This is a genomic window from Pseudoalteromonas sp. S3785, from assembly GCF_005887365.1.
Lineage (GTDB): Bacteria > Pseudomonadota > Gammaproteobacteria > Enterobacterales > Alteromonadaceae > Pseudoalteromonas.
In genome coordinates this window covers 1-57671 of sequence record NZ_PNCT01000002.1, presented here as the reverse complement: position 1 = coordinate 57671, position 57671 = coordinate 1, and the positions used below count along the sequence as shown (strand labels likewise).

Here is a 57671-nt window from a genome sequence, read left to right as displayed (position 1 = left end):
GAACATATTCTTAAAACAAAAAGAAGATGCCAGCCGTGCAACCGATGCTACATTTGATATTACGGTTACAGCCATAGCAACAGAAACCAGCACTGGTGAAGAAGCACGTACACAGCCTGATACTTTACAACTTACGGTTATAGGTAAAATAGACCCACCAGAGCTTGATGAAGAAAACAGCAATGATAACTGGACCTTTACTACAGTAGATGAAAACAACTTTACGCTGCAAAATACTCAAGGCATAGAAGATACTAATCTACGTTTAGATTTCTTAATTGTGACCTCTGATGTGGATCAGTCAGAAGCAATTAGTTTAGTTATTTCTGACTTACCAGACTCGGTAATGCTAGTAGATGTAAACGGCGACCCTGCTAATTTATCAATTGTTGGTACTGATGCTAATGGCAAGCCAATGTATAGCTTAACGGCCGCAGAGATGGAAAATTACTATTTAGCGCCTGTTGATGACTTTAGTGGTGAAGTTAACTTTAATATTAAAGTAGTCCCGACAGAGGCTGATGGTGATACTGCTGATTACAACATTGCTGTAACTACAAACTTTAATCCAACAATCGACAATAATACGCAAAGCCTAGCAACAACGTCTGAAGGCAATGAAGATACACGTATTGCGCTTAACTTTAACCCAGATTTAATCGACAGCGACGGGTCAGAAACAATAACAGGTGCTGTAATTACAGGTATACCAGCAAACACTACCTTGTACGTTGATAGCAGCGAAGTGAGCGCAGGTAGTGGGTTTGATTTAGCTGATTTAATTAATGACGAATACCCAACGCTTGAGGATGTTTTAGCCAGCGATAGAGTGCGTTTGCTGCCTGATGAGGATTTCTCTGGCACGCTAACTGTTGATGTACTTTACACGGTGACCGATACCTCTAATGTAGGCAGTGTGAGCGAGGATATTAGTAGTCAAGTTACAGTCACTGTTAATGGACAGGTTGATACCCAAAGTAGTGCTGAGCGCGATAACAGTGGTGCTGTTACCCGTCTTGAAGCAACGGATGACACAATAACTAGCTCAAGCAGAACACTAAGCCTATCGGGGGCTGTTAGCTTTACTGAAGAAGATGTTGATGGCTCTGAGGTTATTACTCACATAGAGATAATACTCCCTGATGGCGTAAATATAGAGGTGCTTCATCCAAATGGTGCGTACCCAGATGGCTCTGGCCGGTGGATTATACCTATTGATGCAGGCACAAGTGACACAGTAACAGATGTAATTAATGACTTACTTGCTGATGTAACCTTAGAAGCACAAAACTCTACAGGTGATATAGAGGTTACTGTTAAAGCGCGCGTAGCCGATGGCAGCCATGCGGTATTACTAAGTGACAACTTTACCGTTAACTTTACTGTTGAAGGAGACGGTAGTACGTCAGAGGCTTCTGAAGTAGGGCAGTTACAAATTTCGGTGGTAGATGCAGTAGAAGATGAAGCAGTTGATTTTACAGGGCATATTAATACCAGTTTAACTGACGATGAAAACGATACCGTTACTGTTTACATAAGTGCAGATAACTTACCTGAAGGTCTTATTATTGAAGGTGATGGTGTTATCGCAATTCCAGGAGATGACGGTGAAGTTGCTGAGTATATTATTCCTGAAGGATCACTTGGTAATTTAAGCTTTACCAGTGCTGGTGATGACTATTCAGGGCAGTTAATTATTCCGGTAACGATCATTGCGGTAGATGATGATAGTGGCGATGAATATATTGATGACACGCAATCTTTAGAAATAGATGTGACCCCAGTCGCTGATGGTGGTGAGTTCAGTGCTGCTATTAGCAAAATTAAGGAAGATAACCGTACCACAGCACTTGGCTTAACATTAGCTTTAACCGATTTAAACCAAGTAGATGATGAGTCAAACCCAGAGCAAAATGGCGGGGTTGAAGAAGTTGATTTTTCTCAGCCAATTATTATTACCTTACCGGATGGCGTTGGATTGTATGACCCTGATAGCAAGTTTACCGATAACGGCGATAACACGTACACATATAACGGTACAGAGGCAGAGTTTGCTGCTGCACTGGCAAGTATTGGGGTTGAGCCAACTGAAGATCAATCTGGTACTGACATAGATATTCAAATAACGGCAACCATTGTTGATACTGCACAATTAAGTACAGGTACTGCCACAGATACAACGCAAGTTACTAATACAATTAGTATTGCAGTGGAGGCAGTGACTGACGAAGCAGTATTAACAGTAGCAGATGCACAAGGTAGCGAAGATACTGATATAGCATTAACGGGCTTAAGTGCACTGCTAAAAGATAATGACGGCTCAGAAACTATTTCAATTACTATCTCTGGCGTACCAAAAGATGCCGTACTAAAAGATGCTGATGGTAATTTACTTGTTAATAATGGTAAAGATGGTGGCACCTTTAATGGTGAAGACACCACAAGCTGGACTGTTACTGCTGAGCAATTAGCTGGTTTGATTATTGTACCGCCACTTGATTTTAGTGGTGAATTTGAATTAACCCTAAATGCGCTAACTCAGGATGAATCACCAGGTGAAATAGTACAGACTTCAGCCTCGTTTATGGTTGTTGTAAACCCAGAAGCCGATGCATTGGATTTTTCTAAAAAGCCGTTTGAAAGCTACGATGGACAAGAAGATGACACCCTAACTATTGACTTAGAGGCCTTTAGTGAAGAAGCGGATGGTACGGAGACAATTCAGTTAACGGTGAATATAGCCGCAGATTCAGATGATTCAGTCTTGCAGTTTGTAGACGGTGAAGCGTTTATCACAGTAGGAAGTGAAACTGTGTTCTTTACTAGCGATGGTAATGGCGGCTTTAGTGCAACAATTACCAGTGACAGTAACTCAATCGAAAACTTTGACTTTAATGCCGGTGGCCTTGCCTTTGGAACATTAAACATGAGTGTTGATGTTGCAACTGTTGATACCGCACAAATTAATGGTGAAACAGTAACAAGTGTGGGTGAGACACAATCATCAGAATTTATTATTGAGTTAGAACCTCAAGCTGATGCGCCTGTATGGACTGCTGCAAATGATGTTACAAGTAATTCAACTAATAATATCGCCTTAAACCTAGATGTAGATTTGCAAAACCCTGCGGCAGATGAAACGGGCTATATTGAAATTACAGGTTTACCAGATGGGTACAGCTTTAATTTTGGTGAAAAAATCGGTGATACATGGACTGTTGATATTACTGATATTGAAGCCTTAGAAATTATTGATGCCGACGCTGGTGATAGCTTCACGCTAACACTTAATGCGTTTTCTACACTTAACGGTGAGACTCAACAAGCTCCCACCGAAGAGGTGGATGTGACAATTTCAGCTTCAGCAAGTAACACTTCAAGCTCAAGCGGCGCTCAAGCTCAATCATATAGTGAGGGCTCAAGTGGCAGCGACACTGCTTTCGCTCAAAGTATGAATGAAAGCCTAGACGGCGATCAAAACGTATGAAGTTAAATTTAAAACGAGAACAAATGCAGCTACTTGGCAAGCACATTGCTGATGCCCTGCATTTACGCCATCAAAGCGATAACTTGTTACTTGGTTTGCCTAGCAATGAGTTTTCGGCTCATCATTTAGAACAAGCATTGAGTAATATTAATGTCAGTGCTCAGCAGCAAACTGCGCCTAAGCATTATGCTTATCCTGCTTTGGTACTCGATAAAGATGGCTATTTTTGGTTTTTTGAGAGTAAGGGACAAAGTACATTTAGCTCGCAAGATGGAGCGGAACCAAAGCAGTTAACTGATATTGATAAAGAGTTAATTTGGTATCTCTCTCACGAAGATGTAACCGATGAGCGTTCAGAAAAACTCCATACCCGTATCCCCGGTTGGCTAAGACCTGCTTGGGAGCAGGTAAAACCATTTTATAACTCATTATTATTGGCGTCACTAACGGTAAATTTACTCGCATTAGTAGTGCCACTATTTACTATGAATGTGTATGACCGTGTTGTACCCAATGCAGCGTTAGATACCTTATGGGTATTAGCAACGGGTGCCACAATAGCGATTATTTTTGACTGGTTGTTAAAGCAAGCAAGAGGGCATTTAACTGATGCCGCCGGTAGACAAATAGATTTACGTATCAGTAGTATGTTGTACGCTAAGGTGTTGGGTATGAGGCTTGAGCAACGCCCAGCCTCTGCAGGTGCCTACGCCAAACAAGTGCAAGATTTTGACAGTGTAAGGGAGTTTATTACTTCTGCCACATTGGTTTCTGTTATTGATTTACCTTTCACCTTATTGTTTTTAGCATTGATATTTTGGCTTGGGGGGTTGATTGTACTTATCCCTGTTGCTGTGCTCAGCATTGTTATTATTACAAGTATTGTATTACAAGCTAAATTAAATGAAAGCGTAGAGCAGGCCTCTAAGTTATCAACTCAGCGCCAAGCGTATTTAATTGAAAACTTAAACCAACTTGTTGAATTAAAACAGATGAACGGCCAGGCAAATGCGCAGCAAAAGCTTGAGCAAACACTCGCTCAAATGGTTGATTGGCAAAACAAATCTCGCCATAGTGCTACAACGCTTACACATACCGTGGCAAGCTTAAGTCAATTTACTAGCATAGGCTTAATTGTATTTGGTGTTTACTTAATAAGTAATGGTGACATTAGTATGGGCGCACTGATTGCTATTGTTATGTTAAGTGGTCGAGCATCGGGGTCTATATCTTCGTTGGCTGGGCTTGTTTTAAAGTACAAACAAACGCAAACAGCTATTGAGTCAGTTAAAAATATAATGGCATTAGAGCAAGAGCAGCAAAGTGGCGAAAGTACAATTGATGCTTCTTTAAATGGCAATATTACAGCGCGTTATTTAAGTTTTCAATACCATGAGCAAGAACTTGAAGCTATTCACAATATTAATTTTGATATCAAAAAAGGTGAAAAAATTGGTTTGTATGGACGAGCAGGGTCCGGTAAGTCTACCTTACTGGCTATTATTGCAGGTCAATACAGAGCAACGTCTGGGCAACTATTAATAGATGACATTGACATAAAACACTGGTCTTTAAGTGCGTTACGTAGACAAAGCGGCTGGGTAGCACAAAGCCCAAGCCTATTTTATGGCACTGTGCTTGAGAATATCACGTTAGGCGCTCAAAACATCAACCCAACGGAGCTGACAAAAGCGCTTGTGCAATCAGGTGTGAGTCGCTTTATTGATCGCTTAGAGTCGGGACTTGAAACGCAAGTAGGCGAATTCGGCCGATTTTTATCTGGAGGACAACGACAAGCTGTTTGCATTGCTCGCGCAATATTACAAAGTGATAATTCATTACTCCTATTAGATGAGCCTTCCTCAGCTATGGATGAAGGGCATGAAAAACTATTAATTAAAACTTTAAAAGAGCGTACAGAAACGCTTGTTATTTCTAGCCACCGCAAAGAGATGCTCTCAATATGTGACAGGATTTTTGTTATTGACCATGGTCGATTAAAGAGTATAGAAACCCCCAAATCATTATTTAGCGAAAAAGTATCGGGCGGCGTAAAACTGGTGAGTAAAAAAGTGACGCGAGTAAGTAATGCCAATAGTGGGAGCGTGTCTAAATAATGGCTGATTTATATATGGGGCAGCTGCAAGCTGCAAAGCAAGCTAAGCGGTTGGTTATTATTGTTTTTATTTTGCTGTTATCAGTCGTTTTGTGGGCCAAGTTTGCTAAGCTAGAAGAGGTAATTATTGGACAAGGCACTGTTATTCCTGTTCAGCGTGTACAAACAATAGAAAACCTCGACGGTGGCATATTAAAAGAAGTACTTGTACATGAGGGACAGTTAGTTGAAGTGGGCGACCCATTGCTTTTAATTGACGAAACTCGCTTTGCGGCCGCTTTTGCAGAATCAAGCCAAGAGCGAGAGTCTTTACTCGCAAGGCGTAACCGCCTGTTAACAGAGCTTAAAAGTGTTGAACTTGATGATAAAAGTAGTTTTGGAGCCACAATTCAGCGCCTAGAAATACCACGAAAAGGCGTGTCGCCAGAGGTATATAGGCAAGCCTATAACACTTACACATCTCGTTTAACTCAACTCGAGTCACAATTACAGCAGCGTACGCAAAGCTTATTGCAACAAGAGCAGGCAAGTAATGAACAACTGGCTAATATTTCAGCGTTAAAGCAAAGCTTAAAGCTTACGAGCAGAGAGGTAGAGTTAACGCAAAGCGCAGTAGATGCTGGAGCCGTTGCTGAAATGGAACTGGTTAAATTACAACGCGATGAAATTGCAATGAAAGGTGAACTAAACCAAGCTACGGCACTGCTACAGCAGCTTAGAGCAGCCAAAAGCCAGGTACTTGAAGAACGCAAAGCGATTGTATTTGATTATTTAGCCGATACACAAAATCAGTTAGATGAAGTGAGTAATGAACTGGCTAAAATTTCACAAAGTAGTAAAGCGCTTGAGGACAGGCTGTTAAAAGCACAGGTAAGAGCGCCTGTAAGAGGAACGGTTAAAAATATAGTCTCGCGTTCTATCGGCAGTGTCATCGACCCTGGTGAAGTTATGATGGAGATTGTCCCTCAAAATGATCAGCTCTTAATTGACACTAAAGTACAGCCTAAGGACATTGGCTTTATAAGAGTGGGTATGCCTGCAAAGGTAAAATTTACTGCATATGATTTTGTTATATACGGAGGTTTAGAAGGTGAGGTCACATACATTAGTGCGGATGCGCAATATTTAGAAGATGGCACCGCTTATTACCAAGCTTTTATAAAAACCACCGTAAGTCAGATTGCTCAGCAGCCTATCATACCGGGTATGCAAACTCAGGTAGATATAATTACTGGGAAAAAAACTGTTTTAGATTACTGGTTAAAACCTTTGCTAAGAGCAAAGGCAAATGCCATGCGTGAACCATAATAGGAATATTAAATGCGAATTATAGGATTACTCTCTGTTTTAGCTTTAACACCGGGGTATGCAAGTGCTCTTACGTTAGAGCAATCGGTAGCAGAAACATTAAATACAAACCCTCGCTTAATGCAAAAATATGCGAGCTTTGAGGCTAAGTATCGTGACAAACGTAGTGCATTTAGTGAATATTTACCACAAATACGTTTATATGCAGCCTATGGTTATGAGCACGTTAATTATAAATCTGGTAGCGAATTTGATACTGAGCTCGACCGCCGTGAACTGGGCTTAAAAATAACACAAATGCTGTTCGATGGTTTTAGCACCTCTTCAGAGGTAGCGCGTTTAGATAATGAAGCGCGGGCCGATCAGCTTGGTTTAATTTCTGAGGCAGAAAACATCAGCCTTGAAGTTGTGCAAGTGTATTTAGATTTACTTAAAGCAATTGAATTAATTGAGCTGTCTGAAAAAAATATCGAAATACATAAAAAGATTTTAAGTGATATAGAGCAGCGTCATCAGCGTGGTTTATCAAGTGATGCCGATGTAGCTCAAGTGCAATCGCGTTTGGCAACATCACAGTCTGGCTACTTAGCGGCTAAAAACAACTTATTAGACATACAAGCAAATTACTATGATCTAGTCGGCAAGTACCCCGAAAACCTTGTTATTCCTAAAGCAGATGCGCATTTTATACCTAGCTCTTTAGAGGAAGCGATGAGAATTGCAAAAATTTCTCACCCTGAAATAGCTGCGGCTATTTATGATATTCAAGCGGCGAATAAGCAAATACAACGTGAAAAAAGTGGTTACTGGCCTAAAGTGAGTTTAGAGCTTGATGTTGCAGATAACCGAAATATATCAGGATCGCCTGGGCGAGATGACAATGGTCGTATAATGCTAACTATGAGTTACGATTTATACAGCGGCGGTAAAACAAATGCAAATACAGATGCCGCAAAATGGCGCTATCAAGAAGCTGTAGCAGTAAAAGATTCAACCCACAGACAGGTCAAAGAGGCTACTAGCTTTGCGTGGAATGCTTATGTGTTTTTAGACGAGCAAAAGAAGTTTTATCAGGAAAACGTTGGTTATGCTGAAGTGGCACAACAAGGTTACGAAAGACAGTTTGGCTTAGGGCGGCGTTCACTATTAGATGTTCTTGATTCGCAAATTGAGTTGTTTACTGCAAGAAGAAACTATATTGAATCAGCGTATGATCAACGTATTGCAAGTTACAGACTAATTAATGCAACGGGTCGTTTAGTGAGTGCCTTAAAAGTAGATAAGCCAGATGCTTGGCAGCTTGGAGATAGATAATAATGAAAAAAATAGCTTTATTAAGTGCCGCTTTACTTTTAACTGCCTGTGCGACAGAGCCTGGGCCGTACGAGCAAAAGTTACAGTCTAATGATTTGCTTGATCAAGACCAAGACGGGATTATTAACGAGCGCGATAAATGTGCAGATACGCCCCTTAAAGCAGTTACCGATAACGACGGTTGTGCGCTTGAGAAAAACATAAGTACAACACGTGGTGTGGTAATTAACTTTGAATTTGATAAGCATGTACTTACTACTGATGCAAAGCAAAAAGTAGCTGAGTTTGCCCGCTCTATTGAAAACTCACCATTATTGAGTGTTATTTTGATTGGGGATACGAGTAAAAAGGGATCACTAGAATACAACCGAAAGTTAGCGTTAAAACGTATTGAAACAGTCAAGTCAGCACTGCTTGCGCTTAATGTGAACGAAGATCAAATTTCACAACAAACGTTTATTGAAACTAAAAAAATTCCGCCAGAGCTACAAGGTCGAGAAACCCGTGTTATTGCCTTAGTTGAAGGTGAACAGTCTAGAGTTATGCAAATGCAGTTTGATGTTTACAACTCAACTATTTAATTAACTTATGCTATTTAAGAAGAGCCCGTCTTTAACGGGCTTTTTTTATACTTAAGCCTACCTTAATATTCTTTACTATACACTCTGAGTAAAGTGGCAACTTATTAAGGGATTTACATGGCTATTCAAAAAAAGCTAAAAGAAAAAACACGACACTTTATTGACTCAAAGCACATGCTTACAGGCATTACGGTGGCGTCGTTTTTAGAGTCCACGATAGTGCCTATCCCGCTTGAGGCTGTGCTTGTTCCGCTTATGCAAGCGCGTCGTGAGAAGCTGTGGTTAATCGCCCTTATGGCGACATTAGGCTGTATTATTGGTGCTTTATTTGGTTATGCACTGGGTTATTATTTATTTGACGCGATAGGTGACTGGGTTATTGAAATGTTTTCGAGCCAGGAGCAGTTTGAAAATGTGAAGCAGCAAATGCAAAATCAAGGGTTTTGGTTTGTAATGACGCTGGGCATTGTGCCCATACCGTTTCAAATAGCAATGCTTGCAGCAGGCGCTACTAAATATTCCATCTGGTTGTTTTTACTCGCTTCTGGTATTGCTCGTTCAATTCGCTATTTTGGATTAGCAATAGTGGTTTATTACGCAGGTAATAAAGCTGAGCAAATAATCAGTAAACATAAAACTAAAGCGATGATTGCTATTACTATTTTAGTATTGGCATTGTGGGGTATAAGCACCCTAATATAGCTTTTAAACTTTAAAGTTAACTACACTACGCCATAACTGCGGCTTGATACCAAAGCTGCAGTTCTATAGTTGAGCTGTGTATTTTTTTGCATTGCTTGGCTTAAGTCTCAGGTCATTTTTATGCTAAAGGACCAAAGCAACAAATACTTTAAAGTACACTTTCATAACGGTTTTTTCTTATATGCTATAGTTTGTTAATAACGCACCAAATAACTACAGCATATGATTGAAACTGTAAAACTTACTGTTAGATTATCAAACTTTTATAAAATGAGTTGGGTAAATAAAGCGGTAAGTATAGCATTATTGCTTTATATCATTACCTTCTCGCTTTATGCTTTAAATACTTTCCCCCCTTTAAACGTGCAAAACAATGTGTATGGTTTTACTACCGATTTTTGCAATCTCATCGTGCTCGTATTTTTATTTTGGATAGTGCAATGCTCTGAGCTTTCAAAACAAGCGTACGTGTTTTCTACTTTAGGTTTATTGCTATGGAGTATGGGTACAACGGCTGATGTAATAGATGAATTAGTTGTGCAGCCTTATTGGATGAGTGTTTATTTTGAAGACTTATGCAGAACCATGGGAATGCTTTTTACCGCCTATGGATTATTTAAGACCATGCGTTTTGTACAAAGTATACATAACCGTTTAGCGCACGAGTTGATAACGGACGATCTTACACAAGTACATAATAGACGCTATTTTTATCGACATGTTAAAACTGCCCCTAGTACGCCTTACGTTATTTTAATTATAGATATTGATCATTTTAAGGCTATTAATGATGAGTTTGGCCATGATGAGGGTGACTTAGTGCTACAGCAGTTAGCTACTAAGTATAATAGTGCATTTGTTAATAATGCAGTATTTGCTCGTTTAGGCGGTGAGGAGTTTGGCGGCTATTTGCCTACCGGTAATATAAGCCAAGCGGCTGAATTTTGTGGGCAACTAATAGACATTGCACACAATATTAAAGTTAAACAGGTCAAACAGCTTACCGTAAGTATTGGTATGGCGCTGCAAAGCGCTAACGAGCCCCTCGACAAGGTAATGAAGCGGGCAGACATGGCTTTATACGTTGCTAAAAATAATGGCCGAGATCAATATAAAATAGCCCCTTAAGTTTTCTACACAAATATCCTTATTATTTGCACATTTATTACACTTTTAAACGTTTTCGTAAAGAACTGTCAGCGAGGGTAATACTTTGTAAACTATGAAATTAAAATGCAGCAAAGACGTCATAATAGTGATTTTAATAATAAGGAAACTTTAATGACCAACTCTCTGTTGAAAGCTGCTTTACCTCTAAGTTTAATGTCTATTTTAGTTGGTTGTGGCGGCAGCGACGGCTCAAGTGATACAGGCTACGTACAATTATATAACGGCTCATATAACAGCCCATATACGCGTTTATTTGTAGATGAAACAGAGCGCTCGGGCACCGACTTTGCAGATGTAACCACGCGTCATAATTACAGCACCGGTACTTACGATTTAAGTTTTGAATACTTAGATGCAAACGATAGCTACATTACAATTAGCGAACAAGAAGTATCAATCAAAGGTGATAAAACCGAACTTATTGTTATGAGTGGTAACTTTGATGAGCCGACGTTCACAGAGTTAAGTGTACCCATTTCAAGCGATACAGATGAGTTTAATTTAGGTTTTTACAATATCACCAGCGAAGATACCAGTTACGATGTTTACCTAGCAACCGATGACGGTGTATTTGAAAGTGCTGAACTATTTACATCAACACAGTACTTAAGTGAGCTAGATTTACAAACCCTTGATGAGGGCTACTATACAATTTATATCACTGAGGCAGGTAGTACAGATGTAGTGTACGAGTCAGAGTCGGTTTATTTTTATGATGAAGAAAGCTACGTAGCCATGATCCGCCCAAGCTATGCAACAGAAGAAAATGGTATCACGCTTGATATTGTGACTGACAATAACTACGTTACAGCACTAAAACATCAATCAGCGCTTGGGCAGCTGCGCTTTATAAATACCGTTGACGATTACTCGCCAGTTAGCTTTAGCACAACCCGTGGCACCACAGTCAACAATACAAATACAGTAGCAAGTGATACCTACACCGATTACGTTGAGCTTTCGCCGAATAGTTACAGCGTTGCAATGTATGATGAGGAAGGCACTAAGCTTGCCGATAACTTTTTAATGACCTTAGAGCGCGAGCAAAGTGCGGTAGGCGTTTTCTACAACGACATCGATAATGGTTTACGTATGATGAGCGTTGAGGAAAACCTAACACCGAGTAGCTACAGCCATACAATTTCGGTTATTAACCTAATTGAAAGCTACGCTGGGCAAACCGTAAGTGAAGTTGACGTGTACTTTACCTTAAATGGCGAAACCGTTGATGACGCCACCAATGTAATTGATGGCTTAGATAGATACGACCAAGAAGAAATTGACGTAGATGATGAAGCTTACACTGTGTATGCCGTATATGAAGATAACGGCCAACAAATAGTGTTAATTCAACAAAGTGATATAGATTTTACCGAAGAAGGTAACTACATCTTAATTTTAGAGCACGATGAGACAACAAGCTCTGGCTTTAAAATGAGTGTAACGCGCACAATTACAGACAGTGTAGACTAAGTAACATGTAACACGTTCTAGAAAGTAAAAGCCCTAAGCATTATTGTTTAGGGCTTTTTTTGAACAAAAACTTACGTAAACTTAAAGAGTTTTAGGTACACTCATTACAAAATAAATAAAAAGAGCGTGCCATGGATGAGTTTTTAGGAATAGTAGGTTTATTTGCATTTGCAATAATGGCCGGTGCAGTTTGCGGTATTATAGCAATTGCACAACTAAGTAACTTAAAGCAAGAAATTGCTCAATTAAAAGCAAAAGTACTCAGTTTAGAACTAGCTAATAACAAGCTAAGCCACAATGAAGGCGAAGATAAAAGCGTCGATTTCTCCACAGCCCAGCATGCGGACACGGCTCAAGCCAATAGCAATGAGCCGACTTTTAATCAAGTTAGTCCTAATCAACCTAAGCAGTCAAATCAGCCTCGTGAGCAGGTAAAAACACCAGCTTCATCAATAAAGCCTCCCGCTAATGTTTCTGAAAGTAACCATAAGCTAGGCAGTAAAAATCTCACTCCCTCACTTTTTACTTCTCTTTTTGAAAAATTGCGTAGCGACTTTGAACAAAATTGGATGACTTGGATAGGCGCAATAGCATTGGCGTTAGGCGGTATATTTTTAGCAAAGTACAGTTTAGAAGCTGGGCTACTCTCTCCTACGATGCGTTTAACCTTGGGCGGTCTATTTGGTGGTGGCTTAATTGCAGCCGCGGCTTATATGCATTACAAAAATAGTGTATTCGAAGGGTTTAATAACTATATACCTGCAGCACTTGCCACAGGGGGATTTATTACGTGCTTTGCACTGACCTTATTAGCGTATAGTAGCTATAGTCTCATCAGCCCCTTGTCAGCCTTTGTTGTACTAGGGGTTATTGCCATAAGTGCGAGCGCTATGGCAATAATGCTTGGCCCGGTATTAGCCGTACTAGGCATTATTGGTGCTTATTGTGTTCCCGTACTGGTCAATACTGGCAGCAATAATTTATTTGCGCTGTATATGTATATTGGTTTTATTAGCTTATCAGCGGCGTTGGTGGCACATAAAGTACAGCGAGCATGGTTGTGGTATCTGCTGTGGGCGGGGCATTTAGGCTGGTATATTGTTGGCTTTACCATAGCTAACAGCAGCACCATTTGGCTTATGGGCACGTATGGGCTATTAAGTGTTATTGGTTTAATTGCCGTACCGCGCTTAGGGTTAAAACTAGCGGTGGTTGAAACGCGCCCACATAGTTTAAAACGCCTGATAAACGCACTCCCTAGTCACCCTTTAATGCTTGCCTGTATTGTCCCTTTGCTAATAGCTATGCTTTTTGATAGTGATAACTACCTTCAATGGCAAATAATAAATGCATTGGGCATATTAACCTTACTGTTTTTAGTAATTAAAAATAGCCGCTGGGATTTATGGCAGGGGGCAGCGTTAATTATTGCTGCACTAATACTACTAAGCACGCCGTCATATTATATTGATTTTTCAGACTCTTTATTTATTTTTAAACACCCATATGGGAGCGCTTTATTTTTAGGTTTAGCACTGAGCGCATGTGGACTTTATTTTGGTATAAAGTGGGCGCCTAAACGCTTGGCTTTTCATATTACTGCTTCGTTTAGTGTATTTATAATGATTGCCACCTTATACGCTATCATCCCAAACCATGCCTTGGCCGCAGCCTATCCGTTGTGGGCAGTGATACTACTTATAAGTAGCGCCATTTTAATTAAGTGCGCAATGGGTGGCGCAACGCTTTTTCAGCGCTTTACATATTGGGTGGGGGCAAATGCCAACATCACGCTTGCTATCACTATGTTATTAAATGACAGCGGTTTAACTATTGCATTGGCGATTCAGGTTTTACTTATTAGCGTGTTAATAAACCGCTATCGCGTGCCTATGCCACATTGGCCAATTAAAGCGCTGGTAGCTGCATTATTACTTCGCCTTACATTGTCACCGTGGACCCCAAGTTACGAGGCGCTTAGTGTATTGGGTGTGCACTGGAGTTTAGTCGTTTATCCTTTGTGCGTGGTGTTATTTTACGCGGCAGCCAAATGCTTTAGCGCATCTCAGTTAAAAGTTTGGCTAGAAGGCGCAGCGCTGCATTGCTTAGCGTTATTTATTACCACCGAAACCAGCTATCAACTGGTGGGGCATTATCCGCAGTTTGGCTCTTTAAGCTTTTACGAACAAACTTTACTCACCTGTAATTGGCTTGCAATGGGTTGTGTATATTTACACCGTGCTCGTATTGCTGGTAGCTTAGCTAAATTATACCAAGTGGCAGGCATGGTATTAGCCGGCGCTGCGGGTATTACGGCACTGAGCACCTTACTAAACGCCAACCCATTTTTAAGTGCTATTTATATTGGTGAAATTATTGTATTTAATTGGCTATTTTTACTTTGGTTAGTGCCTGCGGGTTTAGTGCTTTGGCTTTATAGGTTAATTAAACCGCTGTATACAAAAGTAGCGCCATTTATACTTATAGTAGCGGGTGCGTTGAGTGTGCTGGCAATTAATGGCTTTATACGCCAATACTGGCAAGGCCCTTATATTTACATATCAACAGGAGCAAGCAACGCAGAGCTTTATAGCTACTCGGTTATTTGGCTCGTGTTAGGGGCTATTACTGTGGTGCTAGGGCATTTAAAAAATCAGCTATTAATCCAAAAAATAGGTTTAGGAGTATTAGCTGCCGTTATTTTAAAAGTGTTCTTGGTGGATATGGCAAATTTAACAGGGCTTTTAAAAGCGCTGTCGTTTATTGGCTTGGGTTTATCACTAGTGGGGCTAAGCTGGTTGTTTCAAAAGCTTAGAAGCCGCGTAAAACAAGCATAATTGTAGCTATAAGCTATGAACAAAAGCCCAGCAATTTGTTGGGCTTTGTTTTACACTTTTGAGCAGAGCCTAAGTACTGTGATTAAGCAGTGCTTTTAGCTTACCCGGCTTAATAGGCTTACTTAAATAATGAATATTAGCGGCTTTCGTTTCTTGTTTAAGTTCCGTATCGCGTACGGCTGTTATAAGTATGGCCGGCACTTCGCTTTGCCATATATCTCGCAGTGTTTTTATAAGCGAAATACCATCGTACTCATTACCTAATTGATAATCCATTAAAATTACATCGGGCGCTGCGTGTTGTTTCGCATGCGCTAGTACGTTATCAACGTCATCAAACAAGGTGTAATTGGCTTGCCACTTTTTAAGTAGGCTAGCCATTGCAGCTAGGTTTTCGGGGTCATCGTCAACGGCCATAATATTAATTGCAGCGCGGTTCTCTACCAAGCTGTTGGCCTTAACTTTTTGTTGTACAAACTGCGTATCACCATAAGGCACTTCAATACTAAAGCGGCTGCCTTTACCAGGCTCAGAGTGCACATCTAGCTCTAAGCTCAGTAAATCGGCCATACGTTTTACAACGCCTAGCCCTAAACCTACGCCTTTGTTATCACCGGCTTCTATACGGTAAAAGTCGTTAAATATTTTAGCTTGTTCTATTTCGCTAATGCCAGGGCCCGTGTCCCATACTTCTATACGTAAATTATGTTTACGGTTTCTGCACGCTATTAAAACTCGCCCTGTTTCGGTGTATTTAACCGCATTAGACACCAAGTTTTGTATAATTCGGCGCAAATAGGTAATATCGCTATGCACAATTTGTGCATTTGAACGCACCGTAAGCTTTAAGCCTTTATCGATTGATAAAATAGCGTACTCGCTTTGCAGTGGCATAAGTATATCGTTTATACAAAAGTGGCGTGGGGTAGGGGTCATTGCGCCTTGCTCTAACTTAGCTATTTCTAGTAAAGCCGACATTAAATGCACGGTTGAGTCTAAACTGTGGCCAAGCTTATTAAAACTATTTTGGTTAGTGGTATCAAGTTGTGTTTCATCAATGGCTGCAAGGTACAAACGCGCCGCGTTAAGGGGCTGTAAAATATCATGGCTTGCTAATGCTAAAAACCGTGTTTTACTATCGTTAGCTTGCTCTGCTTCGCGCTTAGCTAAAGTAAGTGCTTGCTCTGTTTTTACTCGGCTATCTATTTGGGCTTGTAAGTCTTTATTGATGGTTTGTACTTCTTGAGTTCGCGCTTCAATGCGGTTTTCAAGATCCATATTAATTTCTTCAAGCGCATTTTGCGTACTTATATGGTTTGTAATATCAGAAAAGCTTGTTACAAAACCGCCATCGGGTAGAGGGTTGCCTATCATTTCGTATACTTGGCCGTTACGGCGGTGGCGAATAAAGTGATGCGAGCTGCCATTTTTTAAATGCTGAACGCGCTTTTCTACTTGGCGCTCTATTTCGCCAGGGCCACATTCACCGCGTACTGCGTTGTATCTAATTATATCTTCAATGGGTTGCCCCACTTCTAAAAAGCCATCTGGGTAGCAAAACATTTGGCTGTAGCGTTTATTCCATGCCACCAGTTTTAAGTCTTTATCGACCACCGAAATACCATGGCTTAAATTTTCGAGCGAGGTATACAACAGGTTTTGGTTAAACTGCAGTGCCTGTGTGGTTTCGTCAAAAAAGTTAACCACCTCTTCAAAGGCCATACGCTTACCCGATGAAACCGTACGTATTAGTGCCTGCGCTGAAGATGCCCCTAACACCCCAGTTAACGCACGTTCGCAGTAGGCTATAAATTCGGGTTCGGGGTGGGCATTATTGTCACTTAGCTGGTGCGAAAGTGAAAAGTGCGCCAGTACTTGTTGGCTGCGTTGAATACCTAAAAAGGTTTGCAGCAGTATTTTAAAGTCGTAAACCGTGGCTTTAACATTTTTGTTTAAACGGCGCGATAAAATAGCCTGATCTTTAGGGTTAACAAACGCAGCTGCTTGAATTTTGTCTATCAAGCGCTCCTCTGCCCCTAACGAAAAGCTAATATAACAACCAATGTTAGCAAATAAGGCAATGAGCGTGCCGCGTGTAATAAGTGTTTGCTGAAGCTCGCTATTAAGGGCGCTGCCGGCATCTAAAATTGGCATCATTAAAAATAGTACCCAACAAATAAACCCTGCAAGTAAACCCGCATATACACCATAAGCATGCCCTTTACGCCAGTAAAGTCCGCCTACAATAGCTGGGAGCAGCTGCGTTACTAATGAAAACGCCACCAGCCCCATACTTGCAAGCGCGCTGCCGTGCCCAAACCATTGCTGATAAAAGTAAGCCAATATTAAAATGCCAGCTATGGTAAAGCGCCTGACTAATAAAATTTGCGATTTATAACTGCTGGTAATTAAGTTGCGCTTAAATTTACGGCGTAGCATAAGCGGCAGCACTACATCGTTAGAGATCATGGTGCTAAGGGTAAGTGTAGCTACGACTATCATAGCGGTGGCTGCACTTAGCCCGCCAATAAACACAAAGGTGCTTAAAAAAGCTTGGTCGTGAATAAGTGGAAGCGCTAATACAAAGCTGTCGGGTGAAAAGCTACTGCCAATGCTGGGGTGAATTGCGGCAGTAGCAATAGGAATTATCATCGCGGCGGTGAGTAATAAATACAGCGGAAAAGCCCAGCGAGCGGTAAATAAATGGCGTTTGTCTTGGTTATCTACCACGGTAACATGAAATTGCCGTGGTAAACATATTATGGCCGCGGCAGCCATAAGTGATTGGCCAATAAAGTTAAAACTAAAAAAGTTAAAGTCGCCCCAATGATGCCACATCGACTCTGTGACTTTATCGCCCGTAAGGTTAGGTAAATTAAATAAGGTGTACAGAGCTAATCCAGCAACGGCAACAAGCGCGATGAGTTTGATCATGGACTCAAAGGCAACTGCTAGCATGAGCCCAGAGCGGTATTCGGTAACATCTACCTTACGGGTACCAAAAAATATTGCAAACAGCGCCATAATTAACGTGGCGGTGAGAGTAAGTATTTCGCCAGAGATTTGATTGCTGTTTTGCAAAAGCAAAAAGCTGGTACTAAGTGCTTTTAACTGCAGTGCAATATAGGGAATGGTAGCAAGTAGAGCAATAACAGTGACCAGTATTGCACTGGTTTGGCGCTTACCGTAACGCGCAGAAATAAAGTCGGCAATGGTGGTAATGTTTTGTTTTTTGCTTACTAATACCAGTTTGCGTAAAAAACCTTGGCCAAAAACGAACAACAATGAGGGCCCCAGTAAAATAGGCAAATAGCTCCAACTGCTGGTGGCAGCTGTACCAACCGACCCATAGTACGTCCACGAGGTACAATAAATCCCTAACGATAACGAATACACAAAAGGATGATGGCTAATCCGTTTAGCCAGTGGTGTTGTTTTATCGCCCCAATTAGCAAGCCAAAACAGCACGCCAATATAGCCCAGTGCTACAAAAATCAGTACAGCAGTCATGTTGTTATTAAACCTTATTATTTATACCCATACACAATACCAGAGATAACTTTAAGTGTGCGTGCACAATTTTATTCAAAATTTCAATGCTGATTTTATCTAATTGATTTTAAATGGCTATTTATAGTTTTGTTGATTTATTAGACTAATGTCGCATTTTTACACAAATACACTTAAGTTTTGTGATGAACATCCTTTTTTAAAAATTAAGTTATTGAAAAATAGTTATTATTTGGTTTTTAAATATAGCTTAATCTGCAGTTTACGTAAACGTTAACAAGCTGTTACGACTATGGTCTCACTTCACTCTTTACGCCGCGTTGCTAAATTAATAACCGACTATAAAAAAACCACTCATTGCAATTATGCAATGCTTAAAGGGGAAAATAAAAATGGCTTTTAAAGATGAAGAACAGGCAAAAGCTTATTGGGCAGAAAACATTTCACTACTGTTTAAGTTACTAGCAGTATGGTTTGTGGTCTCATTTGGCTTTGGCATATTACTGGTAGATGTACTCAATGAAGTACGTTTTTTTGGGTTTAAACTTGGCTTCTGGTTTTCACAACAGGGCGCTATTTACACCTTTGTAGCTTTGATTTTTGTTTACGTTTTCAAAATGAACACGTTAGATAAAAAATACGGCGTAGACGAATAGGAGCTAGGTAATGGATGTTCAAACACTCACATTTATAATTGTTGGTTTAAGTTTTGCGCTTTATATCGGCATTGCAATTTGGGCGCGTGCAGGCTCTACAAATGAGTTTTACGTGGCAGGGGGCGGCGTACCTCCGCTAGCTAATGGTATGGCAACCGCAGCCGATTGGATGAGCGCAGCGTCGTTTATTTCAATGGCGGGTATTATTTCGTTTGCAGGTTACGATGGCGGTGTTTACTTAATGGGGTGGACTGGCGGCTATGTATTACTCGCTATGTGTTTAGCGCCTTACTTACGTAAATTTGGCAAATTCACTGTACCTGACTTTATAGGCGACCGTTACTACTCACAAACAGCACGTGTTGTTGCTATTTTGTGTGCGATCTTTATTTGCTTTACTTACATTGCTGGGCAAATGCGTGGTGTAGGTGTGGTATTTTCGCGCTTTTTAGAAGTAGAAATTGAAACTGGTGTTTATATTGGAATGGTGATTGTATTCTTTTATGCGGTACTTGGCGGCATGAAAGGCATTACCTATACGCAAGTAGCGCAGTACTGTGTGCTTGTATTTGCCTACCTTGTGCCTGCTATTTTTATTTCAATGATGATGACAGGCCATTTCTTCCCACAAACCGGTTTTGGTGCCACATTAAGTGATGGCTCAGGCATGTATGTACTTGATAAGCTCGACGGTTTAAGCGCAGAGCTGGGCTTTGCACAATACACCGAAGGCTCTAAAAGCATGATTGACGTATTCGCTATTACTGGTGCTTTAATGGTCGGTACTGCCGGTTTACCGCATGTAATTGTACGTTTTTTCACTGTACCTCGCGTTAAAGATACCCGTATTTCTGCAGCCTGGACACTGGTATTTATTGCCATTGTTTACACTACGGCACCTGCAGTTGCTTCGTTTGCACGCGTAAACATGATTGACACCATTAACGGTAAAGATGGTAGCGGTACAGAGTACGCTCAAGCGCCTGCGTGGATCAAAAACTGGGAACGCACAGGCTTAATTACCTTTAATGATAAAAACGGCGACGGCAAAATGTTTTACACCGCCGGTAAAGTAGAAGATCCGACTAGCGCAAACGAAGTAAAAGTAGACCGCGATATTATGGTACTGGCTAACCCTGAAATTGCTGATTTACCAGCATGGGTAATTGCACTTGTTGCGGCCGGTGGTATTGCTGCTGCGCTTTCAACCACAGCAGGTTTATTACTGGTTATTTCGACCTCGGTGTCGCACGATTTACTTAAACGAACCCTTAAACCCGACATAAGCGATAAACAAGAGCTATTGGCTGCACGGTTAGCCGCGATGATTGCTATTGTAATATCTGCTTACTTTGGAATTAACCCGCCTGGGTTTGTGGCATCGGTAGTAGCATTTGCCTTTGGTTTAGCGGCAGCGAGTTTCTTCCCTGCAATTATTATGGGGATATTCTCTAAAACAATGAACAAAGAAGGTGCCATTGCCGGCATGATAACCGGTATAGGCTTTACCGCTGCGTATATTATCTTCTTTAAATTTGTAAGCCCTGAGCTCAATAGCCCAGAAAATTGGTTCTTAGGTATTTCACCCGAAGGAATCGGTTTAGTGGGTATGGTCATCAACTTTGTGGTTGCCGCAATAGTGCTTAAATTAACAAAATCGACTCCGCTTGAAATACAGCAAATGGTGGAGGGTATTCGTAATCCAAAAGGGTCAGGTGAAGCACACGCACATTAATGTGTTAAGCCTACTTAAAAATAAAGCACCAAAAGCCCGACTTTAGTCGGGCTTTTTATTTGTTTAAATAATGAGTACATTAGGTTTTGTGTATACTTTTTAATGAGTACAACAATGAGTGTAGAGCAGCAGGAAGTTGCCCAGTTTGTGTGTATGCAGGCGCCGTTTAGCATGCTGCACGACAGTGCGTGTGAGTATTTTGTAGGGCATATTGATAGTGTGTATTTAACCCGAGAAAACCAAGCGCAATGGCTGCAAACGCAAAGTCCAAAGCTATTTTTAATTCGCTCAGGCTTATACGACCTTGTCGATGCAAAAGGCGATGTAGTAAAACGTTTAGCCCAAGGTGATTATTTTGGTTACCCCTCTTTGTTAACAGGGGAAGCAATTCAAAATAGGTTGCAGGTACAAAAAGAAGGTATAGTGTATATGCTCTCCCAAGAGCACTTCGACTTTTTACGCCGCCAATATAAACCGTTTGAGCAATACTTTGTGCGAGCACACGCTAACCGTTTGCTTTCATCGCATTATAAAAGTAAAAACGATAGTTGGTCTGAGCGAAGAATATCTGAGCTAATGACCCGCACTGCAATTACCCTCGCGCCCGACGCAAGCATTAGGCAAACCGCTAAAAAAATGAAAAAACACGGTGTATCGTCAATTATGATCACCGAACACGCCATTTTGGTAGGCGTAGTCACCGACCGCGATTTACGCAACCGCGTACTGGCCGACGAAGTAGACCCGCAAGACGCAGTGAGCACAATAATGAGTGCTAAGCCTAAATTTATATTTGAAAACAATCGCGTGTTTTCTGCGTTGCATTTAATGCTTAAATATAATATTCATCATTTACCCGTGCTCGACGAAAATCATAAACCATTGGGCATGCTTACTAGTACCGATTTACTGCGCCAGCAAAAGAGTGATCCAGTGCAGCTTATTGGCCGCATTTATAAAGCGCATAGTATTGCCGACTTAAAACGTTATGCGGGCGAAATTCCTGAGTTACTGCGCAGCTTTTCATACAACATAGAAGACATATCGTTAATTGGTAAATTACTCAGCGGCTTAACCGATGCGTTAACCTCGCGCCTTATTCACTTATTTCAAGAAGAAAACGGCGCAGCCCCCACCAGTTTTTGTTTTATTTGCTTTGGCTCACAAGCAAGGGAGGAGCAAACCCTACACTCAGATCAAGACAACGGCTTACTACTGCCCGATGACTTAAGCGACGAGCATCAAGCTTACTTTAAGCACATGGGGGAGTTTGTTTGTGAACAGCTAGTAGAGTGCGGAATTAGACGTTGCCCAGGTAATATAATGGCCAGCAGTGATGAGTGCAGAATGAGTGTAAGCCAGTGGTGTGAGCGCTTTTTTAAATGGATAAAAAGCCCAACCCCAAGTGCCATGCTTAACTGTAAAATATTTTTTGATTTGCGCTTTATTGAAGGCTCAAACGCTTTGTATAGTGGTTTTTGCGAGCAGCTAAATAGAATATCGCGCGATGAGTTATTTTATGCTGCTATGGCAACCGATATAAGAGCCAGCTCAGTGCCTATAGGTTTATTTAATAAGCTTAAAACGCAAAAAAGCGACAACAACCATAAGTACATAGATTTAAAAAAACGCGGTGTGCTTATTATTAACGACATAGTGCGTTTATATGCGTTAAAAGCCGGAATAAAACGCGCCAATACCCAAGAGCGTTTAGATGCTTTACTTAAACATAAACTATTAAATAAAGACGACATATATAACTTAAAAGATTGCTGGCGATTTTTAACTCAGCTACGCTTTAGCACGCAAATAAACGAAGAGGGTTTACCAAGTAACTGCATAAACCCTGATAAACTTACCTCACTTGAACGCCACCAATTAAAAGAAGCCTTTTACTTAGTAAAACAAGCCCAGCAAGCCGCCGCATTTAAATTTGCCCGTGGCAGTTTGTAACAGGAGGTAAGCGCTGTGGTAAAAAAATGGCTCAGTAAGTATATAAAAAGGCGAAATTTATTAAGTCAAAACGCGTTAACGCAACGCTATTTAGTGATTGATTTAGAGCTTACTGGGCTTGATGTAAGCCAGCATGAAATTGTATCGGTGGCTTGGGTTAAAATAGACAACCAATGTATAAAAATGAGCGAGTCGCAGCATTTAATAAACAAGGATGTAAAAAGCCTAGATCAAAGCCCTATTTTTCACGGCATTATTGACGACACTGTGGCTGAAGGGCAAAGCTTAGAAAGTATATTAACGCAGTTAAAAGTGCATTTTAACGACAGCATTTTGGTATTTCATAACGCGATACTCGATTGGGGCTTTTTAAAAGCAGCCCTTAAAAACGCTAATATAAGTACGCAACCAAAGCTAATACTCGACACCCTACACATAGAAAAAAAACGCCTTATTTGCCAAGGTGCAGAAATAAAACAAGATGATTTAACCCTAAGTGCGTGTCGCAAACGTTATGAGTTACCACGCTATCATTGTCATAACGCACTGACAGATGCACAAGCCACCGCCGAATTATTGCTAGCTCAGTGCTATCAAATAAACCGTGGTAAAGAGTTGCAGTTGAGGTCAATAATTTAACAAAACTACAGCATTTACTAATTATTTTGTTGAGATAATAACTTTAAAAGGATTTATTATGGTAATTGAAGCCGCCAGTAAGTATTACAACCAGTTAAACAATGACCTCAAAGCAGTTAAAAAGTACATTCACAATAATTTTGGTGTGTTTCTTACTATTCTTTACTTACTGGGTAGTTTATCAGGTGTTGTGTATCTTTACGTTTTACTTAATAACTTCTCGGTTGATGTATTCAACTTTATTGAAATAAGTGACTTTTTACTGGCACTGATTTCAAACTCTTTACTTATTACTCTTTATACTACGCTCATCGTTATAACTGCTATTTATCTCAATTGGCGCTCAGGACATATGCCAGATCCTAGTAAAACAACCGTTTTAAAAAAACTTTATTATGGTTTTGGTTACCCGTTCTATTTATTAAAACCTAGTTACTCATTCATGTTACTTTTAGCACTTATAATATCTACATACCCTACTATGTTGGCGCATTTTCATAGTAAAGATATAGTAAATGAAAAAACAATGAGTTATCACTTATCATTAAATTATCCAATTGCTCAGAGTAAAGTAACTCAACTTCAAAATGTTCAAATAGTAGCCTCAACAATTGGGAATTTATTTGTTTATGATAATAAACAAAATAAGTTACTTATTATTTCACAAGAAAATATTTCAGCATTAATACCGAACCTACACCAAGGAAAAACGATTAAGCCAAAGTCAAAAGCTGCTCAAACACACAGTGATTAAACATTCGCTAAAACACGATTGCTGCTATTTATTAGTATGGACGCATAGCTCAGCATGGCACTTTATTCAGGGCAAATTATGAAACTCATTACCACTATTTTTCTAACCTTACTCCCTGTTATCGCTTTTGCTAATTCGAGCTTACCAGCCAATCGTCATATCTCAGTGCAAGGCACTGCTGAGGTATTAGTTGAGCCTGACATGGCTAAAATACTATTTAAGGTGAATAGTGTTAAAAATGAGCCGAAAGCCGCCAATAACGCGCTTGAGAATAAAGTGAAGTTATTAATAGATGGGCTCAATCAATTTGAAATAAGCGCCGATGACGTAGTTGCCTCAAACGTTAAAATTGAAAAAACAGGGATGGATTATATTGAAACAGGGCATCAGGCCCTTAGCGATTACTCAGCGATAAGAACGTTTGAAGTAACGCTAAACAGTATTGAGCGAGTGAGCGATTTAACAGATTTTTTATTGAACCAAAAAGTAAATGCCATTCAAAACATTGAGTTTTTATCTTCTAAATATGAGCAACTGCAAGCGCAAGCCACTCAGCTAGCAATTGAAGATGCAAAAATAAAAGCGGGTTCCCTTGCTGATTCATTCAATGCAAAAGTAGGTGAAGTACGCACTATTCGCTCAACTAAAAACAACTATGGCAGTGGTTTTAGTACAGCCATAACCAAAATGCACAGGGCGCAGCAAGGCAATAATTCTTTTCCTCAAATACGTAGTAACGATTTACAGGCAACAATAAGCTTTAAATCATCTATAAACGTGGTGTTTGATTTAGAGGTAGATGATTAAGCTAATATTTTCATTCCAAATACATTTTCGTACTGTAAGCTAGCTTTACGTTTTTGATAAATTTGAAGGTAGCCATACTATGAACGATGAAAGCAACACATTAAAAGCACAAACCGAGGCAAAAGTAGCAGCAGGGCGAAAGGGCAATCCTGCTTTTATGAAAGGTGTTGATGAGAGTATTGCTCAAGCAAAATCTTTTCAAGAGGGTGCTAATGCACTTGCTCTAAACCAAAACGCGCCAAGCTTTGAGTTACCAAATCAACAAGGTGAATCGGTGCAGTTAGCCGAGTTACTTGCTAAAGGCCCCGTGGTTATTACTTTTTATCGTGGTAGTTGGTGTCCATACTGTAATTTACAGCTAAAAGCGCTTCAAGCGCGCTTACCTGAAATTCATGCATTAGGCGCGCAGCTGGTGGCTATTAGCCCACAAGTGCCCGATGGCTCAATGAGCGAAAACGAAATAAGTAACATGGACTTTGTAGTACTGAGTGACCAAAATGCGGATGTTGCAGCAAGCTATGGCGTTGCGTGGAAAGTTCCTGCATTTTTACTAGAGCATATGCGTGTAGACCGCGGCCTTGATTTAGAGTCACTTAATAACGGCAATAGCAGCATTTTACCTATCCCTGCCACCTTTGTTTTAAATAGCGAAGGTAAAGTGACGTGGCGTTATGTTGATGTTGATTACCGTACACGCTCAGAGCCAGAAGATATCATTAATGCTTTAAAAGCATTGTAGTAAATAATCAGTTTATACTATGGTGAACGCCCAAAAGTAGCAGAGTAATTAAGCTACTTTTGGGTTCATTTAAAAGTTTTAAATACTGCTTATTTAAACGTGGCTGGCATTTTAACAGCGACTACTTCACCTTTTACGCACATAACGTTATGTGTAGATAAAGTAATATCAACAATTACTTTGTTATCTTTTACTTGGCTAAACTCGCCTACGAGCTCTAGTTGTTTATCTATAGGTGTTGGCGCTAAATAATTAATATTTAAGGCCGCTGTAACAAAACGAATTGTAGGGTCGCTGCCAATAGTTAAGTTATTTTTATAGTGGACAACGGCTGCTGCGCTCCCTGTGCCATGGCAATCAATAAGAGAGGCCAATAAGCCACCATACACAAACCCAGGAATAGCGGTGTGGTAGGGCTTAGGCGTAAAGTGAGCTATTGTTTTACTTCCCTCATAGTTATCTAACCAGTAGCTTTTCAGCTGATGCCCTTCGGGGTTGTTTTTACCGCATCCATAACAATGGCTTAAGCTTTGTATATAGCAGTCTTGAAAAGCGATTTTACTCATATATTGCTCTTTTTAGAGATAAAGGCTTTAAAATGCTGAGGCAGGTATTTTATTAGCAAAATCAAAGCCTTGTTGAAAATAAAACTAACACGTAGCTCTTAGATCGTCGATCACTTTGCCGTCGTCGTTTAAAGTGCCGGGGCTCACAAGCTCAACACTGCCATTTAACTTTGTATATAGCTTTAGGTTTTCTGATAGTGTGTTTTGCAGTGTGGTTGTCTCGGCATTATTGGCGTTTGTACTTAGCTCACACAAAAGGTGCATTTTATCGTTATGGCTTTCACTTGTAACATTTAGCCTGACTTTAGCAATGCCGCTAACACTTAACCTAACGCGCTCCACTTGCTCGGGGTGGACAAACATACCTTTAATTTTGGTTGTCTGATCTGCTCGTCCCATCCAGCCTTTTATGCGTAAATTTGTACGTCCACATGTACTTTGCCCTGATTTAATAGCAGATAAGTCACCTGTAGCGAAGCGAATTAAAGGGTAGTCATGGTTGAAGCTGGTTACAACGACCTCACCCACCTCGCCATCGACTACCGGCTCTAAACTGCCAGGGCGAACAATTTCCACAATAAGGTCTTCAGCAATAATTAAACCATCATCTGCAATGCTTTCATAAGCTATTAAACCTACATCTGCGCTGGCATAAGCTTGTAGTGTATTAATGCCTGCAGTTGTAAACTCATCACGCAGTGCTTTAGGTAAAGCCTCACCGGTGACTAATGCTTTAGTAATACTGCTTATATCGCGCTTTTGCTGCTGAGCTTTATTTAATAAAATTTTTAAAAAAGAGGGAGTGCCGCAGTAGCCTTGAGGCTTTAGTCCTTCAATGGTGTCGAGTTGTTGTTCGGTTTGCCCAGGCCCTGCGGGTATTACAATACAGCCACAGGCGCGAGCTCCCGAATCAAGTATGAACCCACCAGGCGTTAAATGGTACGACAAACAGTTTTGCACCTTATCGTGCTCTCTAAAACCAGCTGCGTAAAATGCTTGGCCCATTCTCCACCAGTCATTTTCACAGTTCTCGGGGTCGTTAATAGGGCCGGGCGATTGAAATAGCCGACTAATATGCCCTTGTTCTGAGTTTACCCCCGCTAACGGCGATGCTGTTTTTTGTAAGCTAATGAGTGATGATTTTCTGGTAATGGGCAGTGTGGCCAATTGTTCCCGAGTAGTTATTTTATCCGCAGTAATATTGGCTAATATATTTTTGTAATAGGGGCTGTTTTGTTTTGCATATGAAATAAAGCTAGGCAATTTTGTGAATAAATCGTGTTCTCGGCTTATATGCGATTGGCTTTCTTTTGGGTTAAATAAGTTAGTCATATGGGGCTCCGAAGTCATGCTAAAAAGTAAATTTATTTAAACTGTTTTTATTACAGCCAGCGCTTTCTGCGTTTATAAGACTTTAAATCTTTAAAGCTTTTACGGTCTTCGTTACCACCTCCTAAGTAAAACTCTTTAACATCCTCGTTATTCATGAGTTGCTCTTGTGTTCCGTCTAATACCACTTTTCCAGATTCCATAATGTAGCCATAATTAGCAGCACGCAGCGCGTAATTAGCGTTTTGCTCTACTAAAAACATAGTGATGCCTTGCTCTTCATTTATTTTTTTTATTATCGCGAATACTTCTTTAACAAGTAGGGGGGAGAGGCCCATTGATGGCTCATCTAGGCAAATCATTTTTGGCCTAGCCATTAATGCCCGACCTATTGCTAACATTTGTTGTTCACCGCCAGATAAATAGCCGGCTAAACCTGTGCGCTCTTTCAAACGCGGAAAGTAGTGATAAACCATGTCAATATCTTGGTTTATTTGCGAGTCTCTTCTAGTAAATGCACCGAGCTTTAAGTTTTCTAAAGACGTCATATCTTCGATAATGCGACGCCCCTCCATTACCTGAAATAAACCGCTGCGCACTACATCTTCTGCATTTTTAGAATCTATGCGCTCGCCCATAAAAGTAATGTCACCTTTGGTTACTTCACCGTTTTCGGTTTTAAGTAATCCAGAAATAGCTTTAAGTGTCGTTGATTTACCGGCTCCATTTGGGCCTAATAAAGTAACAATTTCTCCCTCTGGAACATCTAAGCTAACACCTCTGAGTACCTGAATAACTTCATCGTACACAACCTCTATATTATTGACGGTTAAGATGGGTGAGGCGGGCTCTAATTTTTTTGCTGTTGATGACATACATACTCCGGAATTATTTAGTCTTGTAGATTGGTTGCAAAAAACCTTTGGGGTCTTTGCAACCAATTTTTGTATTTATTAGTAACCTAACCAATCGTCACGGCGTTCAAGCGTTACTACCGACACTTTCTCAGCTGTTACATTGCCTTTGTTATAATTACCTTTATATATGTTTACTTGGTTTACGCCGCGGTGATCGTCTTTACTCCAGTTGGCAGCTAAGCACACACCCTCAAGCCCTTTAGGCACCCAGTTCTTTTTAACGTACATGCCTTTTTTAATGTTTTCGCCAGTTATGCCGCCGTTTTCTTTTGCCCATTCCATGGCTTCTTTCATATAAAACGTTGAACAAACACCGCGCACATAATGGTGAACGCGCTGTTCTTGTCCTGATGGATCGGATTGTTTTGATATTTCTCTCACCAACTTCATGCCAGGTGTTTCATCTTCCCAAAAAGGGGTCATAGTAGGGAAAATATAATCTTTAATGCCTTCACCCGCTGCATTGAATATTTTTTTGTCTCCTCCCCAAATATTCGACATGAATTGAATATCGGTTCCCACGGTATTACATGATTTAACCAACGAAAGCACAGAGCCACCTAAGTTACCAATGTAGCCGTAATTAGAACCTGAACTTTTTAAACTTAAACATTGCGCTTTAAAATCGCCTGGTTTCATTGAAATTACGATTGCAGGTTGTACATCAAAACCGAGCTCAGTTGCGTATTCTGCACAGGCTTCTTTAGGCGCATTAGGAAATGGATGATTTGCACCTAGGTGAGTAAATTTGGGTTTACCTTTACCGCCTTTGTTCTGCCAATCTTGAGCTGCCCATTGAACAAGTCCGCGGCAAGAGTCTGAGTACGAAGCGCCATAAAAAAAGTTATAAGGCGCTGGTTTTTTAGTGTGTGGATTTTTGCCAGTCGGGTCGGTTAAATGCCCAGAATAAGACGCTGAAAATACGGGGACTTTGTCTCTGGCTACAAACGAAATTAGTGCTTCTGTATCAGCTGTACCCCAGCCTTGCATTGCGACCATTTTTTTACGCGAATACCATTTTTTATAAGAAGCAATGGCCTGTGGTACTTTATAGGCGTAATCAATAGTTTCAGACTCTAATCGAGTGCCATTAATGCCGCCATTTTCATTAATATAAGCAAGTGAGTCACGTACTCCGTCAGCATAGTTTTTACCAACAAATGAGGTAGGCCCTGACATATCAGCTAAGTGACCTACAAACACAGAGTCTTGAGCAATAACGTGGTTACTCATAGCTAATGAGCAACATACAAATACAGAACTAAGTTTTAATTTATTGTGCATGATAATTTCCTTTTCATTTTTGGCTGTGCTGCCAATGAGCTTGTTGTTGTCGTGTAATTTATTAGTAAGAAAACGGGTAAAATTTCCAATAGTTTTTAATTTGTGCCCAGCGATGCGCCATGCCTTCAGGTTCAAAAATTAAAAATAAAATAATAACTAGGCCTATAGCCATTTCTTTAATGTAAGCAAGGCCATCAACCACCATAGGAATATTGCCCCAATCCGTCATTTTCATTAATCCAACGCCGCTTTCTAACACTTCAGGTAAAAACACCATAAATACAACACCCATAAGAGTGCCTTTAATAGAACCTAAGCCACCAATGATGATCATCGCTAGAAATTGAATCGACATGAATAATGTAAATCCTTCAGCTGAAACGTAGCCTAGGTAATGCGCATATAACGCACCGCCAATACCCGCATAGAAAGATGAAACTCCAAATGACAGCAAACGGTACTTGTTAAGTTTTATTCCCATAATTTCTGCTGATAGGTAGTGATCTCTTACTGCAATAAAGGCGCGACCTTCTCGGCTGCGCATTAGGTTACATCCCCAGATATACATAAAAACAAGGGCAAACAACGCAATGTAAAAAAAGCGTTGGTCGGTATTAAACACAAAGCCAAAAATAGAGACAGGGTCGGCTGATGAGCCTGCTGAGCCACCAGTAAACCATTGGGCACGAGCAAAAAAGTCTTCGAGAATAAACTGGGCGGCTAAAGTGGCAATTGCTAAATAAAGCCCTTTAATACGCGAAGCGGGAAGGCCAAATAGCATGCCTACCAACATAGTTAAAAAGCCTGCAATAGGGATACACAATAAAACAGGGATGCCAAAGGACATATTCAGCCAAGCTGAGGCAAACGCACCAAAGCCAAAAAAGGCGCCATGGCCTAATGATATTTGACCCGTATAACCGACTAAAATGTTAAGGCCTAGTGCTGCAATGCCTAAATATGAAATTTGAATAAAAAGCGTTAGAAAGTATGCATCGACCAAAAATGGTGCGCAGCATAGTAGTGCAATGGCAATAATAGCTACGTTACGAATAGTTTTAGTTTCGTAAATGGTATTGTCTTGTTTGTAACTGGTTCTAAAGTCGCCACATGGGCGCATAGTTAAGCTAGACATAATAAAATCCTAATTTTTATAATTTATGTGTAAGCGCATTGCGCTGTATTTTTTCAGCGCGTCGCTAAATGTAAGCTATTAAATTCGTTCAATATCTTTAGTCCCAAATAAACCGTAAGGTTTAAACCAAAGTATGATGAGAAGGACGTAAAATGGCGCTATGTCGTACATGTTGCCAACATGAAGGTATTGGCTATCAAAAAACTCAGCTAAGTTTTCCAACACTCCAATTGTTAAACCACCCACAATTGCACCTACAATCGAGTCAAGGCCACCTAAAATAACGGCTGGGAACACTTTAATCCCCATCATTGATAGGGAACTTGAAACCCCGTTAACCATCCCTATTACAATACCGGCTGTTGCTGATACCGTTGCCGCAATGCCCCAGCTCATAGCAAACACTTGTTTAACGGAAATACCTAAGCTTTGTGCAATTTGCTGATTAAATGCAGTGGCTCGCATAGCGAGACCATATTTTGAATGTTTAAAAAAGAGGTAAAATGCAACCATAATAATTAAGGCGATAACCGTACTCATTAAGTAGGCTGACTCAATATTTAGACCAAAGATTTGAATGCTTTGCGCATCAAATACCTGCGGGTAACTTTGCGCTGATACACCAAAGATCCATTTCATCAATGCTTGGAAAAAGATAGATAAACCAATTGTGACCATAATGACTGAAATAATTGGCTCGCCAATCATAGGGCGTAATACAATCATTTGAATTAAAATACCAAAGGCCGCCATAAACGCCATTGTGAGCAAAAAGCCAACAATAAAGGGGAGTTCTAAATAAATAAGCACGCTCCAGCACACCCAGGCACCTACAAGTAAAAATTCGCCCTGTGCAAAGTTTACAATTTGTGTCGACTTGTAAACTAAAACAAAACACATACCGACGACGCCATACAGCAGGCCGACAATAAGCCCATTAATGATTAACTGAATGAGTAATTCAAAGTTCATGATGCTCTCCGTTGTGCTTCAGTGTGAGTGTTTGCCACGGGAGTGACTGTGGGAGTATTAATAAGAGATTGGATTTTAAGTTGCGTTTGAATGCGTGTTTTAGTGCCATCTTGAAATACAACAAGGGTATCAATATCAACTATATTTTGATCTTGGTATATCGCATCTATGATATCGCCATACTTTTGGGCAATAACGCTGCGTCTTACTTTACGCGTACGTGTAAGCTCTCCATCATCCGCATCAAGTTCTTTATAAAGCAGTAAAAACTTATGTATTTTTTGAGCGTCAGGAAGCGATTCATTAACACGTTGTATTTCTTCACTGAGTTTTTTATAAACTTCAGGGTGGGTCGATAAGTTAGTGTAATTTGTGAATGAGTAACCGTGTTGTTCTGCCCATTTAGCAACGATACTAAAACGAATACAAATGATGGCTGATAAATAAGGTTTGTTTTTACCTAATATGACGGCTTCGCCAATAAATGACGAAAACTTCAATTTATTCTCAATGTATTGCGGTGAGTATTGAACGCCGTTACTTGTACATGCTAAGTCTTTTATCCGATCAATAACAACCAAATGCCCTGAAGGCTTAAAGTAGCCAGCATCGCCTGTTTGCATCCATCCATCTTTAACATCTTCGTTGTATGCATCTTGATTATTAAGGTAGCCGGTAAACATACCAACTGTTTTTGCAACAATTTCGCCAACACCTGCTTCATCTTCGTTAATAACCTTTACTTGCGCATTATCAAACGCAAAGCCAACGCTATCGTAATCAACATCGTTTTGATGATGAATTGTATAAGCGCCGCACATTTCTGTTTGACCATAAAGTTGTCTTAACGGTACCCCAATGGTTTGAAAAAACCTAAATGTGTCTGGGCCCATTGCGGCTCCACCTGTTGCTGCAGATTTTAAATATGAAAAGCCGAGTCTGTCTCTAAGCGCTCTCATTAAAATAAGCTCTGCAAGCCACGACTTTTTACCTTTAAGCTGGTTTTTTTCGGCAATGTTCATGGCAAAAGAAAATAGTTTTCTTTTTAATGGAGTTGAGTCCATCATCCGAGCTTGAACATCCGCTAATATTCCTTCCCAAACGCGTGGGGCAAGTAATACAAAGCTTGGGCCTATTTCTCTAAGATCAGACATTAATGTTTGTTGCTCTTCAACAAAGTTAACTATTTGACGTGCAATAAGCGCTTGGCCAACAGCATAAACTTGCTCCATTATCCAAGGCAGAGGTAATACCGATACGTAGTTATCGCCTGGTTGGCGTGGATCGGCTCTTAAGTAAGCGCTGCAATGTTTAACAAAATTACCACCATTGAGTAGTGCTATTTTAGGCTTTGAAGTAGTGCCGGATGTTGTACAGTAAATTGCTATGTCGTCTGGGGAGGTTGCTTCAACTAGTTGTGGGTAGCGATTGGGTTCACTGTTATCTATGGTTTGGCCAAGTGTATACAGCGAATTTACGTCAATTAAGCGCTCATCGCTGTATTTGCGCATGCCTCTAGGGTCGCAGTAAACAATTAATTTTACGTGTGAAATTTCATCGCCTAGTTCGAGTAATTTATCGCACTGTTCTTCATTTTCAGCTATTACCACCGTGGAATGGCTACTTTGGAGTAAGTAGGCCACTTCCTCATGCATTGAATCTTGATAAATACCTAAAGAGTGGCATCGCATTGCGTGTGCAGCTACTTCTCCCCATACCCATTCTGGGCGATTATCGCCAAGCAAAGCAATTGCATCACCTTTATTTACATCTTTATCAAGTAATGCAAGCGTGAGCCACTTAACTCGGTTGTTATAGTCTTCCCATGTAAATTCATTCCATATACCAAACTCTTTTTCTCGCATGGCTATTTCATGGGGCCATTGCTGGGCATTAAACTGTAATATTTTAGGAAAGGTATTGAGTTCGGCCATTTCAAAGTCATTAATTGAATCATGGTGAGTCATTAGCTTACTTCCTCTAATGTGGTAGCTTCTTCAGGTTCGCTATCGGCTTCTTCGAGTCCTAAATAGGCACGTTTTACGTATGGGTCTGCCATTACTTGCTCGGGTTTGGCACAAATTAAGTTTTTGCCAAAATCTAAAACCATTACTTCATGGGAAATATCCATCACTACGCCCATGTCGTGTTCAATCATGACGACGGTGACCCCAAACTCTTCATTAAGGTCAAGAATGTACCTAGCCATATCTTCTTTTTCTTCTAGGTTCATGCCTGCCATAGGCTCGTCGAGTAAAATAAGTTTAGGATTGAGGGCCATTGCCCTTGCAAGCTCTACGCGTTTGCGTAAACCATAAGACAGGGTGCCTGCTATGGATTTGCGGATGTGTGATATTTCTAAAAAGTCGATGACTTCTTCAACTTTTCGTCTGTGTTCAAGTTCCTCTTTTTGCGCACCGGATGCCCAATATAATGGACCCGTTAGCCAATTGTTTTTTAATAAGTGGTGACGGCCAACCATAATATTGTCTAATACCGACATATGACCGAATAACGCGAGGTTTTGAAATGTTCGTCCCATGCCTAAATCGGCGCGGTCGTTTGGCTGCAAACTTGTTACGTTTTTATTATTAAAAAAAATGTTACCGCTATTAGGGGTGTAGCGTCCTGAAATACAATTTAACATTGAGGTTTTACCGGCCCCATTAGGGCCAATAATCGAAAAAACAGACCCTTCTTTTACAGAAAAGCTCACATCGGTTAAGGCTTTAACCCCACCAAAAGCAAGTGATATGTTTTCTACATTAAGTATTGAAGCTGTCATTGCTGCTCTCCAAATTTTTCGGATTGACTGTCTCTAATGTAAAAAGGGGAGGAGAGTATTCTCCTCCCAAACGCAACATTGGTTGGAAGTGTTACGCGGTGCTAAGCATTAGAGGTAGAGTGGCTTAAAGTGCAAACCTCAATGTGGCTTGAACGTAGTTAGAGTCTTTATCTTGTTCATCCATACAGAAGTTACCTACTTCAAAACCCACCACTAAATCTTTGGTTAAATTTTGAAATACGTTAACGCCCCATTGAGTACGTTCGCGCTCAGACACATCACCTTCAACTTTTCCGTAGAGTACGCTTGAACGAAGTGTATCTGTCCAAAAATGGCGGTATGCTATGAGTACCGAAGTGAGATCTTCAACTTCGTTATCGTATACATCTTTTGCAGCGGCAGCGCCGACATAGCGGCCAAGCTCACCTTTGTGAAATTGAAAGCGTAAATCATCTTTGCCAGTTGTTTTAACTAAGCCTGCCACAGACATACCAAAAGCTGATTCTTGTTCACCTGAGAGGGTGTTAAGCTGACGCGCAAGGGCAGATACTGATACGTTGCCCCAATCATCTTTAAAGTTATAGCGAGCGACTAAATCGGGAAGTTTGTCGTTAGAGGTATCGCCGCCCCATGTTTCTGGATTTTCTAGCGACAGTTGAAAATTACCCATGTTATAACGCACTTGCCCTTGACGAATAAAAACTAAGCCTGTGGTCGCACCTGCAAAATCGGCTGCTTCTGGAATGGCACTAGTATTCATAAATGTTGACCACGTTTGGCCAACAGTAAGGTCTTGATAGTTTATAAAAGCGTGACGTATACGTGGGTTTGCAGAGTTCGATATGATTTCGTTACCACCACCACCGTTAAAATCCATTTCAATAAAGCCGGTAACATCGCCATGGACATACTTGGTGTTGAAACGGGTTTCATTAGCAAAAATTTTAAACTGAGAGGCGTCTTCTTCAAGCGCTGCACCATCCCCAATCCAAAAATCACGATAAGCTACATCGCCATCAACATACCGAGAGTCTATTTTTATATAGCCACCAAATGTGAGTTTATCGTTTTCTGTTAGTTTGATTTCGTAGCCGGCAAAAGCGGTTGAACTTGCAGTTAGTAACGAAGATGCCAAGAGTAGTTTTTTATATTTTGAATCGAACATCTAGCTTATTCCCTTGTATTAGTTGTTCAGCTAATAGTAAGTAAACCGAACAAAGCAACAATTAGTAATAAGACTTAGCACCTAGCGTTTAGTCCTTTAGTCTAGTTCTTTAGTTGGGTGCTATATGGTTAAATTCAGAATGTAAAAAGGGCAACTCCCACTTCTACTACTAATAATAAAAAACGTGCTAAAAGCGCGCAAAAGAAGCTCATTATGTTTTCTAATTGGTTACTAATAAGTGTAAGCATTGGCTATATAAGTTTACTGTTTTTAATCGCTTTTTTAGGCGGCAAGTACCGTCACAAACTAGTTGCTAAGCAGCATGCCATTATTTATGCGCTATCGCTGGGAGTTTACTGTACCTCGTGGGGTTTCTTAGGCACATCTGCACAAGCTGCTGGTGGCTCCTTCAATTATATCCCTGTTTATTTAGCCCCAATTTTATTATTTGTCTTTGCTTGGCCTTTTATACAACGAATTATAAAAACGAGCCTGCAATTAAAAACAAACTCAATAGCAGATTTACTCTCAGCCCGCTTTGGTAAGTCACAAAGCTTGGCACTTATTATTACGCTAGTCGCGTTAATAGGCACTTTGCCCTATATAGCCTTACAGCTTAAAGCAATTATTGACTCATATATTATTTTGCAAGAAAGCCAGGACCTCCCTATTTGGCAGCTAGGTTTGATTGTGAGTATTATTTTAACTGGCTTTACAATTATTTTTGGGATCAGAACAATTGATGTAACAGAGCGCCACCCAGGCGTAATGATAGCCATTGCTTTTGAGTCCACAGTTAAGTTAATCGCATTTTTACTTGTTGGACTGTTTGTATCGTTTGTAATTTATGACTCACCTTTAGAAATTTTAGAAAAGTCAAAAGGGCATGTTTCTTTAGCACAGCAATTTGAGCCAAGTAACTTAGTGGGGATGTTTGGTTTACTATTTATTGTGATGTCAGCGTGCTTATGTTTACCGCGCCAATTTCAAGTTATGTTTGTTGAAATCAAAGATAGAAAAACAAGCCGCATGGCACGTTGGTTGCTACCTACTTATATTTTTGTATTTGCATTTTTTGCAGGCCCAATTGGTTTAGCGGGTACTTTAAATTATGCTGATTCACTCAATGCTGATGCTTATGTATTATTTTTACCCGCCTATTATGGGCACGTGTGGCTGTCATTATTTGCATTTTTAGGGGCTGTTTCTGCAGCCAGTTCCATGGTTATTGTATCAACCATTGCATTAAGTACGATGTTAAGCAATGAAATTGTCTTTCCGCTTATATTTAAATTTTCACCTAGAAAAAACCATGATTATTTGCATTTTCAAGCACGGCTTTTATTTATTCGAAAGGCGTTAGTGGTTGTTGTAATAGCATTGAGCCTTGGAATGTTGCTTATTTCACCACCAGGCGCGTTATCATCGTTGGGTGAAATTGCTTTTGGCGCTATTGCGCAAATTGGACCTGCATTGATTGCTGCTTTTTTCTGGCCTAGGGCCACACAAAAGGGCGTGTTTTGGGGGATCTGTTGCGGTTTTCTAATTTGGGTGTTTGGCAATTTACTTCCTCAGCTTGGCTTTTACGAGCACTTATTTAGTAGCACCTCTTGGCCAAAAACCACCGTAATGACCTTAATAGGGCTAAGTCTGAATATAAGTGTGTTATTTATAGTGTCATTATTGACGCGACAAAACATCCGCGAAGAAATGCAAAGCAAGTTTTTTTACGATAAAGGTAAAAACTACCACCGGCATTTTCCTAAGCAACCTAAGGTGGATATAAGTGAGCTTGAATTATTGTTGGCCCGTTTTATTGGCTTAGAAAAGTCAAAAGAGTGTTTTGCGCAATTTAATTTACTGCATAAAGATAAAAAGCATAAAACCTATAATGAAGCGTTGTTGTTTCATGCAGAAAATACGTTGGCGCCCGTACTAGGAGCCGCATCGGCCAAACTAGTATTGTCTTTTGGCTTGGGGGGGCGTGATATGGCTTTTGACCAAGTGGCAAAAATTGTAGAAGACAATTCTACTCAGCAGCTCGAGTTTAGTCGCTCAGTTTTACAGGGGGCAATTGAGAATACCAGTGAAGGTATTTCAGTGATTGATGGCGACTTAAATTTAGTAGCTTGGAATAAGCAATACCTTGATATTTTTAATTACCCTGAAGACTTTATTTATATTGGTTGCCCTATAAGTGAACTTATTAGATACAACCTTACTAATCAAAAGCGTTATGTATGTGATATAGAAGCTCAAGTAAATAAACGGCTAGAGTATTTAAAAGCAGGTAGTAGGCACCAGTCTGAACGACGTTTGCTTAACGATAAAATTATTAATATTGAAGGAAACCCGATCCCAGGCGGGGGCTTTGTGATGATTTTTACGGATATAACAGCGTTTAGGAAAGCCGAGAAATACTTAAAAGAAGAAAACACAGATTTAGAAAGCCGCGTTTTAGCACGAACAAAAGAGTTAGAGCAAGCGAATGTTGAGCTCGAAAAAGCGAATCAAGAACTTGTTGCAGCACAGCTAAAAGCAGAGCAAGCCCACCTTAAAAAAAGCCAATACTTAAGAGCATGTAGCCACGATTTATTACAGCCTCTTTCTGCTGCGCGTTTGTTTTCATCGGCGGTGAGTTTGAGCGCCAAAGTTTCGCCACAAGAGCGTATGCAGATTAAGCAAATAGATAACTCGTTAGAGATTGCTAATAATCTTTTACTCGATTTAAACGAAATAGCACGTATTGAAAGCGGTAATATATCTCCTGATATAAGTGTATTTCCACTTGAAAAACTATTCTCTATGTTAACGCTTGAGTTTTCAGCTTTAACGCACGATTACGCGATAGATTTTAGGTGTACGTCGAGTAAGTTATATATAAAAAGTGACTTAACTTTACTTGCTCGAATTGTGCAAAACTTTTTGAGTAATGCTTTTCGATATGCGCACGATGGAAAAGTATTATTAGGCTGTCGTAGAAAGGGGCAAAATTTGTGCATACAAGTGATTGATAATGGCCCCGGGATCCCACACGAAAAACAACAACAAGTGTTTGAGCAGTTTACACAATTATCAACCAAGTTAGTGGGGCCAAAAGGGCTTGGTTTAGGCCTAAATATTGCAAAAAGCCTCGCTGAAATACTTGACCATAAGCTTGGGTTGCTCTCAAAAGTAAATTGTGGCAGTACGTTTAGTGTAGAAGTGCCATTAGCGTCAGTAGCTAAGCCTGAAATAGCTGAACCTATGCAGGCCAGTAACAACTTACAAGGCGTGTGTGTGCTATGCATAGACAACGAAGAAAGTGTGACGGCGGGTATGAGTGATTTACTATCTGCATGGAAGTGTAATGTGCTAATAGCCTCAAGTGCTCAACAAGCTATGTCAATTTACAAAAGCCACGAGGAAGATATTGATATTTTACTAGTTGATTATCAGCTAACAGACGAGGCAGTACCCGCATGTGATTCACAAACGAGCACGGGATTACTCGGGGCACAAAAACATAGCCCTTCTAACATTTGTTATTACAACGGTATTGAGCTGATTCAAGCTATACGTGAAGTAAGTCCTTATCCATTACCTGCAATTCTCATTACAGCGACAATGGATGAATCAGTTCAAAAACAAGCGCAGAGTGCTGATATCGGATATTTGCGTAAAATAGTTAAGCCTATTGCGTTAAGAGCGTTGATGAGCTCCCTTTTAACTAAGCGGTTAGAAAAAAACTATATATCCGATACGTTTCTTTAAGGTGTGTTATGCGTAAAAAAGTCATGCTCATGCTTATGCTGGTTTAGCAAAATAACGGCTTGAGTACGGTTTTTAACACCCAGCTTTAAAAATATAGTACTCACATGGCTTTTTATTGTCGACTCAGACAGGTTTAGGTCGTACGCAATCTGTTTATTGAGTAGTCCATCAGCCAGCATAAACAATATTTTTCGCTGTTGATTAGTGAGTGTTGAAATTTTACTTTCTTCTTTATCTTGCTGCGCCCCTTGTTTTAATGCGTAAGCAGGAACCCAAAGCTCTCCATTAATAATGCTATTAAGTGCTGTAACCATGTCTTTAACAGGGGTCGATTTAGGTATAAAACCAGCAGCTCCATATTCTATTGCTTTATTAATAGTTTCTGGCTCCTCAAATCCAGAGATAACTACTACCGCGATATGTGGGTATTTTAAGCGAATATTATTAAGTGTATTAAACCCCTCTGCACCTGGTATATCTAAATCTAATAAAATAAGATCGATGTCGGGTGTATCAGTAAGTGCTTGTTCTAGTTCTGCTATGGTTTGAGCCTCAAGGAGCGAAGAGTCATTAAAGCTCGATGTAAGCATAAGTGATAATGCTTGCCTAAACAGCGGGTGATCATCTGCAATGATAATTTTAGTGTGTGTTGTCATTTTATTTTCTAACCTAAAGTTTAGATAAATGATCTTTTATTTGATAATTTACTTTTAATAAAAGGTAAATTTTTTGAGATTTATAACATAACCCGATTAGATTAAAATTCAATGTTAATTCTACAAATTAGACTAAAGGACTAAGACTTTTATTGGTTAATTAGAGGGATAAAAATACTGTTAACAAATTTTGATTATTAATATTGATATGAAAAGGTTTATTAATTTAAAGTTTCTAATCGCTCCCTCTTATAAAAATGTTCAAGGTCGATTACAATACAGCCATCTAAAAGGCATTGATGCCTTTGTCTGCACGTAAAGAGAGTGGATTTTATATTTCATGGCAATCAAACTTGCAATAAATGGTTTTGGTCGTATTGGTCGAAATATTGTCCGCGCGTTGTACGAGTCAGGTTTGAGCGACGAGATAAAAATTGTTGCGATTAACGAACTTGCTGACCCTGAAGCTATTGCTCATTTATTAAAATACGACACGTCCCACGGTCGTTTTTCTTTTCCTGTAAAACTTGGTGAAGACACCATTAGCGTTGCAGGTGATACCATTGCACTATTTTGTGAAGAAAACCCAGTAGAATTACCTTGGCAAACCCTAGATGTAGATGTAGTACTTGAATGTACCGGTGTTTATCACTCGCGCGAGCATGCACAATTACACATTACTGCGGGTGCTAAAAAGGTGTTATTTTCGCACCCAGCTGATAACGATGTAGATGCCACCATTGTGTATGGCATTAACGACGATGAGCTCAAGCGCGAGCATACTATTGTATCTAACGGCTCGTGTACTACAAACTGTGTGGTGCCTGTTATTAAAGTGCTAGATGATGCGTTTGGCATTGAGTCGGGTGCTATTACCACTATTCACGCGTCGATGAACGATCAACAAGTGATTGATGCGTACCATCATGATTTACGCCGTACCCGCGCTGCGAGTCAGTCTATTATTCCGGTAGATACAAAGCTTGCACGCGGAATAGACCGCATTTTACCCAAATTTGAAGGGCGCTTTGAAGCCATTGCGGTTCGCGTGCCGACAATTAACGTAACGGCAATGGACTTAAGTGTTACAGTAAATGCCGATGTAGACTTAAACGCGGTAAATACGGCTCTTAAAGCCCAAGCAAAAGACCGCTTAGAAGGTATTTTAAGTTACACCGAAGAACCTTTGGTATCGGTTGATTTTAATCACGACCCACATTCTTGTATTATTGATGGCACGCAGACACGTGTTAGTCACAAACGCCTGATAAAATTACTTGTCTGGTGTGATAATGAATGGGGTTTTGCCAATCGCATGCTAGATACAGCACGTGCGATGATGGCTAAGTAAGCATTTTATAATAATTTAAAAATTTATTTTTCAGGTTCAAGTATCGTTAACTAAGGAGATGTTATGTCGGTCATAAAAATGGCAGATTTAGATTTAAACGGCAAGCGCGTATTAATTCGTGAAGATTTAAATGTACCAGTTAAAGCAGGTAAAGTGACCTCAGATGCGCGTATTCGTGCTGCACTGCCTACTATTAAGCTAGCCCTAGAAAAAGGCGCTAAAGTAATGGTTATGTCACATCTTGGCCGTCCAACTGAAGGCGAGTACGATGACGAATTTTCACTTGCCCCTGTAGCCGATTACTTAAACGATGCACTTGAGCAAAATGTACGCCTTGAAAAAGACTACTTAAACGGTGTTGAAGTTGCCGATAACGAAGTGGTTGTATTTGAAAACGTACGATTTAATAAAGGCGAGAAGAAAAACGACGAAGCCTTATCAAAGCAACTTGCTGCACTGTGTGATGTGTATGTGATGGATGCATTTGGTACCGCTCACCGTGCGCAAGCCTCTACGCATGGCGTTGGTTTATTTGCCGATGTAGCCTGTGCTGGTCCGTTATTATCAGCAGAACTTGAAGCACTAGGCAAAGCACTAGATAACCCAGCTCGCCCATTAGTTGCTATTGTTGGTGGTTCTAAAGTATCAACTAAATTAACCGTTTTAGAATCGCTTTCTACAATTGTTGATCAGCTTGTAACTGGTGGCGGCATTGCTAATACCTTTATTGCAGCTGCGGGTCACCCGGTTGGTAAATCACTTTATGAAGCTGATTTAATGGATGAAGCAAACCGCTTGTGTGCAGCAGCTAAAGCAAACGATGGCGAAATTCCGGTACCGACTGATGTTGTTGTAGGTAATGAATTTTCAGACTCTGCAGTTGCTACGCTTAAAGATGTAAGCGAAGTAACCAGCGAAGACATGGTTTTTGATATTGGCCCAGACACAGCTAACCAGCTAGCTAAAATTATAGCAAACGCCGGCACTGTGGTATGGAATGGCCCAGTTGGCGTATTTGAGTTTGATCAGTTTGGTAATGGTACACGTGCTATTGCACAAGCCATTGCTAACTCTAATGCGTTTTCGATTGCAGGCGGTGGCGACACATTAGCTGCTATTGATAAATACGGCATTGCCGATAAAGTATCTTACATTTCTACCGGTGGTGGTGCGTTCTTAGAGTTTTTAGAAGGCAAAAAACTTCCAGCAGTAGAGATGCTAGAGTCGCGCGCTAAATAATTCATTATTTAGCCGCATTAGGTGAGGGGAAACCCTCACCAACGATTAATTATTAAATACCTCTCACCCTTATTTAATAGTTAATTAAGACGAAACTTTGCAGTTTTAGTTGCGATGGTTCGTGACGCAGTGATTGCGTCAAATTAACACATCCGTTCAAACTAGATGGCAGGAGACTGCTGTCGATAAATTGGAGAATACCCAATGGCTTTAATCAGTATGCGACAACTTTTAGATCATGCAGCTGAACACGGTTACGGCGTTCCAGCCTTTAACGTGAATAACCAAGAGCAAATGCGCGCAATAATGGAAGCGGCTGACAAAACAAACAGCCCAGTAATTGTTCAAGGATCAGCAGGCGCACGTGCTTACGCTGGTGCTCCATTTATCCGCCACATGATTTTAGCAGCCGTTGAAGAATGGCCGCACATTCCAGTCGTAATGCATCAAGATCACGGCACCTCACCCGGTGTTTGCCAACGCTCAATTCAACTAGGTTTTTCATCTGTAATGATGGATGGCTCACTAATGACAGACGGAAAAACCCCATCAAGCTATGAATACAATGTAGATGTAACACGCGAAACCGTCGCTATGGCGCATGCCTGTGGTGTATCGGTTGAAGGCGAGTTAGGTGTACTTGGCTCACTTGAAACCGGAGAAGCGGGCGAAGAAGATGGTGTAGGCGCAGAAGGTAAACTAACTACTGACCAAATGCTTACCGATCCAGAAGAAGCTGCTGACTTTGTAAATAAAACCCATGTTGATGCGCTGGCAATTGCGTGTGGTACATCGCATGGCGCTTATAAATTTACACGCCCGCCAACAGATGACATTTTAGCAATTGATCGTATTAAAGAAATTCACGCACGTATTCCCAACACGCATTTAGTAATGCACGGATCGTCGTCTGTACCACAAGAGTGGTTAGAGATCATAAATCAATATGGTGGCGAAATTCCTGAAACTTACGGTGTGCCAGTTGAGCAAATTGTAGAAGGGATCAAATACGGTGTACGTAAAGTGAATATTGATACTGACTTACGTTTAGCCTCTACCGGTGCTATTCGTCGTCATTTAGCGCTTAATCCTTCTAACTTCGATCCGCGTAAGTACCTAGCTGAAGCAACCAAAGCGATGACGGAGATTTGTGTAGCACGTTACAATTCATTTGGTACTGCTGGGCAAGCGAGTAAAATTAAGCCAATTTCACTGGACGACATGCACCTTAAATACTTAAGCGGTGAGCTAGACCCAAAAATTAGATAACGATCTTTGACTAAGTCATAGTGTAATAAAAACCAGCTGGCGTGATCTAGCTGGTTTTTTTATACCATAAAGCACGGGATCACTGTTATACCCACCCAGTAAAATGGGATCACGGTTTTACTAACCACGCAGTTTTTGGATCATTCATTTACTAACTAGTGCATAGATTTACGCTAACTATGGCGCTCAGTTAATCAGATCGTATTTAATTTATACAATAGGTCAGCTAGTTAGTTATTTGACTAAGTATAACCATGATCCCAAACCTGATCGGCTTAGTAAAAACCTGATCCTTTTTAGGCTACTTAGTAAAAAACAGATCTATTTTTAACCACAAAATGACATCTTCCAGTGTAAACTCAGTTTCGTATGTGGTTTTGCTGCTATGTTAGTAAAGTAATGATCCCGCCATTATTATCTACCCAGTAATAAAACGGTCACTTTTTATAAATATGTTTTGATTAACCGTAATTTGCAAAATAGTTTTAAAAATATGATGTTAATGCGACTTTTCTGTCAGTATTTTGTGTTTTTTTTACCAGGTTTTTAATTTACACGTTACACTTTCATAAAAATGTCATACTTAGTCATAATAATGAAAACTAATTCGATAGCGTAAGAGATAATTTGGAATGTCACGTAAAGTACTAGTCGTAGATGATGAAGCTCCTATCAGAGAGATGTTAGTTTTTGTTTTAGAGCAAAATGGATTTCAAGCAATTGAAGCAGAAGATTACGATTCTGCGATTGCAGCTATGGTTGAACCCTACCCAGATATGGTTTTACTCGATTGGATGTTACCCGGTGGTAGCGGTATTCAAATAGCAAAGCAATTTAAGCAAAGTGAATATACACGCCAAATACCAATTATTATGCTTACAGCCCGCGGCGAAGAAGAAGACAAAGTACGCGGACTAGAAGTGGGTGCAGATGACTATGTCACTAAACCTTTTTCTCCTAAAGAGCTGATGGCACGTATTAAAGCGGTTATTCGCCGCGTATCACCTACCTCATTAGAAGAAGCCATTGAAGTACATGGCTTGCGTTTAGACCCAATATCGCATCGCGTTACCTCAGAGGGAAGCGAGCTTGATATGGGGCCGACCGAATTTAGATTATTACACTTTTTTATGACTCACCCAGAGCGTGTTTATAGTCGCGAGCAGCTGCTAGATCATGTGTGGGGAACAAATGTGTACGTAGAAGATCGCACAGTTGATGTGCATATACGCCGCTTACGCAAGGCGATTGCACCGTTGGGTCACGATCGCTTAGTACAAACAGTACGCGGAGCTGGTTATCGTTTTTCTAGTAAATTATAAGGTAGCGCAGCTAGAGCGAGAGTGCGCATAAATTACTACTCAAAGGTAAAGTGAGTGTATGTATCGAGTTATTAATAAACAGGCGTTAATAAAACGTCTGTTTATCTATTTTTTACCCTTATTACTTATTGGTGTGCTTGTAGGTGCACCATTTTTGCTTTTATTTTTAGGCACATCTTCTCTTTTAGTTTGGCATTATCATCAACTTTATCGTTTAAGTGATTGGCTTTTAAATCAACGTAGCTTTAACCCGCCAGAGGGCGAAGGTGCGTGGGAACAAGTATTTGAAGGCATTTATCATTTACAGCATCGTAATCGTAAAAAGCGCAATGAACTGGCTGATTTAATTCGTCGCTTTCGCGATGGCGCTGAAGCTGTACCCGATGCCGTAGTGGTGCTGCAAAGTGATTTAAGTATTGTGTGGTGTAACCAACTTGCACTTAAGGTATTGGGGCTGCAATGGCCAACCGATCATGGCCAGCGACTTGATAACCTAATACGCGAACCTAAATTTGCCAAGTACATGTTGCGCGGTGAATTTGAAGAGCCACTTGAGCTTGATAACGGGCATATTGTTGATCAAGTGCTTGAGTTTAGGGTAATGCCGTATGCCAACACACAGCTTATGGTGGTCGTACGTGATGTAACACGCCTAAAACAGCTAGAGCAAATGCGTAAAGACTTTGTTGCTAACGTATCGCATGAGCTGCGTACGCCGCTAACGGTCGTTACTGGCTATCTTGAAATGATGGATGGGGATATGATGCCACCGCTTGCAATGTGGAATAAAGCCCAAAATACCATGCTTGAGCAATGTAAGCGTATGGATAGCTTAGTCAACCAGCTTTTATCTCTTTCGCGTATTGAAGGGTCGCGTAGACAAGATAACGATAAAGCCATTAATGTACCGCAAATGCTCAATTACATCAAAACCGAAGCGCAATCCATAAACCAAGATAAAGGCCATGAACTTATTTTTAATATAGATAATCAGCTTGATATTAAAGGCGCAGAAGATGAACTACGCAGTGCGTTTTCTAATTTAGTGTTTAACGCTATACATTACACTAAAGCGGGCGGAAAAATTATTGTCACCTGGCAGCGCAAAGAAGGGTATGCGCACTTTAGTGTGAATGATAATGGTGATGGCATTGCACCAGAGCATATAAATCGTCTAACCGAGCGCTTTTACCGCGTAGATAAAGCAAGGAGCCGCACAACGGGCGGTTCAGGTTTAGGCTTAGCAATTACCAAACATGTGTTAACACGTCATGATAGTCAATTAAATATAACCAGTGAGCTTGGGAAAGGTTCGTGTTTTTCTTTCGCTTTTTCAAAGGATAAGCTTGTTAACTTGGCAAGCTAAAAACAATAAAAAGTAAAGTCATAAAAGTGTCATTTAAGGGTAATGTAACTGTCATCTACCCGCTTTACAGTAGATGACAGTTAGGAAATGGGACGAACAAATCGGAGAACCCCGCATGAAATTTAAAAACTTAGTTGCCGCAATGGGTGTGGCTGTTACAACATTAGTATCTGCGCAGGCTGTTGCTCTTGACGAGGCAATGCCTGAATATCAAAAAATTAACGGCGTTTCAGGTAACTTTTCATCTGTAGGTTCTGATACTTTAGCCAACATGATGACTTTTTGGGCAGAAGAGTACAAACGTATTTACCCAAATGTAAATATTCAAATTCAAGCGGCAGGTTCGTCTACTGCGCCACCAGCGCTTACAGAAGGCACCTCTAACATGGGCCCTATGAGCCGTAAAATGAAATCAAAAGAAATCGAAGCGTTCGAAAAACGTTACGGTTACAAGCCTACAGAAGTACGCGTAGCAATTGATGCCTTAGCAGTTTTTGTACACAAAGATAACCCAATCGAAGGCTTACGCATTGACCAAGTAGATGCTATTTTTTCATCTACACGTAAATGTGGTGCATCTGAGCAAGTTAACCGCTGGAGCGATGTTGGCCTAACGGGCGACTGGGCTGCAAAAGACATTCAATTATACGGACGTAACTCTGTATCAGGTACTTACGGTTACTTTAAAAAGAAAGCACTGTGTAAAGGTGACTTCCGTAACAACGTAAATGAGCAACCTGGTTCTGCCTCTGTTGTACAGTCAATCTCATCTTCATTAAACGCGATTGGTTACTCAGGCATTGGTTACAAAACATCAGGTGTACGTACGGTTCCTTTATCTAAAAAAGGCACTAACTACGTAGATGCAACGCTTGATAATGTTGCTAAAGGTAAATACCCACTTTCTCGTTTCTTATACGTTTACGTGAACAAACACCCTAATAAGCCGCTTTCACCAATTGAAGCTGAGTTCTTAAAAATGGTACTTTCTAAAGACGGACAAAAAATCGTTGAAAAAGATGGTTACGTACCGCTTTCTGCAAAGTTAGTAGAAGCAGAGCTTAAAAAGTTAGGTTTATAATTTAAACCCAACTACAAAAAAACCGCTCAATGAGCGGTTTTTTTGTGTGTAAATTTTAAAGCGTAAAAAGACTAATTTATTAAAAAGCGATTATAAATCCGTCAGCTTTTGAGCTTGTTCTTTACACTGATTGTAGCTTTCTACACATTTAGCAGAGCACACTTGCTGTTTTAAACCTTTGTCAATTGATTGCTGATCGCAACTATTTTCGCACTGATAGTTTTGTTGTGCGCATTGGTTTAACTCAGGGTTTTTCACTTGATTTTGGCAAGCTGCTAACAATGAAAATGACAGGGCGAGGGCACTCGTTTTAATAAATGTTTGCATGCTTATCCTTAACGTTGAACTGCGCTTTTGTTAAATCTCAACTTGTAAGTTGTCGATTAATCTAACATTGCCTAAAAAGGCGGCAGCTAAAATAACTAGTTGTGTATCATCAAGTGTAGCAGCTTTTAATGTATCTCGTTGAGCTATCTCAAAATAATCAGGCTTTAAGCCGGCTTGCTCTAAACTAAGCTGTGCGCTTTGCTCAAGTGCTTTGTAATCGGTATTGCCTGCTTTGAGCTGCTCAGCGCAGCTGTTTAGTGTTTTAAATAATGCGGTAGCCGTGGCTTTTTGCTCAGCAGATAAATAGCCATTTCGTGAGCTCATAGCTAAGCCAGACACTTCGCGCATGGTCGGTACACCGACAATTTCAACTGGAATAGATAAATCGCGTACCATGGTTTTAATTACTTGCAGCTGCTGAAAGTCTTTTTCGCCAAAGCAGGCATAATCAGGTTGTACTAAATTAAATAACTTAGTCACTACCGTGGCAACGCCTCTAAAGTGTCCTGGGCGCGTGCCGCCGCAATACCCCATAGATACACCCGGTACATCTACAAAGCTCTGCTCACCAAGCCCATTTGGGTAAATGGTGTCTACGCTTGGGGTGAACACTATATCTGTGTTTAAGTCGGCTAAGCCTTGTTTGTCTTCGTTTAGCGTACGCGGGTAGCTATCTAAATCTTCGTTGGCACCAAATTGCATTGGGTTAACAAAAATGCTCACAACCACCTTGTCGGCCATTGTTTTTGCCTTTTCAACTAACGAAAAATGACCCTGATGTAAATTGCCCATGGTTGGCACTAAAGCCACGCTTAAGCCAGCTTGGCGCCACGCTTTAATTTGACTACGTAATGATTTAATTTCAGTAATTGACTGCATTATTTAAACTCATGTTCGGCGCTTGGAAATGCGCCACTTTTAACGTCTGTACAATATTTTTTAACTGCATCTGGCATGTTGCCGGTTTCGAGTAAAAAGTTTTTAGAAAATTTAGGAATGTATCCTGCCGAAATACCGACTAGATCGTGCATTACCAGTATTTGGCCATCCGTTACATTACCTGCGCCAATACCGATAGTAGGGATAGTGACGGCATCGGTAATACGTTTAGCAAGCGCACTTGGGATACACTCAAGCACTAATAATTGGGCGCCTGCCGCTTCTAGGGCTTTTGCATCATCAATCATTTTTTGCGCTTTGTCGTCTTCACGGCCTTGAATTTTAAAGCCACCAAATACGTGCACTGATTGGGGCGTTAATCCTAAATGACCACAAACAGGAATACCTTGCTGCGTTAAACTTTTAATACTGTCGTAAAGCCATTCACCGCCTTCAAGTTTTACCATATTAGCGCCTGCACGCATTAACTCTGCTGCATTTTTACAAGTGTCGCTAACGTTTGAATAGCTCATAAAGGGCATATCGGCTATAACAAAAAGCTCACGACTGCCACCGCGTACACAACGGGTATGATAGGCTATATCTTGATTGGTTACGCCTAGGGTATCGTCGCCACCTTGCAACACCATGCCCAAAGAGTCGCCAACTAAAATAACGTCCACACCGTTATCATGAAATAACTTAGCAAAACTAGCATCGTATGCGGTTAATGCGGTGATTTTGTTATTTTCTGCTTTCATTTTATTTAAAGTAGAAACGGTTATTTTAGACATAATATCCTCGCAGGCATAAGCCTTGGTTAATTACAGAGGTAATTGTTGTAAGTCGTTGAGCGGTAAATCTTGCGCAATAGTTTTTAATGCAATGCCGCTAGGTAAAATCAGTTCTGGGGCAAGTTCTAGTAAAGGGTAAACTACAAACTCACGTTCGCACAGGCCATAATGAGGCACCGTTAAGCGTGGGGTATTAATAATTTGCTGCCCAAACAATAAGGTATCTATATCAAGCGTACGTGGTCCCCAACGTTCGGCTTTTCTTACTCGCCCATGCTCAAGCTCTATGGCTTGTGTTAAATCAAGTAATTGCTCTGGTTCAAGCGCGGTTTTAATACACGCTACGGCATTTACATAATCGGGTTGGTCTTGTGGCCCCATGGGTTTGCTCGCGTAGTAATGCGATACACTTACAAATTCACAACGAGGCAGCTCTTTAAGCGCACAAATGGCGTTATCAAGCTGCTCTTTGGGTGAGTTTAGGTTGGCACCTAGACCCAAATATACACACTGCATACAATTACTCAGACGGCTTTTTAGTGGTGCGGCGGCGTGAGCGCTTACGTGGTTTTGGCCCACCTTGATGACCTAGATTTTTGACCATGTCTTTTTGGCCGTTTATATCTTGGCTTAAGTACTGGGTCCACCACTGAGCAAGCTCACTATATTGTTGCTCACCGGCATCAACGCGTAATAATAAAAAGTCGTAAGCGGCTTTAAAGCGTGGTTGCTGGGTAAGTCTGTAAGCACGTTGGCCGGCACGTTTATCTAAACGCTGCTGTATATGCCAAATGTCGCGAGCGCCTAATGTAAAGCGTTTTGGTACTGCTATATGTTGGGCATTTTCGCTCAGTACTTTATTCATGGCTTGCGCAAAGGCGTCAAAGTAAGACAGCTGTTCTTGTTGTTTAATTTTAGTTGTGCGCTCAAGCAGCGGAAACCAAAGTAAAGCTGCAAATATAAACGCAGGGGTAACTTTTTTATCAGCATTAATGCGTTTATCAGTGTTTTGAAACATTTGTTGAATAAACGCGGCTTCTAAACCGTCGGGGTTTTTATCTAAAATTTTATCAAGCACCGGAAATAACGACTTAAACAAGCCGTATTGGCGTAACATTAAATAGTTAGCTTCGGCTTTACCGTTTAAAAACAGCTTTAAAACTTCTTCGAATAAACGCGCTGGCGGAATATTGTCAAGTAGGCTGGCAAGCGCGGTAATTGGCTTTTCGCTTTTTGGCGCTATGCTCATATCAAGCTTGGTTGCAAAGCGTACCGCACGCAGCATACGAACAGGGTCTTCGCGATAGCGTGTTTCGGGGTCGCCAATTAACTCAATTTGTTTTGCTTGAATGGCCGCTAAGCCATTGGCGTAATCGTATATACAAAAATCGTTAATCGAGTAATACAGTGCGTTAATAGAAAAATCTCGGCGCTCGGCGTCTTCCTCAATGCTACCAAATACGTTATCACGCAATAACTGTCCATGTTCGCTTGATTGGCTAATTTGGTTTTTGTCTTCTTGCGCTTCGTGGTGCCCGCGCATGGTAGCTACTTCTATAATCTCGCGACCAAAAACAATATGTGCTAAGCGAAAGCGGCGGCCAATAAGGCGACAGTTTCTAAATAGTTTTTTAACCTGCTCTGGGGTGGCATTGGTAACTACGTCAAAGTCTTTAGGTTGTTGACCTAACAATATATCGCGAATACAACCACCTACAAGGTAAGCGTCGTAACCACCGTCTTTTAAACGGTAAAGTACTTTGATTGCATTTGGGCTAAATTGTTTACGTGAAATACCATGTTCACCGCGTGTTATAACAACCGGCTCATCACTTGTTTGAGTGCTTTGCACATCGGCATTTGGGCCGATTATTTGCCTGCAAAATTGAAAAAGCTTGGAAATAATAATCTGTCTCCTACAGAAATGATGATTGGCTGGTCATCGCAATAAAAAAGCACCTAAATTAGGTATTATAGTGCGGTGCTTTTAATGTATTGTAAATAGCCTCTATTTAGGCGGCTATCATATACCAGCGCGGTATAAAAATTAAGTTGATGGACTGAAATTAAGCCGTTTTTAAGATTTTTATTTGCTTAAATGTGTAAATTTAGTGCTGTTTGGGTGCTGACCTTGCGAAATTTGAATTTCGGGTATGTTGGGCACTGCAGTTAAGCTAAATTCGTTGATAGCCCATGCAATTAATTGCTCTACAGACAAATCGTGCAATTGGCTATGCACAGGTAAATTTAAAAATTCAAATGCATCAATCAGCGCAGGCTTTGGGTTGTCTGTGCTAATAGCGGGCGCGTAATTTTGTTTAGAGAGTTTAAAGCCAGGCTCGGCTACCGCAAGGGGTAAATGCGCGTATTGGGGAATGGGTGCATTAAGCTGTTTAAATAAACTGATTTGTCGTGCTGTGGGCTCGATTAAATCGGCGCCACGCACTACACGGTTAATACCTTGCTCAATGTCGTCAATAACCACCACTAGCTGATAAGCAAATAATCCGTCACTGCGCTTTATTATGTAATCTTCATGGGCTAAGGCACTATTAACAGTAATGCTCCCTTGAATTAAATCGTTAAAATGGCATGTTGGGTGCTGTTGGCTAAGGCGAAGAGCGCCTTGAACTGTTGATAAGTTAAGCGCTTTGCAGTGACCTTGGTAAATGCCACCTATAGCTTTTATTTGTTTGCGAGAGCAGCGACAACCATATACACAGTGTTGTTGTATCAGTGAGTTTGTTATCTCTTGATAAAGGGATAGTCGCTGTGTTTGATAAACAACGGTTTCGTCCCAATATAGGCCGTAGGCTTGTAAGGTATTTAGAATATCTGCGTCGGCATTTTTCACCACACGAGTGGTATCTATATCTTCAATGCGGACTAACCATTTACCCTGATTTACTTTAGCATCAAGGTAGCTGCCCACAGCCGCCACAAGTGAGCCAAAATGAAGTGGCCCAGAAGGAGACGGTGCAAATCGACCGCGATAGTCACGCTTTGGCGTGGTAACGGCTGTAGGAGGCATAGTTAACTAATTTTAATTAACCGCGTCCAGCTTGTTTTTCTTTTATTTCTGCAAGGGTTTTACAGTCTACGCATAAATCTGCAGTTGGGCGCGCCTCTAAACGACGAATACCAATCTCGATTCCGCATGACTCACAAAAGCCAAAATCATCTTCTTTAATTAAGATAATTGTTTTTTCAATTTTTTTGATCAGTTTACGTTCGCGGTCGCGAGTACGAAGCTCTAAAGAGAACTCTTCTTCTTGCGCAGCGCGGTCAACTGGATCAGGAAAGTTGGCAGCTTCGTCTTGCATATGCGATTTTGTGCGGTCAACTTCATTACGTAAGTCGTTACGCCACGCTTCTAAAATCGCTTTAAAATGAGCACGTTGTGCTTCATTCATATACTCTTCGCCCGGCTTTTCTTGGTATGGTTCTAAACCGGCTTGAGCCAATAAACCATGTCTTTGTTGGTCTGGCATAACTCTCTCCTAAATCCTTAATTTAATGCCTCAGCATTAGCCGGCGGTATAAATAGCAGAATCTTATACCCTAGGCAAATTTATTTTTTAATTAATCGAATTAGCTTCAACCAGTGTGTTGACTAAAAAGGCTCATATTTTAATTTTGATGCTTTATTAATCGTTATTTCGGTATTTAAACTTGCCTAGTTATATGGGCATAAAGTTTAAAAGCAAGTTAATTTTTTATTTAAAGGCTACTTTCTCACTGAGCGTTACTTCACTTGGCGAAATAGATGCCTTGTAAGCGTATACCTCCACGCCTTTTTTAATCGCCTGGTTTAGTAAATCGCTGTATTTTTTATCTATATGGCTTGCGGCACTCACGGTATTGATACCTTGGTGTAAAACAGCGAACAATAATACTGCTCGGTGGCCTTGTTCGATCATTTCTATTAATTCGCGAATGTGCTTTTGCCCACGCACGGTTTGTGCATCGGGGAAGTAGCCTTGTCCACTGTGGGGAGCGGTTTCGCTTAGCAAAGTGACTGACTTTACCTCTACATAGCAAGCGGGTTTATTGTCACTGGTAAGTAAAAAGTCGATACGGCTATTTTCGCTGCCGTATTTTACTTCACTTTGTAGCTGCTCATAGCCGTTGAGCTCTGTAATAACTTGGTCGTTGATAGCCTCTTCAACCACTTTATTTGCCACGGCGGTATTAACACATATTAACTGTGAGAGGGTGTTTTGAGTAAGCTCTAATGAATGCGGGTATTTTCGTTTACTGTTATCGCTGGTTGAATAAAACGCATTAAAGCCAGGCTCTGCGCAACCTGTCATTTTACCGGTGTTGGCGCAGTGGGCGGTAAATTCAGTTCCATCGTTAAGTGCTAGGTCGGCTAAAAAGCGTTTATAGCGTTTTAATAACGTGGCGGGCTGTAAAACGGGGGTGTATTTCATTTAAATTCCAATGCTAAACGCGGCTAGCACGCTGGTTTATGTTATTTATCTCAAGCTGTTGGGAACTTGTACTCACTATAGTAAACTCGGTGGAACATTTAAGTGTAAGGGTATTCTAACATGAGTGAAAAATTTGTTGTTCAACTGAGCGAACAAGCAGCACCAAGCCATTGGGGCGAAAACGCGACATTATCTTTTAATGAGCAAGGTGCCACGGTTCATTTATCTGAACAAGAAACATTAAAAAATGTTCAAAAAGCAGCGCGAACAATCGCAAATCAAGGTGTTAAACAGGTTGAGCTTGCGGGCGATACTTGGTGCACTGAAAGCCAATGGGCTTTTTATCAAGGCTTTGTAACACCTAAATCACTAGACGGGGTTAAGTTTGTTGATAACGCACAATCAGATCTAAACGAGCTTGCGCATTTAAAAGCCTCTGCTACGTGGGCAAGAGAAATGGTTAACGGCACTGCCGATGACATTTACCCTGAGAGCCTTGCCGAAAAAGCCGCAGAATTTATACAATCGTTAGCGCCTGAGCACGTAAGTTACCAAATTATTAAAGGTGATGCGTTATTAGAGCAGCAATGGATTGGTATTCATGCAGTGGGCCGTGGTTCTGAGCGTCCACCCGTTTTACTTGAGCTTGATTACAACCCAACGGGCGATGAAAACGCGCCGGTAAGTGCAGCGCTTGTAGGTAAAGGTATCACGTTTGACTCTGGCGGTTACTCAATTAAATCTAGCGAAGGTATGCTGGGCATGAAGTGCGACATGGGCGGAGCGGCGACCGTAACAGCGGGTTTAGCGCTTGCCATTAACCGCGGCATAGAAAAACGTATTAAGCTGTTTTTATGCTGTGCCGAGAACTTAATTTCGGGCCATGCTTACAAACTAGGTGATATTTTAACCTATAAAAATGGTACTACGGTAGAAATTGTAAACACCGATGCAGAAGGGCGCTTAGTACTTGCCGATGGCCTCATGGCTGCAGGCGAAACTGGCGCAGAGCTTATTATTGATGCGGCAACACTAACCGGTGCTGCATTAGTGGCTGTAGGTCAGGAGTACAATGCTTTATTTGCCCTTGATAAAGAGCTGGCTCGCGAAGTAGAAGACTTTGCCTCGCAAGAAATGGAAGCCGCATGGCCACTACCACTTGAAAAATGGCACCAGCAAAACTGCCCATCTCCTTACGCTGATACGGCAAATAGCCGCGCTCAAAAAGGCGGTGGTTACGGCGGCGCTTCAAATGCTGCAGGCTTTTTATCTCGTTTTGTACCAAACGATGGTAAAGGTTGGGTACACATAGATTTAGCTGCTGCATTTAATATGGGTAGCACTAGTCAATGGGCAGCCGGTGCAACAACGCAAGGAATGCGTACAGTAGCTCGTACATTGTTAGAAAAAGCTTAATAGTACGTAACTAAGCGTTTAATACATAAAATAGGCACCCATTGGTGCCTATTTTGCTATTTGCAGGCAAGCAATTTATTTTTATTTACGGTAAAATCCTTCGCCAATACCTGTTTGGGTGTTTAATTATTGGCTAAAGCGCCTACACTCAAATGTTATACTCACCACTGGGGTTCTAAACTATGTCAGATAAGTGCTACATCACAGCTCAACAGCTACTTGAAGATTCATTCCGCGTAGCGGCACAAGTTTATAAAGATGGCTTTCGTCCAGACTTTATTATTGGTATTTGGCGAGGTGGTGCACCTATTGGTATTGCTGTGCAAGAATACTACGATTATAAAGGCATTGAGACTGACCACATTGCGGTGCGTACGTCGTCTTATTACGGTATTGGCAAGCAATCTAAAGAAATAAAAGTACACGGTTTACATTACATTGTAGAAAACGCAAATGCAGGTGACTCACTGCTTATTGTTGATGATGTGTTTGATTCTGGGCGCAGTATTTTTGCGTTAAAAGAAAAGCTTTCTGAGCTTATGCGTTTAAATCTACCTCGTGATATTCGCGTGGCATGCCCTTACTATAAGCCTAAAAACTCAAAAGTAGACATGGTGCCAGATTACTTTATTCATGAATCAGAAGAGTGGTTAGTGTTCCCGCATGAGTTATCGGGTTTAACGCCAGATGAAATCATTGAAGGTAAATCTGATTTAGTGAACATCCAAGATATTTTATTAGATAAGTAATCGCGACAGGGTTAAGTGGCGAATTAAACTACGCTGATGTAAGTATTTTCGGCCAGGGTTAACGCTTAACTAATTAATACTACAAAAAAGGCCCTTAGGGCCTTTTTTTGTGTATGATTTTTAAAAGGTTGCGTGTTTTACAGCTGCGCAAAACTGTCTACATAATCACTCAAGCTTTGCGTATCGACCGCTTTTAACCCGTGAGAGCTGCGTTGTACTAAGCCTTTTTCAACAAGCTCGGTAACTACGCGGCGATAAGCTCGCTCAGTGGTTGCAAAACGCTCTGCTTCAGCGTTAACGGTTGGGTATGCGCGCAGTAGCGTAGGATTATTGTTCTCAGCTCGTAATAAGCAGTCTTTAGCAATGTTGTAGCTTAAAGGTAGTAGTAGCTTATCTAAATTAACTTTTTGGTTTTCTTGGAACTTTGCTGCAATAGTTTGCGCTGTATACAAGCTAAGCTCTGGCTTTTCGAGTAGTAAAGCTCGCCAGTGACGAAGCTCTATTAAGTTATAAGTTACATCACTAAAACAGGTCACTGTATAAATACAGGGATTATTGTTAAGCGCTTCTATTTCACCAATTAGCGTATTATTGCAATCTAATTGGCCTAATAATAGGCGGCGTCCGTTACCTACATCATAACTAAATGAAATAGTTCCGCTGCGCACCAACACAAGCTTACTCAGTGGTTGATCTTGGTGGATCAGCACTTCTTTTTTTGATTGTTGGTAACTACTCCCTGCAAAAGTGAGTAGTTGTTCAACAAGATAACTAGAAAAATGGTATTGAAACATCAATATGCTCTTCGGACAATTGTCCTATTTATTACACCTTAATGACGATATTATTAAGGCTCTAAGAATTTACGCTAACTTGCTACTGTATTTAGCCTTGCTAAGTACGTAATACCTTCATTTCCCGTGTAATGATTTAGGAAGCTATTGGCTACAACCAATATACTTTTTAAGGTTTTTAAGCAAGTTAGTTTTTTTATTTTATACCAATCCGCTTAATTGTGTGATCTATTTTGAGGTTAGGATAACGTAGTGATAGCTAGGCAAAAAATTCGCTATTTAGTTGCTCTAAATGAGAATTTTTTAAC

Annotated in this window: 45 protein-coding genes (1 of these 45 running past the window's edge); 25 read left to right on the top strand and 20 right to left on the bottom strand. The window is 40.6% G+C overall.

The features are described from left to right. The 9 genes from CWC17_RS00475 to CWC17_RS00435 form a co-directional block, all read left to right on the top strand. A protein-coding gene (locus CWC17_RS00475; protein WP_138611801.1) for a beta strand repeat-containing protein crosses the window boundary here: on the top strand, positions 1-3487 show its end. Its footprint begins 5027 nt before the window's first position; 3487 of the gene's 8514 nt are visible here — the last part of the coding sequence; the start codon falls outside the window, past its left edge; the stop codon is at positions 3485-3487. Then, a complete protein-coding gene (locus CWC17_RS00470) occupies positions 3484-5604 on the top strand; it encodes an ATP-binding cassette domain-containing protein (RefSeq protein ID WP_138611800.1) in 2121 nt (706 codons plus the stop codon). Before CWC17_RS00475 ends, CWC17_RS00470 begins: the two co-directional genes overlap by 4 nt. After that, positions 5604-6911 carry an HlyD family type I secretion periplasmic adaptor subunit gene (locus tag CWC17_RS00465; protein ID WP_138542344.1) on the top strand — a complete coding sequence of 436 codons (1308 nt, stop codon included), beginning with the start codon at positions 5604-5606 and terminating at the stop codon, positions 6909-6911. The genes CWC17_RS00470 and CWC17_RS00465 overlap by 1 nt, the downstream gene beginning before the upstream one ends. A 12-nt stretch (positions 6912-6923) precedes the next feature. Next, positions 6924-8225 carry a TolC family outer membrane protein gene (locus CWC17_RS00460; protein WP_138611799.1) on the top strand — a complete coding sequence of 434 codons (1302 nt, stop codon included), beginning with the start codon at positions 6924-6926 and terminating at the stop codon, positions 8223-8225. Between the two features lie 2 nt (positions 8226-8227). Then, positions 8228-8806: an OmpA family protein gene (locus CWC17_RS00455; RefSeq protein WP_138542346.1), complete on the top strand. Its 579-nt coding sequence runs from the start codon at positions 8228-8230 to the stop codon at positions 8804-8806. A 117-nt stretch (positions 8807-8923) separates the two neighbouring features. Further along, on the top strand, positions 8924-9508 hold the full coding sequence (locus tag CWC17_RS00450) for a YqaA family protein (protein ID WP_138542347.1): 585 nt from the start codon (positions 8924-8926) through the stop codon (positions 9506-9508). Positions 9509-9778: 270 nt separating this feature from the next. After that, entirely contained in the window at positions 9779-10636 is an 858-nt protein-coding gene (locus CWC17_RS00445; protein ID WP_249935870.1) for a GGDEF domain-containing protein, read from the top strand. Positions 10637-10789: 153 nt separating this feature from the next. Beyond that, positions 10790-12151, top strand: coding sequence for a hypothetical protein (locus CWC17_RS00440; RefSeq protein ID WP_138611797.1), 1362 nt, complete (start codon positions 10790-10792; stop codon positions 12149-12151). A 131-nt stretch (positions 12152-12282) separates the two neighbouring features. Then, entirely contained in the window at positions 12283-14988 is a 2706-nt protein-coding gene (locus CWC17_RS00435; protein WP_138611796.1) for a DUF2339 domain-containing protein, read from the top strand. 69 nt (positions 14989-15057) lie between these two features. On the opposite strand, the gene CWC17_RS00430 is transcribed toward CWC17_RS00435, so the two are convergent. Continuing rightward, positions 15058-18498 (bottom strand): PAS domain-containing hybrid sensor histidine kinase/response regulator, encoded by a 3441-nt coding sequence (locus CWC17_RS00430; protein ID WP_138611795.1) that lies wholly within the window; start codon positions 18496-18498, stop codon positions 15058-15060. 392 nt (positions 18499-18890) lie between these two features. Between CWC17_RS00430 and CWC17_RS00425 the strand changes: the two genes are divergently transcribed. From CWC17_RS00425 to CWC17_RS00395, 7 genes are all read left to right on the top strand, one after another. After that, positions 18891-19154: a DUF4212 domain-containing protein gene (locus tag CWC17_RS00425; protein ID WP_004586074.1), complete on the top strand. Its 264-nt coding sequence runs from the start codon at positions 18891-18893 to the stop codon at positions 19152-19154. Between the two features lie 10 nt (positions 19155-19164). Further along, positions 19165-20889, top strand: a complete 1725-nt coding sequence (locus CWC17_RS00420) for a sodium:solute symporter family protein (protein ID WP_138542352.1) — start codon at positions 19165-19167, stop codon at positions 20887-20889. Positions 20890-21003: 114 nt separating this feature from the next. Then, positions 21004-22842, top strand: a complete 1839-nt coding sequence (locus tag CWC17_RS00415; protein ID WP_138611802.1) for a DUF294 nucleotidyltransferase-like domain-containing protein — start codon at positions 21004-21006, stop codon at positions 22840-22842. A 15-nt stretch (positions 22843-22857) separates the two neighbouring features. Continuing rightward, on the top strand, positions 22858-23481 hold the full coding sequence (locus CWC17_RS00410) for a 3'-5' exonuclease (RefSeq protein WP_138611794.1): 624 nt from the start codon (positions 22858-22860) through the stop codon (positions 23479-23481). Between the two features lie 58 nt (positions 23482-23539). Beyond that, positions 23540-24235 (top strand): hypothetical protein, encoded by a 696-nt coding sequence (locus CWC17_RS00405; RefSeq protein ID WP_138611793.1) that lies wholly within the window; start codon positions 23540-23542, stop codon positions 24233-24235. A gap of 78 nt (positions 24236-24313) precedes the next feature. After that, the gene (locus CWC17_RS00400) at positions 24314-25042 is read left to right on the top strand and encodes an SIMPL domain-containing protein (protein WP_138611792.1); all 729 of its coding nucleotides are present in this window, start codon (positions 24314-24316) and stop codon (positions 25040-25042) included. Between the two features lie 79 nt (positions 25043-25121). Then, a complete protein-coding gene (locus CWC17_RS00395; RefSeq protein WP_138542356.1) occupies positions 25122-25781 on the top strand; it encodes a peroxiredoxin-like family protein in 660 nt (219 codons plus the stop codon). 89 nt (positions 25782-25870) lie between these two features. On the opposite strand, the gene CWC17_RS00390 is transcribed toward CWC17_RS00395, so the two are convergent. From CWC17_RS00390 to CWC17_RS00350, 9 genes are all read right to left on the bottom strand, one after another. Beyond that, a complete protein-coding gene (locus CWC17_RS00390) occupies positions 25871-26347 on the bottom strand; it encodes a PaaI family thioesterase (RefSeq protein ID WP_138611791.1) in 477 nt (158 codons plus the stop codon). 84 nt (positions 26348-26431) lie between these two features. After that, on the bottom strand, positions 26432-27679 hold the full coding sequence (locus tag CWC17_RS00385) for a phenylacetate--CoA ligase family protein (RefSeq protein WP_138611790.1): 1248 nt from the start codon (positions 27677-27679) through the stop codon (positions 26432-26434). A 50-nt stretch (positions 27680-27729) separates the two neighbouring features. Then, positions 27730-28551 (bottom strand): ABC transporter ATP-binding protein, encoded by an 822-nt coding sequence (locus tag CWC17_RS00380; RefSeq protein ID WP_138611789.1) that lies wholly within the window; start codon positions 28549-28551, stop codon positions 27730-27732. Positions 28552-28629: 78 nt separating this feature from the next. Then, complete coding sequence (locus CWC17_RS00375; RefSeq protein WP_138611788.1) at positions 28630-29877, bottom strand: ABC transporter substrate-binding protein; 1248 nt, start codon at positions 29875-29877, stop codon at positions 28630-28632. Between the two features lie 61 nt (positions 29878-29938). Further along, the gene (locus CWC17_RS00370) at positions 29939-31012 is read right to left on the bottom strand and encodes a branched-chain amino acid ABC transporter permease (RefSeq protein WP_055019334.1); all 1074 of its coding nucleotides are present in this window, start codon (positions 31010-31012) and stop codon (positions 29939-29941) included. Positions 31013-31090: 78 nt separating this feature from the next. After that, positions 31091-31984, bottom strand: coding sequence for a branched-chain amino acid ABC transporter permease (locus CWC17_RS00365; RefSeq protein ID WP_006791860.1), 894 nt, complete (start codon positions 31982-31984; stop codon positions 31091-31093). After that, positions 31981-33951 (bottom strand): long-chain fatty acid--CoA ligase, encoded by a 1971-nt coding sequence (locus tag CWC17_RS00360; RefSeq protein ID WP_138611787.1) that lies wholly within the window; start codon positions 33949-33951, stop codon positions 31981-31983. The genes CWC17_RS00365 and CWC17_RS00360 overlap by 4 nt, the downstream gene beginning before the upstream one ends. After that, positions 33951-34769 carry an ABC transporter ATP-binding protein gene (locus CWC17_RS00355; RefSeq protein ID WP_055019332.1) on the bottom strand — a complete coding sequence of 273 codons (819 nt, stop codon included), beginning with the start codon at positions 34767-34769 and terminating at the stop codon, positions 33951-33953. Before CWC17_RS00355 ends, CWC17_RS00360 begins: the two co-directional genes overlap by 1 nt. Positions 34770-34893: 124 nt before the next feature. Then, positions 34894-35934 carry a DcaP family trimeric outer membrane transporter gene (locus CWC17_RS00350; protein ID WP_138542363.1) on the bottom strand — a complete coding sequence of 347 codons (1041 nt, stop codon included), beginning with the start codon at positions 35932-35934 and terminating at the stop codon, positions 34894-34896. Positions 35935-36147: 213 nt separating this feature from the next. Here CWC17_RS00350 and CWC17_RS00345 point away from each other — a divergent pair, with 213 nt between their 5' ends. Further along, positions 36148-39687 carry a hybrid sensor histidine kinase/response regulator gene (locus CWC17_RS00345; protein WP_138542364.1) on the top strand — a complete coding sequence of 1180 codons (3540 nt, stop codon included), beginning with the start codon at positions 36148-36150 and terminating at the stop codon, positions 39685-39687. Here the strand turns inward: CWC17_RS00345 and CWC17_RS00340 are convergent. Next, positions 39684-40343 carry a response regulator transcription factor gene (locus CWC17_RS00340; protein WP_138542365.1) on the bottom strand — a complete coding sequence of 220 codons (660 nt, stop codon included), beginning with the start codon at positions 40341-40343 and terminating at the stop codon, positions 39684-39686. The genes CWC17_RS00345 and CWC17_RS00340 overlap by 4 nt on opposite strands. Before the next feature lie 340 nt (positions 40344-40683). On the opposite strand from CWC17_RS00340, the gene epd reads away from it, so the two are divergent. From epd to CWC17_RS00310, 6 genes are all read left to right on the top strand, one after another. Next, entirely contained in the window at positions 40684-41694 is a 1011-nt protein-coding gene (epd, locus tag CWC17_RS00335; RefSeq protein WP_055015099.1) for an erythrose-4-phosphate dehydrogenase, read from the top strand. A 63-nt stretch (positions 41695-41757) separates the two neighbouring features. After that, on the top strand, positions 41758-42933 hold the full coding sequence (locus CWC17_RS00330; RefSeq protein ID WP_138611786.1) for a phosphoglycerate kinase: 1176 nt from the start codon (positions 41758-41760) through the stop codon (positions 42931-42933). A 204-nt stretch (positions 42934-43137) separates the two neighbouring features. After that, a complete protein-coding gene (gene fba, locus CWC17_RS00325; protein WP_055015101.1) occupies positions 43138-44202 on the top strand; it encodes a class II fructose-bisphosphate aldolase in 1065 nt (354 codons plus the stop codon). 632 nt (positions 44203-44834) lie between these two features. Further along, positions 44835-45524 (top strand): phosphate regulon transcriptional regulator PhoB, encoded by a 690-nt coding sequence (gene phoB, locus CWC17_RS00320; RefSeq protein ID WP_004586083.1) that lies wholly within the window; start codon positions 44835-44837, stop codon positions 45522-45524. Positions 45525-45582: 58 nt separating this feature from the next. Beyond that, positions 45583-46890 (top strand): phosphate regulon sensor histidine kinase PhoR, encoded by a 1308-nt coding sequence (phoR, locus tag CWC17_RS00315; RefSeq protein ID WP_138611785.1) that lies wholly within the window; start codon positions 45583-45585, stop codon positions 46888-46890. Between the two features lie 115 nt (positions 46891-47005). After that, positions 47006-47971, top strand: coding sequence for a PstS family phosphate ABC transporter substrate-binding protein (locus CWC17_RS00310; protein WP_055015103.1), 966 nt, complete (start codon positions 47006-47008; stop codon positions 47969-47971). 90 nt (positions 47972-48061) lie between these two features. Here CWC17_RS00310 and CWC17_RS00305 read toward each other — a convergent pair whose 3' ends face one another. From CWC17_RS00305 to sfsA, 8 genes are all read right to left on the bottom strand, one after another. After that, positions 48062-48298 carry a hypothetical protein gene (locus CWC17_RS00305; protein WP_055015104.1) on the bottom strand — a complete coding sequence of 79 codons (237 nt, stop codon included), beginning with the start codon at positions 48296-48298 and terminating at the stop codon, positions 48062-48064. A gap of 30 nt (positions 48299-48328) precedes the next feature. Beyond that, complete coding sequence (panC, locus tag CWC17_RS00300; protein WP_138611784.1) at positions 48329-49177, bottom strand: pantoate--beta-alanine ligase; 849 nt, start codon at positions 49175-49177, stop codon at positions 48329-48331. Then, positions 49177-49971, bottom strand: coding sequence for a 3-methyl-2-oxobutanoate hydroxymethyltransferase (gene panB / locus CWC17_RS00295; protein ID WP_055252800.1), 795 nt, complete (start codon positions 49969-49971; stop codon positions 49177-49179). Before panB ends, panC begins: the two co-directional genes overlap by 1 nt. A 30-nt stretch (positions 49972-50001) precedes the next feature. Then, a complete protein-coding gene (gene folK / locus CWC17_RS00290; RefSeq protein ID WP_138611783.1) occupies positions 50002-50487 on the bottom strand; it encodes a 2-amino-4-hydroxy-6-hydroxymethyldihydropteridine diphosphokinase in 486 nt (161 codons plus the stop codon). A gap of 4 nt (positions 50488-50491) precedes the next feature. Next, positions 50492-51823: a polynucleotide adenylyltransferase PcnB gene (pcnB, locus tag CWC17_RS00285; protein WP_138611782.1), complete on the bottom strand. Its 1332-nt coding sequence runs from the start codon at positions 51821-51823 to the stop codon at positions 50492-50494. Between the two features lie 234 nt (positions 51824-52057). Further along, the gene (gluQRS, locus tag CWC17_RS00280) at positions 52058-53002 is read right to left on the bottom strand and encodes a tRNA glutamyl-Q(34) synthetase GluQRS (protein WP_138542592.1); all 945 of its coding nucleotides are present in this window, start codon (positions 53000-53002) and stop codon (positions 52058-52060) included. A 16-nt stretch (positions 53003-53018) separates the two neighbouring features. Continuing rightward, on the bottom strand, positions 53019-53462 hold the full coding sequence (dksA, locus tag CWC17_RS00275; protein ID WP_004586092.1) for an RNA polymerase-binding protein DksA: 444 nt from the start codon (positions 53460-53462) through the stop codon (positions 53019-53021). Between the two features lie 225 nt (positions 53463-53687). Continuing rightward, positions 53688-54404 (bottom strand): DNA/RNA nuclease SfsA, encoded by a 717-nt coding sequence (gene sfsA, locus CWC17_RS00270; RefSeq protein ID WP_138611781.1) that lies wholly within the window; start codon positions 54402-54404, stop codon positions 53688-53690. Positions 54405-54524: 120 nt separating this feature from the next. Here sfsA and pepB point away from each other — a divergent pair, with 120 nt between their 5' ends. Together pepB and CWC17_RS00260 are read left to right on the top strand one after the other, a co-directional pair. Beyond that, complete coding sequence (gene pepB / locus CWC17_RS00265; RefSeq protein WP_138611780.1) at positions 54525-55820, top strand: aminopeptidase PepB; 1296 nt, start codon at positions 54525-54527, stop codon at positions 55818-55820. Between the two features lie 182 nt (positions 55821-56002). Next, positions 56003-56569 (top strand): phosphoribosyltransferase, encoded by a 567-nt coding sequence (locus CWC17_RS00260; RefSeq protein WP_055015112.1) that lies wholly within the window; start codon positions 56003-56005, stop codon positions 56567-56569. A gap of 137 nt (positions 56570-56706) precedes the next feature. Here the strand turns inward: CWC17_RS00260 and CWC17_RS00255 are convergent, their stop codons facing one another. Further along, a complete protein-coding gene (locus tag CWC17_RS00255) occupies positions 56707-57363 on the bottom strand; it encodes a Crp/Fnr family transcriptional regulator (RefSeq protein ID WP_055015113.1) in 657 nt (218 codons plus the stop codon). Positions 57364-57671 lie beyond the last annotated feature (308 nt).

Bases quoted from the DNA above. Each gene is read 5' to 3' on its own strand.
- CWC17_RS00355 (WP_055019332.1), bottom strand. From the start codon at position 34,769: ATGACAGCTTCAATACTTAATGTAGAAAACATATCACTTGCTTTTGGT.
- CWC17_RS00430 (WP_138611795.1), bottom strand. From the start codon at position 18,498: ATGACTGCTGTACTGATTTTTGTAGCACTGGGCTATATTGGCGTGCTG.
- CWC17_RS00400 (WP_138611792.1), top strand. From the start codon at position 24,314: ATGAAACTCATTACCACTATTTTTCTAACCTTACTCCCTGTTATCGCT.
- CWC17_RS00455 (WP_138542346.1), top strand. From the start codon at position 8,228: ATGAAAAAAATAGCTTTATTAAGTGCCGCTTTACTTTTAACTGCCTGT.
- panC (WP_138611784.1), bottom strand. From the start codon at position 49,177: ATGCAGTCAATTACTGAAATTAAATCATTACGTAGTCAAATTAAAGCG.
- CWC17_RS00260 (WP_055015112.1), top strand. From the start codon at position 56,003: ATGTCAGATAAGTGCTACATCACAGCTCAACAGCTACTTGAAGATTCA.
- CWC17_RS00365 (WP_006791860.1), bottom strand. From the start codon at position 31,984: ATGAACTTTGAATTACTCATTCAGTTAATCATTAATGGGCTTATTGTC.
- CWC17_RS00465 (WP_138542344.1), top strand. From the start codon at position 5,604: ATGGCTGATTTATATATGGGGCAGCTGCAAGCTGCAAAGCAAGCTAAG.
- CWC17_RS00425 (WP_004586074.1), top strand. From the start codon at position 18,891: ATGGCTTTTAAAGATGAAGAACAGGCAAAAGCTTATTGGGCAGAAAAC.
- CWC17_RS00435 (WP_138611796.1), top strand. From the start codon at position 12,283: ATGGATGAGTTTTTAGGAATAGTAGGTTTATTTGCATTTGCAATAATG.
- CWC17_RS00460 (WP_138611799.1), top strand. From the start codon at position 6,924: ATGCGAATTATAGGATTACTCTCTGTTTTAGCTTTAACACCGGGGTAT.
- CWC17_RS00340 (WP_138542365.1), bottom strand. From the start codon at position 40,343: ATGACAACACACACTAAAATTATCATTGCAGATGATCACCCGCTGTTT.
- CWC17_RS00450 (WP_138542347.1), top strand. From the start codon at position 8,924: ATGGCTATTCAAAAAAAGCTAAAAGAAAAAACACGACACTTTATTGAC.
- CWC17_RS00350 (WP_138542363.1), bottom strand. From the start codon at position 35,934: ATGTTCGATTCAAAATATAAAAAACTACTCTTGGCATCTTCGTTACTA.
- CWC17_RS00305 (WP_055015104.1), bottom strand. From the start codon at position 48,298: ATGCAAACATTTATTAAAACGAGTGCCCTCGCCCTGTCATTTTCATTG.
- CWC17_RS00420 (WP_138542352.1), top strand. From the start codon at position 19,165: ATGGATGTTCAAACACTCACATTTATAATTGTTGGTTTAAGTTTTGCG.
- gluQRS (WP_138542592.1), bottom strand. From the start codon at position 53,002: ATGCCTCCTACAGCCGTTACCACGCCAAAGCGTGACTATCGCGGTCGA.
- dksA (WP_004586092.1), bottom strand. From the start codon at position 53,462: ATGCCAGACCAACAAAGACATGGTTTATTGGCTCAAGCCGGTTTAGAA.
- phoR (WP_138611785.1), top strand. From the start codon at position 45,583: ATGTATCGAGTTATTAATAAACAGGCGTTAATAAAACGTCTGTTTATC.
- CWC17_RS00345 (WP_138542364.1), top strand. From the start codon at position 36,148: ATGTTTTCTAATTGGTTACTAATAAGTGTAAGCATTGGCTATATAAGT.
- CWC17_RS00370 (WP_055019334.1), bottom strand. From the start codon at position 31,012: ATGTCTAGCTTAACTATGCGCCCATGTGGCGACTTTAGAACCAGTTAC.
- CWC17_RS00405 (WP_138611793.1), top strand. From the start codon at position 23,540: ATGGTAATTGAAGCCGCCAGTAAGTATTACAACCAGTTAAACAATGAC.
- pepB (WP_138611780.1), top strand. From the start codon at position 54,525: ATGAGTGAAAAATTTGTTGTTCAACTGAGCGAACAAGCAGCACCAAGC.
- phoB (WP_004586083.1), top strand. From the start codon at position 44,835: ATGTCACGTAAAGTACTAGTCGTAGATGATGAAGCTCCTATCAGAGAG.
- CWC17_RS00415 (WP_138611802.1), top strand. From the start codon at position 21,004: ATGAGTGTAGAGCAGCAGGAAGTTGCCCAGTTTGTGTGTATGCAGGCG.
- sfsA (WP_138611781.1), bottom strand. From the start codon at position 54,404: ATGAAATACACCCCCGTTTTACAGCCCGCCACGTTATTAAAACGCTAT.
- CWC17_RS00385 (WP_138611790.1), bottom strand. From the start codon at position 27,679: ATGACTAACTTATTTAACCCAAAAGAAAGCCAATCGCATATAAGCCGA.
- CWC17_RS00470 (WP_138611800.1), top strand. From the start codon at position 3,484: ATGAAGTTAAATTTAAAACGAGAACAAATGCAGCTACTTGGCAAGCAC.
- CWC17_RS00330 (WP_138611786.1), top strand. From the start codon at position 41,758: ATGTCGGTCATAAAAATGGCAGATTTAGATTTAAACGGCAAGCGCGTA.
- epd (WP_055015099.1), top strand. From the start codon at position 40,684: ATGGCAATCAAACTTGCAATAAATGGTTTTGGTCGTATTGGTCGAAAT.
- CWC17_RS00395 (WP_138542356.1), top strand. From the start codon at position 25,122: ATGAACGATGAAAGCAACACATTAAAAGCACAAACCGAGGCAAAAGTA.
- CWC17_RS00255 (WP_055015113.1), bottom strand. From the start codon at position 57,363: ATGTTTCAATACCATTTTTCTAGTTATCTTGTTGAACAACTACTCACT.
- panB (WP_055252800.1), bottom strand. From the start codon at position 49,971: ATGTCTAAAATAACCGTTTCTACTTTAAATAAAATGAAAGCAGAAAAT.
- CWC17_RS00380 (WP_138611789.1), bottom strand. From the start codon at position 28,551: ATGTCATCAACAGCAAAAAAATTAGAGCCCGCCTCACCCATCTTAACC.
- CWC17_RS00310 (WP_055015103.1), top strand. From the start codon at position 47,006: ATGAAATTTAAAAACTTAGTTGCCGCAATGGGTGTGGCTGTTACAACA.
- fba (WP_055015101.1), top strand. From the start codon at position 43,138: ATGGCTTTAATCAGTATGCGACAACTTTTAGATCATGCAGCTGAACAC.
- CWC17_RS00440 (WP_138611797.1), top strand. From the start codon at position 10,790: ATGACCAACTCTCTGTTGAAAGCTGCTTTACCTCTAAGTTTAATGTCT.
- CWC17_RS00445 (WP_249935870.1), top strand. From the start codon at position 9,779: ATGAGTTGGGTAAATAAAGCGGTAAGTATAGCATTATTGCTTTATATC.
- CWC17_RS00390 (WP_138611791.1), bottom strand. From the start codon at position 26,347: ATGAGTAAAATCGCTTTTCAAGACTGCTATATACAAAGCTTAAGCCAT.
- CWC17_RS00360 (WP_138611787.1), bottom strand. From the start codon at position 33,951: ATGACTCACCATGATTCAATTAATGACTTTGAAATGGCCGAACTCAAT.
- CWC17_RS00375 (WP_138611788.1), bottom strand. From the start codon at position 29,877: ATGCACAATAAATTAAAACTTAGTTCTGTATTTGTATGTTGCTCATTA.
- folK (WP_138611783.1), bottom strand. From the start codon at position 50,487: ATGCAGTGTGTATATTTGGGTCTAGGTGCCAACCTAAACTCACCCAAA.